This is a genomic window from Kaistella sp. SH40-3, assembly GCF_030686865.1.
GTDB lineage: Bacteria > Bacteroidota > Bacteroidia > Flavobacteriales > Weeksellaceae > Kaistella.
The window spans coordinates 402,094-459,764 of record NZ_JAQYUS010000001.1 but is presented as its reverse complement, the minus strand read 5'-3'; the positions used below and the strand labels follow the sequence as shown (position 1 = coordinate 459,764).

The following is a 57,671-nucleotide window of genomic DNA, read 5'->3' as shown; positions in this document are numbered from 1 at the left end:
CATTTCGTAGATCGTAATATCGCCAGAACCTAACGCAATGGTATTGTTTCTTTCGATCTCTTCAGTAACGCCTAAATCTCTGGCGGTTTGAATAACAGCATCTACACCAGTCATTTCGATGAGTCTTGCTGCAACAGGGTTTTGAGATTGTGCCAATGCATCTCGCAAGGTTAGCATTCCTCCTCTTCCTGAAACTTTCCAGTTTCCTTTGGTGTAAGTAGCGTTAGAAACAGTTGAACATGGTGTCATGCCTAGTTTCATGATTGCAGTAGCGTATACAAAAGGTTTGAAAGTTGATCCAACCTGTCTTTTCCCTTGTTTAATGTGGTCATACTGAAAATGCTGCCAGTTAATTCCACCCACCCATGCTTTAATTTCACCAGTTCCCGGAACCATAGACATTAATCCAGCCTGTGCAATTTGTTTGTGATAACGTATAGAGTCCCATGGTGACATTTCTACTTCCTCTTCCCCTTTCCAGGTAAATCTGGAAGTTTTAATTGGTTTTTGAAAGTCGAGCATGATTGAATCTTCCGGAACACCTGCGTTTTTTAATTGCTTGTATCGGCCCGTGCGCTTCATTGCACTTAACATAATGCTGTTAATCTGCTTTTCATTGATATAGTAAAAAGGTCTTTGCTTTCGACCTCTTTGTTCGGCATCAAATCTTTGCTGCAAATCTGTTAAATGCTCTTTGATGGCTTCTTCCGCATAAGTTTGCATCTTAGAGTCTAGGGTGACATAGATTTTCAAACCATCTTTAAATAGGTTTAAAGTTTTGCCGGTTTTCTTTTCATAATCTTTCACATAACCGTCAATCTCTTTTCTTAAATAGAATTTATAATAAGCAGAATAACCGTCATCAATTGATTTTATTGGATGAAAGTCAACAGCAACGGGTGCTGCGACTGCCTTGTCATAAGTTGCCTGATCCAGATATCCTGTTTTTAGCATTTGGTCGAGCACCACGTCTCTTCTTCGTTTTGCTCTCTCTGGATTTCGCATTGGGTTATTTGCTACCGGAGCTTCAAGCATTGCTACAAACATTGCGGCTTCTGGTAAAGTCAGTTGCGATGCTTTTTTATTAAAATAAATGCGCGAGGCCATTTCGATTCCATTGGCATTATTTACAAAATCAAATTTGTTGAAATAAAGGGTGATAATCTCTTCCTTCGTGTAGCGTTTTTCTAAACTTACGGCTACGACCCATTCTTTTAACTTTTGGAAAACACGCTGTACACTATTTTGCGACGCAGTTCCTGTAAATAAAAGTTTAGCCAACTGCTGCGTAATCGTAGAGCCACCACCTCTTTTTCCTCCGAAGGCTACGGCTCGGGCAACTGATTGCAAATCGATTCCCGAATGTTCTTTAAACCGCTCATCTTCTTTTGCTTGCAAAGCATAGATTAAATAGGGAGGTAATTCCTTGTAGGTAATTGGTTGGGTTTTTTCCTTTTCAAATTTACCCAGCATTTTTCCATCCGATGAATAAATTTCAGAAGCAACAAAGATATCTGGATTATCGAGTTCTTTCACATCGGGCATATCACCCAGAAAACCTTGTGACACCGCGAAAAATAAACCTGCGATTCCCAAAACTAGGATAATTACTGCAGTCCAAATGAATTTCACCCATTTTTTCCAGCCCGTGCTTTTGACTTTTTTTGGAGGAAGCGGAAACTTTTGTTGCGGTTTGCTTCCTTTATTCTGTGTGTTTTCCATAAATAAGTTTACGGTTTTGCCGTTTCTATTTTTACGCCAATATCTTCTATTCCCACTAAGTTGTCATTTCTCATCGCTTGGATAATTCCGATGGAATAATCACCATTTGCTGGGAATTTATAATTTAATTTATACTGAAAAAGGGTTTCTTTGGTTTCGCCAAATCCTTTTCCTAACCATTCACCATTGGGTTTTGCTAATGTGTAATTTAAAGTATCACTGCTTTTACTCTTTGTTTTCTGATCCAAAAAACTCACAATTAATCTGATATTGCTATAAGGGTAATCGTTGTTGTTTCTTACAACAAATATAATATTTTTTGGATTTTGAGCATCCTTTACCTTAAAGTCAAATTTCTGTTCTGATTTTTTGTTCCATTTCCCATTGATGTTCTTCATGAATACTTGTTCAGAATCATTTTTACAACTTGTTAGAAAAAGCAAAACGAAAAAAAGACCAAATATCTTATGCATTGTCATCGCGTTTTGGCTGAAGTTTCTTTTTAAAGGGTTTCGGTTTGTTTTGAGGCGGTTTCTGATTTTGCTGTGCAGTTTTATCAAGAGGCTTATCCGTTGGTTTCTCGGAAATTCTCTTTCTCCGATCGCCTTGTTTTGCTGAAGTTTTATTCTCTGGCTTTTGTTCGTTATTCGGTTTTTTTCTGTTCTGATTTTTACCCGAATTTTTGCCTCTTCTTTCGAAGCGATCCATGTTGTTTTCCTGAATTAAATCAACTGATTTCAACGGAGCGTCATTAACCTTAACGTCTTCTAGAGCAGGTGCTTTCTCGCCCTTTTTATTTTTGGCGATCATTTTTTTAACATCCTGAACATCTAAATCATACCATGCCATAGAATGATCTGCATAAGCAAACCACATTCTCTTTTTGAATACATCGATTTTAATACAGAAAACTTTTCCTTTCTCAGTGTCAATGGTGGTTGAAGAAGGTGGAAAGTCACTTAATGCATCCAAATAACTGTCGAGTTCGTAGTTAAGACAACATTTTAGTTTTCCACATTGTCCCGCTAATTTCTGCGGATTGATGCTTAATTGTTGATATCTCGCTGCGTTGGTGTTTACAGACCGAAAATCGGTCAACCAAGTTGAACAGCATAATTCTCTACCGCACGATCCGATTCCACCAACTTTTGCTGCTTCCTGACGAAAACCAATTTGTTTCATATCGATTTTAGCACGGAATAAAGAAGCAAATTCTTTAATCAACTGACGGAAATCTACACGCGTTTCTGCGGTATAGAAGAAGGTGACTTTTGTTCCATCGCCCTGATATTCAACATCCGTAATTTTCATTTCAAGATTCAACGCATAGGCGATTTTTCTGGCTTGAATTTTTACGCTTTCTTCTTTTCCTCTGGCATCTTGCCAGATTTCAATGTCTTTTTGGTTGGCTAATCGGTAAATTTTTAAAGGGTTTTCTTCAGAGACTCTTTTCTTTTTCATCTGAATTTTAACCAACTCTCCCGTGAGACTAACTACTCCTATATCGTGACCCGGACTAGATTCTACTGTGATGACGCTTCCAATATGAAGCGGTAATTTATTAACGTTTTTATAAAAAAATTTACGATCGTTCTTGAATCTTACTTCTACAAAATCGGTTTGAGATTGAGAAGGGTTATTAATATTCGAGAGCCAATCGAAAACGCTTAATTTATAGCTATTTCCGCAAGTATCTACACTTTCACAGCCATTGGCGGATTTTGTTCCGCACGAATGGGACGAATCGCCGGATGTTTTACATCCACAACTCATATTTATATTTTTGTTATATGTTGCAAATTTAGTATAATTTTTTTGTATATTTCATTGACTTACTTTTTTACGATGATGATTTTTCAATTATAAGTTTTAAGGCTATTGTATTATGAATAATTCAAATATAATATAAATATTATGCAAATCATATAATTAAAATTTGAGATATCGTTTTCATTTTATTGATTTCATTTAAATTAAACGGTTTCTAATTTTATAGTGATATTTTGGCATAAATGCTTATTATCATTAATATTTCGGGTGTTTTTTCTAGATGTAAAAATTAAACATTAGGCATAAGATAGCATTTGTTTAAAAAGTTTTAAGATTAATTAACAATTGTTTAAAAAATAATTTTATATTTGGAACATTAATAATGATTTTATGAAAAAAATAGTTCTAACAACAGCTTTGTTGGCCGGCACTCTTGCTTATGCGGGGGGCTTTCGGGTTTCTTTACAAGGTGTAAAGCAATTGGCAATGGCTCACACTAGTGCACATGCAGACGATGCGAGTGTAACTTTCTTTAATCCTGCAGGAATGTCTTTTATTCCCGCTAAATTAAGTATTGCAGCTGGTGGTTTCGGTGCAAAATCTAGTGTAACGTACCAAAATTTATCTACTCTTGAATCTTTTGATACCAATAATCCACTTGGAACTCCACTTTATGCGGCGATTGCTTATAAAGTTTTAGACAATGTTTCTGTCGGATTTAATTTTTCTACTCCATTCGGAAGTACGATAGAGTGGCCATCTGATTGGTCAGGTCGAGAAATCGTTCAACGTCTGGAATTGAAAGCGTTTTATTTCCAACCAATGGTCTCTTTTAAATTAGCACCTTGGGCTTCTGTCGGTGGTAGTTATATTTACGCAAAAGGAGTTGTAAATTGGGATAAAGCGGTTACTCAATTGGGTGGAACTCTTAATCTTAAGGACGATAAAGCTACTGGAAGTGGTTTTGGAATAGGATTCTATTTGCAGCCGAGTGATAAGTTGGATGTAAGTATTGCCTACCGTTCTCCTATTGATATGGAAGCAAAAGACGGAACAGTTAGTTTTGATATTTCTCCTGCATTATATCCTAGTTTAGGTCTTGATGCTTCTGGGAAGGATTCTTTCAAAGCAACTTTACCTTTAGTAGACGAGTATACCATTGGTGTGACTTATAAAGTTACTCCAAAGTGGTTGATTTCTGGAGACTTTAATTATAGTGGTTGGGACAGATATAACCAACTTACTCTAGATTTTGCAAATGCACCGATTGGTAATCAGCCGACTGATCCAACTGTTTTGGTTAGTCCGAAAAATTTCAAAAGTACCCAGACTTGGAGAGTTGGAACTCAGTACCAAATCAATGATATGTTTGCAGCACGTGCTGGATATTATTATGATCAATCACCATATGCTGATAAAGATTTCCAAGCAGAAACTCCATCGTTTGATTCTAATGTTGTTACAGCAGGTTTAGGAATTAATTTGATGAAAGGATTTGGAGTAGATATCGCAGGTGGAATTGCATTCCCAAAAAGCAGAGCGGTTGCAAACGCCTATAATAACTTCTACGGACAAGCAAAAGCGAAAGCATATTACTTCGGTTTAGGTCTGTCATATAATGCATTTTAAGATTTAATTTAGTTATGAAAAAAATATTAATTTCAACAATTGCTGTTTCAGCTTTATTAGCTACAGTAGGTTGCAAAACAGATTTTGACACTGATGTAAGTAGCATCCAAGTGACAAGTGGTGACGCGAATTTTTCAAAATTTGTATCTATTGGGAATTCGCTAACATCTGGCTATAGAGATGGAGCCTTGTACAGTGATGGGCAAATGGAATCTTATCCAGCAATGATGGCAAAGCAAATGAAGCTTGCCGGTGGTGGAGAATTTACACAACCAATGATGCCCAATAATGTTGGTGGATTTACGAACTTATTTGCCGCTTCAGGAGGTACAGATTTCTACGGAAAATTAACTCTTAAAGTTGTTAATGGGGCATTGTCTCCAACACCGAGTGCTCCAGGCGCAAATCTAGATATGATCGGTGGTGCAGGTAAAATGTTTAATAACATGGGGGTTCCAGGTGCGAAATCTTTCCATTTAGGTGTAGCTGGTTATGGCAATGCTAACGGTTTAACAACAGGTGCTGCAAATCCTTATTTTGTGAGATTCGCTACAAGTCCAACTGCTTCTGTTATTGGTGATGCAGTTGCTCAAAAGCCTACATTCTTCTCTCTTTGGATCGGTAATAACGATGTTCTTTCTTATGCAACAAGTGGTGGAGCGGGAGTTGACCGAACTGGTAATCCAAACGCTGCGGTTTATGGTTCAAATGATATTTCTGATCCAGGTTTAGTTGCTACCGTAATTAATAACTATGTAAATGCTTTAACAGCAGGAGGAGCAAAAGGAGTTATTGCAAATATTCCTAATGTAACATCAATTCCTTATTTTACAAGAGTTCCTGCAAAACCAATTCCTGGTGATCCAGCAACCGTATCAGCATTAAATGCTGGATATGCAACTTATAACGCAGGTTTAGGTCAGGCGAAAACATTAGGATACTTAACCGATGCAGAATACAATCAACGATTAATTAAGTTTACTGTTGGGGTAGCTAATGGTGCTGTAATTGTAGATAAAGATCTTACGGACTTAAGTGCATTAGGTATTCCTTCTTACAGACAAACTACTTCTAAAGATTTAGTTTTGTTAACCGCTTCAAGTCAGTTAACTGCAGCAGTAGGTGGCGGAACTTCAGTTCCATTGGCAGACAAATATGTATTGACAGAAAAAGAAACTGCAAGAGTTTTAACAGCTACTGCAGCTTACAATGCTTCAATCCAATCTTTAGCTGATGCAAAAGGCTTAGCATTTGTTGATGCTAATAAAAAGATGACGGAACTTTCATCCATGTCAGGGATTCAGTTCGATGGGGTGAAATACACTGCAACCTTCGTTACAGGAGGAACATTCTCTCTAGATGGAGTTCACCTTACAGGAAGAGGTTATGCTTTAATCGCTAACGAATTTATGAGAGTGATTAACCTTAAATATAAATCAACTTTACCAATGGTAAACGTGAATAGTTATCAAGGTGTAACTTTCCCATAGTTAAAATGGAAAATCATTAAATATAAAAAACCACTTGAATTCTTCAAGTGGTTTTATTTTTTTTAAATTTGCACATCTAAAAAAAAGTAAAAATGGCTGATCAGGCAAGTTATTTATTCTCTACCAGGACAAGTAAGGTTTTGGCGGAAAAAATTGCTCAATTTTATGGGCAAGAAATGGGAAGAATTAATTTCCAAGATTTTAGTGATGGGGAATTTGAGCCCGTATTGGATGAATCTGTTCGTGGTGGACGGGTTTTTTTGATTGGCTCCACTTTTCCACCAGCAGACAATCTACTTGAGTTATTACTCATGATTGATGCCGCTAAAAGAGCATCTGCGAAAAGTGTCACGGTAGTTTTGCCTTATTATGGCTTAGCAAGACAAGATCGAAAAGATCAACCCAGAGCACCAATCGGAGCGAAGTTAGTGGCAAATCTACTAACAGCAGCCGGAGCAACCCGCGTTATGACCATGGATTTACATGCAGATCAAATTCAGGGGTTCTTTGAAATCCCAGTAGATCATTTATACGCTTCAACAATTTTCATCGACTACATCAAGCAATTAAATTTAGAAGATCTTACCATTGCTTCACCAGATATGGGAGGAGCAAAAAGAGCTAAAAACTATGCAAGTCATCTTGGTGCAGATGTGGTAATCGCTTACAAAGAGAGAAAAAAAGCAAACGTAATCGAAGAGATGTTTTTGATTGGGCATGTAGAAGGCAGAAATGTTATCCTCATTGATGATATGATTGATACCGCAGGAACACTTTGCAAAGCTGCAGACATCCTGATGGCTAACGGAGCAAAAAGCGTTCGCGCCATGGCAACACACGGTGTTCTATCTGGAAAAGCTTATGAGAATATTGAAAATTCAAAACTCCTCGAAGTGATTGTGACCGATACTATTCCTATTAAAACAGAATTGTCATCAAAAATAAAAGTGTTGTCTTGTGCAGAACTTTTTGCAGATGTTATGAAAATGGTTCACCAGCACAAATCCATTAGCGATAAATTTATTATTTAAAATAAAAATTATATCTTTGCACCCTTAAAATTATTTAATATATTATAATGAAATCAATTACAATTCAAGGTACAAAAAGAGAAAGCGTGGGCAAAAAGTCTACTAAAGCCTTACGTGATGCTGAATTAGTTCCTTGTGTTGTTTACGGAGGTGCCGAAACCCTAAATTTTTCTGCTGAAGAAAAATCTTTCAAAGGTTTGGTTTATACTCCTGAAGCACACACGGTATCTATTGAGGTTGACGGAAAAACCATTCCTGCCGTACTTCAGGACATCCAATTCCACCCATTAACTGACAAAATCTTACACGCTGATTTCTATCAGTTAGCAGATGATAAACCAGTTGTGATGGAAGTTCCAGTAAGAATTACAGGACGTTCAAAAGGGGTAGTTGCCGGTGGTGCAATGAGACAGTCTTTCAGAAAATTGAAAGTAAAAGCAATCCCAGCAAATTTACCAGACGAAATCGTGGTAGATGTTACTCCACTTAAGATTGGTAGCAAACTTTATGTTGGTGGTATCAAAACTGAAGGATTCACATTTATGCATCCAGACAATGCAGTAGTAGTTGCTGTTAAAATGTCTAGAACTGCAGCCAAAGGAGGTGCGGTTATTGATGATGAGGATGAAGAAGAAACTGCAGAAGGAGAAACTCCAGCAGCAGAAGCAACAAGCGCAGAGTAAATCTACACCAAATTATATAGAGTCCCGCCCAGCAATGAGCGGGACTTTTTTATAGTACACAATTCATTTTTTGAGGCAAACTAATCCGTCCGCCACTCCCGCTTCTCCAGTCAAAATACGGGAGAGAACTCCGTTCAGGTCGGGTTGCAATCATCGCTGGTGTAGATGCTTATAGTCATTCCAAAAAATCAATATTTTACAATTCTCATTTATTTTAATTATTTTTACCTATTAAATATTTAAATCCTTTGAAGAAATTCTACTCCCTTTTTGCTATATTCATTTGTTTTTTTTCATTTGCTCAACAAAATGAAGAATTTAAAGTAGTCAAAAATTATTATGACTATCAGCGTTTTATGTTGAATAATGAATTCAAAAAACGATTCGATAAAGAAGCAAATACGGCTAAAAAAATTGCAGTTCAAAATGACTTTCAAGAGTTTATGGTAAAACTCGACAGTATTCAGAACAATGCTTTGGTTAACGCTTTGGTACGGGTTAAAATTCGGGAAGATTTAAATCGACTGAATATCAATAACCAACAGCCAATTTTAGGAGTGAATCCACACAAGTCAGACTTAAGCAAAAACGCCGATTATCCTGGTGGATTTAATTTAATGCGGCAACAAATTATGGATTTGTTTTATACCAATGCGATTTTAAGTGAAAAGAAAATAATGAAAACAGAATTACTTTTCGTTGTTGAAAAAGATGGCTCTATCACTTCGGTACAGGCAGAAGGAGATAATTTTGCCTTCAATCGACAAGCCGAAATTGCACTTTATCTTCTGCCAGAAAAATTCTCTCCCGCTTTCATAGATGGAACGCCAATTCGCTATCGTTTTCGGCTTCCCCTATCCATGAATTTTGAATAAACAGAGCTATTTAATTATTCCTAGATTTAAACTTGGTTTTTATCTATATTTGAGAAAAAAAAAGATGAAACAACTTTTACTTATTGCGTCTCTGGTTTTTGCAGTGACTCTTCATGCACAGGAAGAAAACTCGGCTGAGAGACAAAACGACATGATGATCAGCCCAATTGAATTGATCGCTGGGCCAGCATTAAATGTGTCGTATGAAAGATTACTTAATAAAGATTCCGGAATTGGAATTAATGTAATGATGCTTTTAGATAAAGGCGAAGATGGAGATGGAATAAAGTCGCAAATCTCTCCTTATTACCGCATGTATTTTGGTAAAAAATATGCCTCTGGGTTTTTTGTAGAAGGTTTCATACCAATTACGATGTCTAATGATGAGATTTATGTTCCTTATACCAGTAGTGGGTCTTTTGTTTCGACTTATAAATATGAAAAAAACACGACCATTGGTGCAGGTATTGGTTTCGGTGGTAAATGGGTTGCCAGGAGAAATATTATATTTGAAGCTAGCATGGGAATTGCTAGAAGATTTGGCATGAGTTCCGAATATGACGATACTCCAATCACAGGAAAAGGAATGTTAGGAATCGGTTATCGTTTCTAAACATTAAAATAATTTAGAAAAAGGTTTAGTTTTGTGCTGAACCTTTTTTCATTAAAGTTTATAATTGTAGAAGTCTAAAATCTAATGACCAAGTTTTAAAACCTAATCTGTTTAAATATGTTTACCGACGAATATTATATGAAAATGGCGTTACAAGAAGCCCAGATTGCTTTTGAAAAAGATGAAGTTCCCATTGGTTGTATCATCGTTTCAAACGACAGAATCCTGGCGAAATCTCATAATTTAACAGAAACCTTGAATGATGTAACTGCTCATGCAGAAATGCAGGCAATTACTTCTGCTGCCAATTATTTGGGTGGAAAGTATCTGCAGAGTTGCACCATGTATGTTACGCTGGAACCTTGCGTCATGTGTTCAGGTGCCTTAAGTTGGTCTCAGATTTCAAAAGTCGTAATTGGTGCACGAGATGAACAAAGAGGTTTTATCAATAAGCATTTAAAGTTGCATCCGAAAACAGAAATTGTTCTGGGAGTTTTGGAACACGAATGTTCTATGATTGTAAAAGAGTTTTTTAAAAATAAAAGATAATAAATTTTTCAAAACGAATTTCTTTCAAGTGAATTACTTAAAGTGAATTTTTTTTAAATTCCCCTGTGTTTTCACATTTGAAAATTCACCATTCACAAGCAACGCAATTGACCTTTCACATTTATAAATCTTTACCTAAATAATACAATCCTTTCAAAGTATGTAACCGGTCTGCAATTTGAATTTTATCCGTTAAGGGTTTATAAACATGCGAAACTCCGCCCGTTGCAATTACAAAACAATCGTCTTTAACTTCTTCATTAATACGGTCTACGAAACCTTCAACCATTCCTAAATAACCGTAAACCATTCCGCTCTGCATACAGGAAACGGTATCTAATCCCAAAACTGATTTTGGTTTTACCAGTTCGATTTCCGGTAATTGTGCGGTGTCGTGAATTAAAGAATTCAAAGCGGTAATAATTCCGGGCGCAATAATTACTCCGATGGTTTCGCCACTTTCATCAATACAACTTGCAGTTAAAGCGGTCCCGAAATCAAAAACAACTTTCTTTTTATCCGCCGGATAAAGATGATGTGCGGCAACTAGGTTTGCGTAAATATCAGTTCCCATTTGTTTCGATTTGGGCTGAACTCCAGATGGAGTAGTTCGATCAACGATGATGGTTTTTTTATTATGAATCTTCTGAATCGCTCGGGTAACATCGTACGTCAATTGTGGTACGACAGAGCCGATGATTATTTTCTCGATATTCTCCGCTTCGATTTTATGCGTTTGATACATCATCATAAACTGCATCTGTAGTTCGTCGCTGGTTCTGTACGGTTTGGTATTTAAAATCCAGGAAATGTCGCAGTTGTCATCATCAAATAAACCGAATCGGATATTGGTATTTCCTATATTAATTACGATGGACTTCATCTTTTATATTTTTTCATTAGGTGAACTAATGGTACTTATTATTTAGAATTTCTCCTTTTTATTTTACTTCTACCAAGTTATCTTCTGGATTAACATCTGCTAATCTTTGAGAAAAATCAATTCCCAGTGCAGAAATCTGTGATTTGTTATAAGGAATTGTCAAAGTGTATTCTTTCTGAGTCCATGCCCAATAAGGCATTGTTTTGAAATCACCATAAATATCTTTCGTTTTCCAGGTATGGGTCATGTTTAATGGAATCTGATAATTAACGACTTTTTTATCGGTTGTTAAAATTGAGAAGTCAATTGGCATCGGAACTGTTCCTCTGTTCTCTAAAGTAATTGTTGTTGAAAACTCATCGTATTTTACATCTTTAATTCCGTAATCAATCGTTTTTGTTGTACTGATCCAATAGTGAAGAAACCATTTTAAATCCATGCCCGAAACTTTCTGTGCAATATGCATGAAATCTCTGTCGGTTGGATGTTTCAGGTGCCATTCATTATAAAATTCCTTCATTACCAAAGCCAGATTTTGCTCACCCATGATGTAACCTAATTGTACCAGAAATAATTCTCCTTTGTAGTAAGTTGCAAAAGAATATGCGGTTCCGTTATCGTGATGATCGCCTAACCAAACTGCAGGTTCTTCGATTCCTCTTTTTACAAAATTTCTATATCTGTCGATGCTTGTGGTAAAAGGATTTGCTTGAGGCGTCTTCGGCGGGAACAGTTGATACATAATATAATCATCATAATAACTTGTGAAACCTTCATCCATCCACGGACGAACGCTTTCGTTGTAAGCCATCATTTGCTGATTCCAGGAATGTCCACCTTCGTGAACCATTAAGCCAACCAAGCCATTCAAACTTGTTGCTTCACCCAACATCATAGTGCACATTCCGTATTCCATTCCGCCGTCACCACCTTGAATAAATGAGTACGATGGATAAACATATCTACCATAAGTAGCGTTCATTATTTGGAAAAACTTGGTTACGTAAGGTTTCGCTTCTGCCCAATATTTAGTTTTCTCCGATTTCTGATACACAAAATTTACTTTTGGTCCATCCAAAATCACAAAAGATTCTACAGTGTAATCGCGGTCTGCAGCCCAGGCAAAATCGAGCATGTTTTTCGCGGTCCATTTCCAGGTTGCTTTATTGTTTTTATCTGCTTTAATGGTTGCTTTTGAATCGTAACCTTTTACTTCCAAAGGGTTTTCTAAAGTTCCGCCCGCTCCAATTACATAATTTTTATCAATTTTAATGTTGACTTCAAAATCGGAAAACGGTGCATGAAATTCTCTGCCGATATAATCGAAAGTTGCCCAGCCATCATAATCATATTCTGCAATCTTCGGATACCATTGTGTAACAGTCATATCGATTCCTTCGCGGTTATTTCTGCCGGCACGGCGAATCTGCATCGGAATTACCGCATCCCATTCCATGGTGAAGGTTGTTGAGGAATTTGGTTTAATGGATGAATCTAGATACACTTTCATTACGGTTTCCTGAATTTCGAATTTCAGAGTTTTTCCGTTTTGTTTGATCCAATGAATATTTTGTGCTCCTTCTTCCTCTTTCGGAATCGAGGCCAAAGTAGAAATTCCATTATTCTGCAATCTGGAATCTCCGTTCTTTCCTTGACTTGCAACTCGCTGATCCATCATAGAGCCAGGTTTGAAAGCGTTCCAGTAAAGATGAAAATAAACAACATTAAGTTCATCCGGGGAATTATTGGTATAAGTTAAAGTTTGATTTCCGTTGTAAGTGAAATTTTTCGCATCTACATCAATATCCATTTTGTATTTGGCGTATTGCTGATAGTAGGCATTTTTCTGCGCTGATAATAATCCGAAAAATAAGGTAAGAATAATAAGAAACCCTCTGTTCATAGTATTTAAAATTTAGAATCGGAAAGATAAGAATTTTAGATTTTATGGAAAGGTTTAAACCAACAAAAAACCCTTTCAGCATTAGTAATTGCTAAAAGGGTTTGCTTTATTTCTTTAATTAAAGATTATTTTTTAGAAGTCATTCCACTTTTCAAAATTTTCTCTAATATTCTTAATGTGATCAAGTAAGTCGGCTTCACTCCGGTCAAACCTAAACCACCCGAAGATAGGGTAGAACCTGTTTCCAGAGGATTATCTGAAGCGTAATACGCATACATTACAAAAAGATCTTCTGAAATATGGTGGCGAATTTTCGAGGCAACCTGAATTGCTTTTTGATAATGTGCGCCTTCCATTTCTAGTCCGATCGCTTTCCATGAAGTATCCATGAAGTATCTTAGAATATCTTTGTTCTGTAGTGAAGTTCCCAAAACGGTAACCATTCCACCTTCGAATGCCTGTATTTCATCATCTACAAAATCTTCTAATTTCAAAGTGTTTTCAAACGGATAATTATCCGCAGTTCCTTCAAATACATGAGAAGTAGGAATCATAATATCTCCTTTTCCACCTTGCAAAATTCCGGCTTTCCCCATAATTGAAATGGATTTCACCTTCATTGTATAGATTTCACCGTTGAAATCATAAGGACGTAAGAGTTCGTCCATTACCTCAAATGCCTGTTCTCCGAAAGCATAATCGAAAACCAAAATAACATCATCCCCAGAATATTTTAAATCTGCAAATGGCGTATTTTTCAAATCAATTTTAGAAAGATCGATAATTTGAACATCGATATTGCTTCCACTTTGATCGTCGATATAAATTAAACCTGCTTCCTGTGAATGGGCAAGAATTTTTTCCTGTAATGATTTCTTGTTCGAAATCTCTTCGTACATTTTGTAATCTACATTCTTCGTCACTTTTTTCCCGATAGAATCATTGGCAAAAAGCATGTTTTTTACAGAGTGCATGTTGGCTGAAATAATATGCAAAGGTCTCATCTGCAAATTGTTTTCTGCTAAAACCTGTTTTACTTTATTCGCCCACTTTTCTCCAAAGAAGTGGTGTCCAACTCTTTCACGAAGAATTGCCGAGAAGTGAACTTCTCTTTCTCTGATTTGTTTATAATCGTTAAAGCTTTCATTTCCTAAATGATAAACGATTTTGAAAAGTCTGTCTGGGTTTTTATCGTCACCGAAATTATTATAGGCATTTAAAGTTTCATCAAATGTTCTTCCTAATAAAGAAGAAAGATGAATCAAGGCAACTTCTTTTTCTTTTCTGCTTAGTTTTTCATTTCCTATTGCAACTTGTTCGATAATTTTCCAGGCTCTGCTTGGTTTATCGTTTCTTTCAGAAAGAAATGCGAGTTTGCGGATTTTATCTGCTTCAATATAAAGGAAAGTAAGGTGAGTAAGAATGTCATAAATCTCTGAACGACCCAAAAGAACCTCGATATTCATTTGATGTTCGTCGATACGATAACAGTTTCTTCTTCTTTTCTTCGGAACAATAACTTCGAAACTTCCTTTGTCGAAACCTTCATCGGAAGTAAGGTGAATGAATGAACATTCTTCAATTCCTTCTGGAAGTCTGTCTAAAACATAAAGAAGTCCATCTAACTCTATTTTGTTAGGAACTCCCATTGTTCCGTAAATTTCCGGGTTGATCGTTGTAAGTAATGACCGAAGACTTTCTCCGGAGATTCCGGCTGGTTTGAAAAAACCGCGATAGAATAAGTGACGCATAGAAACGTAAAGTCTTTCGATTGCTTCAGTGGTTTCTCTAGCTCTTGAATTTACCATATTGTAAAATTTCACACAAATATAAGGAATTTGTTCTTATTTATACTTTGTTCATTGCATTGAGTGTGTATTTAATGATTTGTTAATGTTGATTGGCGGTATAATTTGTTGATGAGGTTAATTTAATTAAGGATTTGTTACTTATTATGGGTTCTATTAATGATAATAAAAGATGATTGATTTACATAAAATGATAATATTTTTAAATGACCCCTATAAAAAATAAGTAATTTGTATTTTGTTTTTATATTTTTTGTAATTTTACCCCACAAAAAACACCCTACAATGTCAAGTTTAAGATTTAAAGCACTAGAGTTAATTTCTCAAAAGGATTTTAGAAAAGAGAATGCCGTGGAAGTACCGGCAAAATTATCATCGTTATTTTGTGAAAATGTTTTTTCCGAAGAAACGATGAGAGAGTATTTGACGAAAGAAGCATTCACCTCCATTCAAAACGCAATTAAAAGCGGCGTGAAAATTCAGCGGGATGTTGCCGACCAGATTGCAGTTGCCATGAAAGATTGGTCATTAAGTAGAGGAGTTACTCATTATACCCATTGGTTTCAGCCCTTAACCGGATCTACTGCGGAAAAGCATGATTCGTTTTTTACTCCTTTTGAAAGTGATCGTGCGATTGACAGATTCTCTGGTGGCATGCTTATTCAGCAGGAACCCGATGCTTCTTCTTTCCCAAATGGAGGAATCAGAAATACATTTGAAGCGCGTGGTTATACTGCGTGGGATCCTACATCTCCGGCTTTTATTATGGGGACAACGCTTTGTATTCCCTCAATTTTTATTTCTTACACGGGTGAAACTTTAGATTATAAAGCGCCTTTGCTTAGAGCATTAAATGCTGTAGATGAAGCAGCAACAGATATTTGCCGTTCTTATTTTGATAAAAATGTAACCAAGGTAAGTCCGACTTTAGGTTGGGAGCAGGAATATTTCTTAGTGGATTCTGCTTTATATCAGTCCAGGCCAGATTTGGTAATTACGGGGAAAACACTTTTGGGACATTCGCCGGCGAAAGGGCAGCAATTAGATGATCACTATTTTGGTTCTATTCCTACTAGGGTGATGAACTTTATGAAAGAGTTGGAAATTAAAGCAATACAACTGGGAATTCCCGTAACGACCCGTCATAATGAAGTTGCACCCAACCAGTTTGAATTAGCACCTATGTTTGAGGAAGTGAATGTTGCGGTGGATCACAATTCATTATTAATGGATTTAATGGCCAGAGTTGCTCACAAACATCATTTCCATATTTTATTTCACGAAAAACCTTTCGCGGGTGTTAACGGAAGTGGAAAGCATAATAACTGGAGTTTGGCCACAGATACAGGCGAAAACCTTTTGAGTCCAGGAAAAAATCCTAAAAAGAATTTACAGTTCCTTACCTTCTTTGTCAATACTTTGAAAGCCGTTCACGATTATGCAGATTTATTAAGAGTAAGTATTGCATCTGCTGGAAACGATCACCGATTGGGAGCCAATGAAGCGCCGCCAGCGATTATTTCTGCCTTTATCGGTTCACAGTTATTCAGTGTTTTAGAGGAGTTGGAAAAAGTAACCGATGGAAAACTTTCCCCAGAAGAAAAAACAGATCTTAAATTAAATGTAGTTGGTAAAATCCCTAATATTTTATTAGATAATACCGATAGAAACAGAACTTCACCATTTGCCTTTACCGGAAATAAATTTGAAATCCGAGCAGTAGGATCTTCTGCAAATTGCGCAGAAGTGATGACGGTAATGAATTCAATTGCTGCCAAACAATTTAAAACTTTCAAAAAAGAGGTAGATGCTTTGGTAGAAAGTGGATTGAAAAAGGATGAAGCGATTTTCAATGTATTGAGAGAATACATCAAGGTTTCTAAAAATATTATGTTTGAAGGCGATGGTTACTCAGAAGAGTGGGCAATCGAAGCCGCAAAAAGAGGACTTAATAACTTAAAAACCACTCCACAAGCTTTGAGCAGAGAGTTGGATCCTAAATTCGTTGCTTTATTTGAAGAACTCGGCATTTATACCCATCGTGAGATGGAAGCAAGAAATGAAATTAAGTTAGAAAAATATTCCTCTGTAATTGCTATTGAAGCAAGGGTGATTGCAGATATCGCCAGAAACCATATTATTCCTTGCGCGCTTAAATATCAAAATCGTCTTATTGAAAATGTGAAAGGATTAAAAGAAATTTTTGGTGACGATGAGTTTCAATCCTTAGCAAAGGAACAGATGAGTTTGATCCGATCGATTTCCGGTCACGTTGGTACGATTAAAGTGGAGGTAGAAAATCTTCTGACCGCAATTGAAAATGCTAAATCTAAAGGTGATTCAAGTGAAATTGCGAACTCTTTCTGTGATGAAGTTATTCCTTACTTTGCAAAAATTAGGAATTCATCAGATGAGTTAGAAATGATGGTTGACGATGAATTATGGCCGTTAACAAAGTACAGAGAACTTCTGTTTACAAAATAAAATATCCGTCATATAAACTGAAAGCCCCATTTATTGGGGCTTTTCCTTTAACAAACTCTTTCAACTTACACTTTATAGAGGAATTCGATATATGATATAGATTTAAAACATAAATGTTAATAAATCTTAATATAAATAAAAATGCAATCCCTGAAATAGAGGGATTGCGGTGAATACTTCTTTAACATTAGATATAATAATGTTAAAATGTGTTAAATTAGTAAATCAGATTGGGTGTTTTCACCCTCGTTTTTACTCGAATACCTACTTTTGTATTGCTTTTTACAAATAAATATTGTGTTTAACACAGGTAATCAAAGATATATGAAGAAAAGAGTTTTGTTTTATTGTGCCGCTGTTTTTGCTACATTTTCCTTACAGTCTTGTGTAACCAACTATGTAGTTTCAGCACCAACAACCTACGCTAATGAGTACAAATCAAATGCCAAACTAGCATCAGTCGACAATAAGAAACTTGCATTAGCAAAAGACCAGTTATTAAATAGCTTCAAAAATGAACAATTGGCAACTGCCAAAACTTTAGAAGCGGTAGCTAAAAACGAAGAGATTTCAAAGACAATTCGTTTCGCAAAAAAAATAGATGATATTTTAACCGAAGCAGAATCTTACTTAGGAACTCCTTATAGATATGGTGGAATGACCAGAAAGGGAATTGACTGTTCCGCATTCGTATTATCAGTTTTCGGTGCAAGCGCCGGAATGAGTTTGCCAAGAGTAGCAGCTTCCCAAGCACAAGAAGGAGAGAAAGTAGATAAAAGCGACCTTCAAAAAGGAGACTTAGTTTTCTTCTCACACGGTAAAGGTAGAATTTCTCACGTAGGAATTGTAGAAAGTGTGAGCGAAGATGGGAGCGTTAAATTTATTCATGCAGCCACTTCAAAAGGAGTGATGATTTCTTCACTAACCGACTCTTATTGGGGTCCAAAGTTCAGATTTGCCAAAAGAGTTTTATCCCAGGATTCTTATAATGACAACTTCGCAAATAATTAAAAATAGATAATTGATATTTTTAAAAAAAAGCCATCTTCTTTAAAGGTGGCTTTTTTATGCTTAAAATTCAGCGCTGTTTTTTTTATGAGTAATAAGATTTTCGCTATCGTACAAAACCCTCCCCGCTCTTCGTTTCAATTCCTCATTTCGGTCACTCGCTTTGCTCGCACCTCATTCTGGGATTTCCACTGCAATCGGGACTAAAATAACAAGCGTTTACCATCTTAAAAGGACTTTGCTTTAGAAGGATTACAAAGTTCACTTAAAAACTCCTTACTGAGTAGTCTATTTGCACAGCATTCCATTAACTTTATTTTTAAAGTAGTCTGTAAATAAACTTATCAAAGGTTTTTAATTTGAATCGGATTTTCTCAAAAATTTAACTGAATAAAAAACATTGGCTTTAACCCAAACCAATATCAAGTTTGAATTAAAGCCAACTGCTCTTTTATTTAGAAGTAATTTCTAATTGATTTGATTAGAAAATAAAATTAGATTACCTGTTTTTTCATTACTCAGATCTTAAACCAAACTATTTCGATCCGTGTAATTCAGTTTAAAGAAGATAAACGTCATCATAGAAAATGCTAAAAGCGAACTTCCACCATAACTGAAAAATGGAAGGGGTATTCCTACGGTGGGGAAAAGACCCATCACCATTCCTAAATTAATCGAAAAGTGCATCAACAATATCGAAGCAAAACTATATCCAAATACGCGGTTAAACGCTGATTTTTGCTTTTCAGAGAGGTAATAAATTCTACCGATGAAAACAGAGTACAGGATCACAAGCATTGCGCTTCCAAAAAATCCCCACTCTTCGCCAACGGTACAGAAAATATAATCTGTACTTTGTTCTGGTACGAATTTGCCTTGCGTTACTGAACCTTCACGATAACCTTTACCGAAAAATCCGCCCGAGCCAATTGCAGTTTTAGAGTAGAGTAGGTTGTAACCGGAAGTATCTCGGAATGCCCTTTCTCCTTTATATAAAACCTCAATTCGCTCTCTTTGGTGTTTAGGTAGTTTTTCTAAAATAGTCGGTGCTCCAAATGCTAAACCGCTTAAGATTCCAACGCCACCAATAATTGCGGCTACCGATAAAACATTCCAGTGTATTTTATGGGAGTTTAGGAAAAGTGCTACTGCAGTTATTAAAACAATCGCAATCACTACATACAGAGCGTCAATTGCGAGTGCTACCAAGAATACACTTGCGAAAATTAATCCTACCCCGAATACCCAACCCGACATTCCTTCCCGAAAAAGTGCGATGAAAAACGCAATAAATACAAGCAGAGAACCAACATCTGGAATCATTAATACAACGATCGCTGGAACCCCTATAATTCCTAAAGAAGTCCATATTGATTTTTTATATTTCAGATTAAAATCGGGTCCGGAAACGTAATTGGCAAGCATTAATGCTGTTCCAATTTTAGCAAATTCTACAGGTTGTAAACTCACAGCACCGAATTTATACCAGTTTTTTTGTCCCAGAATTTCGGTCCCGAATGGAAATAAACCGACAAGTAAAAGTACGCCCGCAATATAAATTAAGCCAGACATATTTTCGAAAAACTTGGCCCTCATAAAAAATATGATAATGCCGACAAATATAGAAACGCCTAACCAAACAGCTTGTCTGGTGCCGCTCGAAGGTTCTACACTATAGATGTTTGCTACCGCGAAAATGCAGAGTAAAAGATAGAGAGAGAGACCTAATTTGTCAATGCCTTGTGCCCACTTCATTTCTTTACGGTATTTTTTAATTTCTGTACAATAGAATCTCTTTTATACAGAAGTTTATTTTTTTTGTCAGCATCTTTTACGGTGCGCAATTGATCTTCAAGAGTTTTTAAATTAACAGAATCTTTATTTGGTTCTTTATAAAGACCTTTCTTCTTGAGTTCTGCGTCCCATTGTCTTTTATATTCAGGCATGAAACTGGCGTTGACCAATTTTTTATAAAGATGTTCACGTTTTAAGTCACCTGTTAAATATTTTTCTGCAATTACTGCTGCGGCAGGTCCTGCCCAGGTTGCTCCAAATCCCGCATGTTCCATTACCGCAGCAATTACGATTTTCGGTTTATCTGCAGGTGCTGCTAAAACGAAAATTGAGTTATCTTTTCCTTGCGGAACCTGAGCGGTTCCTGTTTTTGCTAACATTGTAAAGTCATTAGATTTTAAACTTCTTGCAGTTCCGCGAAGAACTACTGCTTCCATCCCTTTAATAATTGGATCGAAGTGTTTAGGATCTACTAAGGTTTTGTGTTTTACTTTAAATCGAGGGTCTGGATTGGGTTTCCCATCAATTGATTTTACAATATGAGGAGTAAAATACCAGCCGCGGTTCACGATTGCCGCAATTGAATTTGCCATTTGCAGAGGAGTTAATAATACATCACCTTGTCCCATCCCATTAAAAATAGAACCATTCATAGTGTAAGCAGAAGTCCAGTCTTTTTTACCGCCACTTCTTTTTTCATAAAATTCGCCAGTTGGAATTCTACCTTTGGAGCCAACTGCTAAATCATTATTAAGAAATTCCCCGACACCGAAACTGCTCATGATTTTCTTCCACTCATTAACACCTCGGGTTGGATCACCCGGATATTTATTCATAATGGCAATAAATGCATAAGAAAAATAACAGTTACTCGAAACTTGAATTGCGGGAATCAAAGGGTCTGCACCGCCATGACCTTTGACTCTCAAACCACGATAGTTAAATCCGCCACCACAAGGGAAAACGGTGTTTTCATCCATCACACCCATTTGCATTGCCGCCGCTGCCGTAAGTAATTTAAAAGTTGAACCTGGCGGATAAGCCGCTTGCAGAGATCTGTCGAAAGTTGGACGGTTATTATAAACAGTGTCCATTTGCAAGCGATAAAGATTTCTGGTCTTTTCTGGACCTGAAAAAAGGTTGGGATCAATGTCTGGACCAGTGGCCAATGCTAAAATTTCTCCATTCGTAGGATCGATTGCGACAATTGCACCTTGTTTGTTCACCAGCATTTCCTCCGCCATTCTTTGTAAATCGTAATCGATGGTGAGGGTAATATCTTTACCGGTAATCACATCCTTGTCCAAAGCTCCGTTTTTATAGGAGCCAATGCTTCTTAAACGAATATCTTTTTGAACATAACGAACTCCTTTTTCACCGCGAAGTTCCTTTTCATAAGATTTTTCTATTCCTGTTTTTCCAATGAAATCACCTGGAAGATAGTAGATGGAATCTTTCTTTAATTCTCGCTCATTAACTTCATTCGTATAACCCAAAAGGTTTCCCGATGTAGAAACTTCATATTGTCTTTGTGGTCTGGATACAATATTAAATGCTGGATATTTAAAAATGATTTCCTGAATTCTCGCAATATCCTCCCGACTTAGATTTTTCATAAAAGTCATTGGAGTTAATTTCGAATAATATTTTTCGCTTTTAATGGAATTAACTGTTTTGATGAAATCGGTTTTACTTATTTTAAGTAAATTACAGAAATCCAAAGTATCGAAGTCAGGTTTTAATAATGCCGCTGTAAAAGAAATTTCGTAAGATGGCTGATTGCCCACCATGATTTTTCCATTTCGGTCAAAAATTACTCCACGCTGCGGAATAATGTACTCCGTTTTGATGGAGGTATTTGCAGCATTCAACGCATAACGATCGGTAAACAATTGTAAATATGCAAGCCGAGCTATAAAAATTATAGCAATAACAGAGAGAAGAACGGTAATTTTTAAAAATTGTGATTTCATATGTGCTTTTTATTTTCTAGAGGACATATGTAACCTCAATGTCAAAGAAAGCATTATTTTTTTGATAAATTATTTTTTCGGTTTCAAACTTTTTGTTTGATTTTAAATGCCAGTGCGTAAATGATGATAAATATAAATGAAATGGCACTTGTTGCCAAAACATTCAGTAAAATATCAAAGAAACTACTGAATTTAAAGATTTCCAGATATTGCACCAGTGCTTGATGGATGAAAATACTCATAAAAATAAAGAGTAAAAATTGCGTCCATTGTAAAGATTGGAAAGAGAAGAAATCAGTCGAAGTATCAGTCGAAGTTCTGAAAATTACGGTTCTGAAATAAGCGATAGTAACGGTCGCAAAGGCATTAATTCCACCAGTATACAGTAGCCAGTCCACACCTAAACCTAAGATGAAACTTAAAGCCAGAAACTGATATTTATTTCTAAAGAACGGATAAAACAATACGAAAACCGGATAGAGAACTGGAGTATATTTCCCGAAAAGCGTGATTCTGTTCAACACAAAAATTTGTAATGCCAGGAGCAAAACAATAATGAAGATATCTGTAAAGAGCGTTCTACTTATCATTTTTCTCTTTTTATGGTCGCTTGCAAAGTGTCTTCAATTTTACGAACTTCTGCTTTTTTTAGATTTTTAACCACATATATTTTGCTGAGGTTTCCCATTTTTTCACTTAACTCTACAGAAATATCCCAGAAACCAGTTTTACTGTCAACTTCATACCCGGCAATTTTTCCGACCATAATCCCTTGTGGAAAAATAGCAGACTTTCCATCGGTTACAATGGTGTCGCCTACTTGAAGCGGAACATATTTGGGGATATCTGATAAATGCATAATTCTAGAATCATCACCGCGCCAGGTTAGCGTCCCGAAATAGCCAGATTTCTTAAGGGCAGCATTAATTTTAATTTTATTTAAACTTAAAATCGATTGTACCAAAGAATAGGAGTCGGTACTGTTAATAACGATTCCGGCAATTCCGCCTGGAGCCATTACACCCATTTTTGGTAAAACGCCATCTCTTAGTCCGCGATTAATAGTGAAATAATTATCTTTTCGGTTAATGCTGTTGAAAACAATGTCGCCATCAACAAAAGTATAAATTTGGCCGCCTCCGATGGTGTCATGTACTTTTCTAAATTCTGGATGATTTGCCGCATCTTTACCGTAAAGTTCCTGCATTAAACTTTTGTTTTGAGCAACTAACTGTTCATTGGTTTGCTTCAGTTTAAGGTAAGAAGCACCTTCATCGATATACCCCGAAACCCAAGAATTAAACGCAGCAGATTGCCCAGCAATCCACGACTGTTGCATTGAGTTTCTGCTGAAAATCAACACAATAGCAATGAGTTGCAGAAATATAAAGAAGACGAATAAACCGTTCTTCGAAAGTAATCTCAGCAAAAATCCCATCCGTTAATTTCGTAAAAGTTTATTAATTATCTAATTAAGAAGTTGAATTTATCCATGTTCTTTAAAGCGATTCCTGTTCCACGAACTACCGCTCTTAATGGATCTTCAGCTACAAAAACCGGAAGACCAGTTTTTTTGTGAAGCCTGTCTGCAAGTCCTCTTAATAGTGCGCCACCACCGGCAAGATAAATTCCTGTTTTGTAGATATCAGCCGCCAATTCTGGTGGAGTCAAAGAAAGGGTTTCCATAACTGCATCTTCGATTCTTACAATTGATTTATCCAAAGCACGTGCGATTTCTTTGTAGTTCACCATAATTTCTTTTGGTTTACCTGTAATTAAATCACGACCTTGAACTGGAATATCCTCAATATCTACATCTAAATCTTCGATGGCAGAACCTACTTCGATTTTTACTCTCTCTGCAGTTCTTTCGCCAATGTATAAATTATGATGCGTTCTTAGGTAATATGCAATATCATTGGTAAATACATCGCCGGCAATTTTTACAGATTTGTCGCAAACGATTCCTCCAAGAGCAACAACTGCAATTTCTGTCGTACCACCACCTATGTCGATGATCATGTTTCCTTCTGGTTTCTGTACATCGATTCCAACTCCAATTGCTGCAGCCATTGGTTCATAAATCAAACGAACTTCTTTCGCGTTTACTTTTTGTGCAGAATCTCTTACTGCTCTTTTTTCAACTTCAGTAATACCTGAAGGAATACAAATTACAATTTTTAAAGTCGGCTGAAAAAATTTCCCTTTGATGCCAGGAATTTGTTTGATGAACTCTTTTATCATATGTTCAGACGCATGAAAATCAGCAATTACGCCATCTTTCAAAGGTCTAATCGTTTTGATGTCTTCATGGGTTTTCCCCTGCATGTGTTTTGCCTTCTCCCCAACTGCAATTGGTTTCCCCGTTGAGCGCTCAATCGCTACAATCGAGGGTTGATCAACTACAATTTTATTATTGTGTATGATAAGTGTGTTCGCTGTTCCTAAGTCAATCGCAATATCCTGCGTGAACATATCAAATAACCCCATTTTTATGCTAATTTTTTAAAGTGTACAAAGATATAAATTTAGAACCGTTCTAAAAATTACATCGGTAGTAATTTTGGTTAAAATTTTATTAAAATTTAAAGAATATTCTATCATAACATTTTAATTACCAAAATATTTCACTTTTAATAAAAATTTAGGATTTATTGGGAAAAATTCATAGATTATACTGATAATTTTCATATGTAATATGCTTCACCAATTCAATTTAAAACCTTAATTTTGCGTTTGCTCATGATTAAGGAAAATAACATTCATAAAACCGCTAATTTTGCCGTTCTTAGTGTCAGTTTTGAAAAAGCTGATGCCGAAATACGGGGTAAATTTGCTTTTTTTGATGAGAATGTAAAATATTTTGTTACCGAAATTCACGACATGAATTTGGGTGATGCTTTCGTGGTTTCCACTTGCAATAGAACTGAAATTTATACGACCACTCAAAACTATCTTTTGATTGCGGAATTATATTGCAAAATAGTTGGAGTCAGCATTACCGATTTCATGCAATATGTTCAAATTCTAAAACATGAGGAAGCACTCAATCATCTTTTTCGTGTAGCGGCAGGTTTAGAAAGCCAAATAATTGGAGACTTCGAAATCATTGGACAGATTAAGAATGCCTATCACAGATTTCGAAAAGAAAAGAAAAACGCGAACCCTTTTTTGGAAAGAGCCATTAACTCTGCAATTCAGATTTCCAAAAGGATTAAAAATGAAACGGGTATTTCTAATGGAGCAGCCTCAGTTTCTTATGCTGCAGTTCATTATATCTTAAAAAATCAGAACCAAATTTCGGATAAAAATATCTTGCTTCTTGGCGTTGGGGAAATCGGTCAAAATACCGTAGAGAATTTGGTGAAACATGTTTATAAACCAAAAGTAAAAATCGCCAACCGTTCTGCTGATAAAGCCGAAAAAATTGCTGAAAAATATCAAATCCCTTATATTGAATTTGATAATTTTCAGGAAGAATTGGAGAAAACAGATATTCTGATTGTAGCAACAGGAGCGCAGCATCCGATTATTAATAAAATGCATTTTCCTAATGGCAAAGAAACTTTAGTCATTGATCTCTCGATTCCAAATAATGTGGCGAAAGATGTAATGGAAAATGAAAATGTAAGTTTGGTCGATGTTGATCAGTTGTCTCTTCATATCAACGAAACCATGGCTCAGCGGCAAAAAGAAATTCCAAAGGCCGAGGAAATCATTAAAGAAATGAGCAAGGATTTTCTGGAATGGGAAAAGAAGAGAAAACTCGCCCCAAATATTCATCACTTCAAAGCAGTGCTGAAGAATATGGAGCGAAATGAAATGCATAAAATTCACAAAAAACATCGATATATTGAGGTAGATGATATGCAACTTTCTGATAAAATGATTCAGAAGATCACGAACCGTTTTGCAAAATACATCATCGATAATCCTTGGAAAGCCGAAGAAATTAGTAAATTAATGCACGAGATTTTAGTAGAACAACCAAATAAAGAGTTCAATGAGAAGCATTAAAATTGGTACACGAAACTCTCCGCTGGCATTGTGGCAAGCGAGGGAAGTTGCCCGTAATTTGCAAAACAATAATTACAAAACCGATATTACTCCAATTGTTTCAACAGGAGATAAAAATTTGACGGAACCTCTTTATGCCATGGGTATTACCGGAGTTTTCACCAAAGATTTAGATATCGCTTTACTTAATAAAGAAGTTGATATCGCTGTTCATTCTTTAAAAGATATACCAACTCAATTGCCTGCAAACCTAGAGATTATCGCTGTTCTAAAACGTGATTATCCGCAAGATGTGTTGGTAAGAAAATCTACTTCCCACGATAAAGAATTGCACGAACTGAAAATTGCGACCAGCAGTTTAAGACGTCGCGCTTTTTGGGCAAAACATTATCCGGAAACAGAATTTTTTGATATCCGTGGAAATGTGCAAACACGCCTTCAAAAATTAGAAGATCAGGAATTTGATGCGACTTTATTTTCATTGGCAGCAATTGAAAGAATGGGCTTGCCTATTGATTATGAGTTTCTTACGATGATGATTTCGGCGCCGGCCCAAGGAGTTGTTGCAGTTTGTGGAAGAAGTGACGATCATGAAATTAAAGAACTTTTCAAAGACGTAAACCATCGCGAAACTCAGATTTGTATTGATATTGAAAGAAATTTCTTAAGAACTCTTGAAGGCGGCTGTACTGCACCAATTGGCGCTTTTGCAGAAATTAATGATAAAAGTGAAGTTCGCTTCATTGGACGGTTATGTTCCCTAGATGGAAAAAACTGCCTGGAAATCGATGAGGTTTTTACCTGGAATGAAGTAGAAAATTTTGGTCAGAAAATGGCTCAAATAATTTTAGAAGCCGGTGGAAAAGAGTTGATGCACGAGATTAAATTGCATTTGCAATAAAATACGCAACAGTATTTTAATTATTGATAAATATTTTTAATGAATATTCTGTTTACAAAAAAATTGGATGAAAAAGAAGTTTCTAAAATTATTGGAGCGGAATTTTCAACTGATTACTTAGAGGTTATCAAGATCAATCTTCTTGACGTTGCACCATTCTCGTTGGGAAATAAATCTTTGGTTTTTACCAGTGTAAATGGAGTAGAGTCATTTTTCAAAAATGGTTTTAAACCGCATGAAAACTTTGCGGACAAAAATTTTAACAAAATTTATTGTGTCGGAAAGAAAACCAAAGCACACTTGCGGAAATATGGTTTTGGAGTTTTTAAAACCAAAAAAAACGCAAAAGAACTTTCAGAATTTATTGTAGACAATTGTGGAAAAGAAAAGTTTCTTCACTTTTGTGGAAATCTGGCTTTAGATATTCTTCAGGAAAAATTACCGTTGCAAAATATCGCTTACAAGAAAGTAGTTGTTTATGAAACTGAATTGTTGTATCCTAAACTGGAAAAGAATTACGACTCAATTGCGTTTTTCTCCCCGAGTGGCGTTCGCAGTTTCGTTAAGAATAATAAATTAGATTTTCAGCAAATCTACGCCATTGGCGAAACGACTGAAGCAGAAGTTAAAAAACATACCACCCAGCAAGTATTTACGGGCAAAGACAATGATCTAAGTGCTTTGCTTAAATTGATAAAAAAAGAAGGAGCAGCCCTAAACTGCCATTAAGAAACTTCGGTTTCTGATTTTATTTAAAGATTATGATTAAAAACGATTTATATTTAAAGGCATTAAGAGGCGAAACAGTAGAACGTCCGCCGGTTTGGATGATGAGACAGGCAGGAAGATTTTTGCCTGAATTCCGTGCAATGCGTGATGAATATGATTTCTTCACCAGATGCCGTACGCCAGAATTAGCGTCGGAAATTACCATGATGCCGATTCGCAGATATCCTTTGGATGCCGCGATTTTGTTCTCGGATATCTTAGTTGTTCCCCAAGCGATGGGAATGGATTTCGAGATGAGAGAAGGAGTTGGTCCTTGGTTAGAAAAACCAATCCGTACTTTAGAAGATGTTCAAAATATCGAAGTTCCTGATGTTAATGAAACCTTAGGATACGTTTTTGATGCTATCGAATTGACTTTGATTAAACTAGACAATGATATTCCATTAATTGGTTTTGCTGGTTCACCATGGACAATCCTTTGCTACTGCATCGAAGGTAAAGGTTCTAAAGCGTGGGATGTTGCTAAAAGTTTCTGTTTCAGAAATCCGGAAGCAGCCCATTTATTATTAAAGAAAATCACCGATACTACGATCGCGTATCTGAAAAGAAAAGTAGAGAAAGGTGTTTCGGCTGTTCAGGTATTTGATTCTTGGGGCGGATCGTTGTCACCGGAAGATTACCAGATTTTCTCCTGGCCTTATATCAACCAGATTGTAGAAGCCCTAAGTCCATTAACTCACGTTGTAGTTTTTGGTAAAGGATGTTGGTTCGCTTTGGAAGAAATGACTTTATCTAAAGTTTCTGCTTTGGGTGTTGACTGGACAATTACTCCAGAATTAGCAAGAACACTAACCAATCATACGATGACTTTACAGGGGAATTTTGATCCTAACCGATTAAACTCTTCACCAGAAACCATCACGAAAATGGTAACAGAAATGATCAACCGTTTCGGGAAAGACCGTTACATCGCCAATCTTGGACACGGGATTTTACCAAATATTCCGTTAGAAAATGCAGAAGCATTTATTAGAGCGGTAGTGGACTGGAAACCGAACTAAAAGGTTTTTATACATATAATAAGGACACCTTCAAAAGAGGTGTCCTTTATTTTTAAACAATATGATCGGTTTCATAATACGACAAATCTTCCGGATCATCAGGAAGGTGAACAGTAGAATGGTATTTCAGGCCAAGTTTTTCGATGAGTTTTTGGGAAGCGATATTTTCTTGGGTGGTAATTGCAGAAATCTTTTTTAAACCAAATTCCGAAAAGGCAACTTCCATTAATTTTTTTGATGCTTCATAACCATAGCCTTTTCTTTCAAATTCAGGTAGAAAAGAAAAGCCGATATCTGGAACATTTAAACCATCACGCACATAAATTCCAATATTACCGATCTTTTTATTATCGGATTTCCGTATAATTACGAAACTTCCAAATCCATGTTTTTCTACATGAGGTAGAAATTTCTCTTTAATGTAATTTTCGGCATTGTCAACAGTGCGCAGATTCCGGTCGCCAATAAATTTGATGAAGTTCGGTGAGGTATAAAGTTCCAGAATAAATGCAGCATCTTGTGTTTTTACCAGGTTTAGAATAAGTCGTTCTGTTTCAAGTCTTTTTGTTTCTTTCATTAAATTCCTTTTTTTCTTGCTAAGATCAGTTCAATCATTTTTACTTTTCTTTTTTCTCGGGTTTCTGGTTTTTTCGCCTCTACAATCCAGCGAATATACTCTTTCCGATGCGTATAACTTATGGCATCAAATAATTCTTTTGCCTTTAAATTTTCATTAAAAACAAGTATAACATCATCTGGAATAATTACCGTTCTTTCTTCTTTATCTTCCCAAAGTTTTATAGAAACTTTATCACCAAAAGATTTACCAAGTTGGTTCCGGATTTCCTGAGTTAAACCCAAAGTATGATAATCACTTTTCATTTTAACTAAACTTCCGCGGTACTCAACTTCACCATCAAAGATTGCTTTAATTTTCACCAGTCCTTTTTTACCAAAGTATTCTTCAGTAGAGAACGGACATTCAATATAAGCAGCATTAATATCACCACTTTGCAAAATCACTGTTTTGAACGAAATAACATCTTTTGTCATGATAAAATTAAATTCAAATATATAAAAATGGATGGCACAGATATAGTAATGTAAAAGGAAATTTTTAAAAATGAAAAAATTATTGATAGGCTTTATTGCTGTATTCGGACTTTTGTTATTGTCGAACTGTACGGCTCAAACCAAAGTACCTGAAAACACAAAACGCGAATGGATGTTAGTAGAATTTCAGGATTTTAGTAAAGAACTAATGATGAGCAACAAGGCAAATCTTAATTTAACTGATCAAAACGAACCCGGAAAATTTTCTGCAAATATGGGCTGTAACAATATGTTTGGTTCAGCAAATTTTAATGCAGATGGAACGGTGAAGTTTTCACAAATCGGAAGTACAATGATGTTTTGTGATAAAGCAATGGATTTAGAATCTGCCTTTGCGAAAGCACTTCCAACAATGACCAATTATAAAATAGAAGGACATTATTTAACATTAAGCAACGCAAGCGGAAATAAAATGAAGTTCGTGGCTGCTGACTGGGATTAAAAATTAAAATATATTTATAAAAATCTCCGGTTATTTTATCTGAGATTTTTTAATGGTAAAATCAAAGTATTATCTTTGTACAAATGCCGAAAGGAAATTTATGCTAGACAAAAAAGAACATTTATACGAAAAAGCCGTATTAGTCGGCTTAGTTACTCAAAATCAAAGTGAAGAAAAACTCTTTGAATATCTTGACGAATTAGAATTCCTGGCGTTAACTGCAGGGGCCTCAGTCGACAAAAGATTCATTCAGAAATTGACGCAACAGGATCCTAAAACTTTTATTGGAAGTGGAAAGGCACAGGAAATAAAAGAATATGTAAAATCAAACGGAATAGGAACCGTAATTTTTGATGATGAACTTTCGCCTTCTCAATTGAAGAATCTTGGAAAAGAAATGGAAGACGTTAAAATCCTCGACAGAACCAATTTGATTCTTGATATTTTTGCCCAAAGAGCCCAAACGTCTTACGCAAGAACTCAGGTGGAACTTGCTCAATATCAATACTTACTCCCAAGATTGAGCAAAATGTGGACTCACCTTGATAAGCAAAAAGGGGGAATTGGAATGCGTGGTCCGGGAGAAACAGAAATTGAAACCGACAGAAGGATTATTCGAGACAGAATAACGTTATTAAAGGATAAACTAAAAACCATCGATAAACAGATGGCGACGCAAAGGCAGAACCGTGGTAAAATGGTTCGTGTTGCGTTGGTAGGTTATACCAATGTGGGGAAATCTACTTTGATGAACGCCATTTCCAAATCTGATGTTTTCGCTGAAGATAAATTATTTGCAACTTTAGACACAACGGTAAGAAAAGTGGTTATTGGGAATTTACCTTTCTTATTAACAGACACGGTTGGGTTTATTAGAAAACTTCCGACTCAATTGGTAGAGAGTTTTAAATCAACTTTGGACGAAGTTCGGGAAGCAGATTTATTGATTCACGTTGTTGATATTTCGCATGAGAGTTTCGAAGATCACATCAATTCGGTAAATCAAACTTTAATGGAAATCAATGCGCATCAAAAACCGATGATCATGGTTTTTAATAAAATTGATGCCTTTGCTTACGAGAAAAAAGAGGAAGACGATTTAACTCCGGAAACCCGAAAAAACATTTCTCTAGATGAATGGATGAAAACCTGGATGTCAAAATCCCAATATCCGACGGTATTTATTTCTGCTTTAAACAAAGAGAATTTCCCGGAAATGAAGAAGATGATTTACGAAGAGGTTTTGAAAATTCATACGGCCAGATTCCCGTACAATGACTTCTTGTTTGAGTATCATGATGAGGAAGCGGAAGAAACAGAATCAGAAAAATCCGAAGATTAAAATATAAGGCGATAGCGCACTTTAAAAAAATGCTTGATTAATTTTAAGCATTTTTTTTAACCCTAATTCTATAAACTTTATGAAACCTGATTATCAAAGAATTATTTCAAATGTTTACGAAGAGATCTTAGCAAAGCCCAATATAGGCAAGGTTCCCGATTACATTCCGGAAATTGCCTGCATTGAAGAAAGCAAATTTGGCGTTAATTATACCGATTTAAATCTGAATAGTTTTGGATGTGGCGACTTCCGGGAGAAATTTTCCATTCAAAGTATTTCTAAAGTTTTTGCGCTGTCATTTGTTTATGAAGAATTGGGTGAAAAACTATGGAAAAGAGTCGATGTGGAACCCTCGGGAAATCCCTTTAATTCTTTGCTTCAGCTAGAGGCTGACCACGGAATTCCACGAAACCCGTTCATCAATGCTGGGGCGCTCGTTATTTGTGATATCTTATTGGAGATCTGCGAAAACCCAAAAGAGAAACTCCTCGAATTTATTCGCAATCTCGCGGAAGATGATCAGATTTTCATTAATGAAAAGGTTGCTCAAAGTGAAATAGAGAACAGTTTCAGAAATACGGCTATGTGTAATTTTATGAAATCGTTTGGCAATATTCACAACAGACCTACGGCGGTTATTGATCTGTACTGTCATCTTTGTTCTATAGAAATGACTTGCGAACAGTTGAGTAAAAGTTTTTTATACCTTGCAAATGGCGGTAGAAAACCGTCTGATAATACCCACGTTTTACCTTTCCTGAAAGCCAAAAGAATTAATGCGATTTTGCTGACCTGTGGTTTCTATGATGAATCAGGCGAGTTTTCTTTTCTTGTTGGTCTGCCCGGAAAAAGTGGAGTAGGAGGAGGAATTATTGCGATTTTACCCCAGAAATATTGCATTGCGGTTTGGAGTCCGAAACTTAATCCAAAAGGGAATTCCTACCGTGGCATGAAGTTCCTGGAAAAATTCACCACGCTAACAGGCGAAACAATTTTCTAAATGATTGATGAAATAAAATCTGCGCTACAAGAACTTTCCATTATAAAAAAGAAAGAATTTCTGCCCAAATTTTTTAAAGCGGGGAAAGGCGAATATGCTGAAGGTGATCAATTCATTGGCGTTACTGTTCCCGACCAAAGAAAGGTTGCTAAAGAATATTGGAATAAAATTTCATTAACTGAATTGGGAGAACTTTTATCTTCACCCATTCACGAACACCGGCATTGCGCATTATTTATCTTAGTTTCAAAATTTGAGAAATCGACAAATCACGAGGAGAAAAAAGAAATAGTCGGGTTTTATTTAGAAAATAAGAAACAGATTAACAATTGGGATTTGGTCGATACTTCCTGTTATAAAATTTTAGGACGCTATTGTTTTGAAAATCAAGATGATTCAATTCTCATCAACTTATCGGACGAAGAAAATCTTTGGAGCAAAAGAATTGCCGTAGTTTCAACAATGTTTCACGTGAAAAAAGGTTCATTTGACTTGCTTAAAAAACTGGCAATCAAAAACTTAAATCACGAACACGACATAATGCATAAAGCAAATGGCTGGCTTTTGCGCGAAATGGGTAAAAAAGATGAACAGCAACTTTTAGATTTTCTGAATCTTCATTATCAAATAATGCCACGTACTTCTCTTCGGTATGCCATCGAAAGATTAGATGAAAATCTTCGTCAGGATTATTTAAAAGGAAGAATTAAATAGAATCTTTCTTTTAGAATTTCTGACTTTGGAAATCCACGCCGAAAATCATTTAACGGGTTTTTCTGGCAACTTCCATTTTATGACCCATTAAATTTGCAATATTCGTGGCTTTGTAAATTGCCAGATCAGCCATTTCACCCGTGAAGTTTTCTTCCACAGTCGCAGTCCACAATTTCACCCAATGTTGAAAATGAGATTTCTCCATCGGAACCTGCGCATTGATAGGGAAGTGGATCGCCATGGGATTTCCTTTGTAAGAAATCTGTCCAAATAAAAGCGTCTCCCAAAAAGAATACATCTTCGGCAAGTGGTGCGACCAATCTACCTTTGCCACGTCATTAAAAAAGAATCCAATCGTCTCATCCTTCTGAACTTTGTCATAAAAACGATTCACCAAATCCTCAATATCCTGTCGCGTTTCCAAATTTTTCATAGGTCAAAATTAGTCAAAATTTTCAGGTTTGATTTATGACTACAATCATTGTTTTTTTTTGGGGCGGACAATTCGTGCTATCCGCTCCTACTCCTCTCTCACCGGCTCCACTTCGTTTCGCCGGTTCACTGTGGGGTAACCGCTTCTATCACGGCCGCAGATTTCGCATAAAATAAACTTCAGTTTCCTCATTTTCAACTAATTTTGCACTATGGCAATTTTAAAAAGTAGACTTTCCCATTTAGAATCTCGCGATGACACTGGCTTCAGTTCCAATGCCAGCGGTAGATTCATACACAAAGACGGAACGCCAAACGTCAGAAGAGCCGGTTTATCAAATCCTTTACAAAAATACAGTTGGTATCATACCATGCTCGATTTACCTTCCTGGAAGTTTATTCTACTTTTAATTACGGGTTATATAATTGCGAATATCTTTTTCGCCCTGCTTTATTATGCTATTGGGATTGAGCATCTTACCGGCATCGATGAAAGTACGCCTTTCAATGAGTTTACCGATGTTTTCTTTTTCAGTTCCCAAACATTTACCACTGTAGGATATGGCCGTATTGCACCTGTCGGTTTTTTGGCCAGCATGTTGGCAACCTTCGAAGCGTTTCTTGGATTATTGGGGTTTGCCATTGCAACAGGATTATTTTACGGAAGATTTTCCCGCCCGCGCGCTTATTTGAAATTTAGTAAAATCGCTTTGATTGTTCCGTTTGAAGGAAGTTCTGCTTTGATGTTTAGAATGGCACCTTTTAAAAATAATCTTTTAACAGATGCTCAGGTAATCCTCACTTGTGCCATAGAAGATGCAGATGAGAAAGGCGAATTAAAAAGCAAGTTCTTTACATTAAGAACGCAGATCAACAAAATTAATACGCTTTCTCTCAACTGGACCGTGGTTCATAAAATCGATGAAAGTTCGCCCTTTTTTGAATTGACGAAAGAAAACTTTGAAACAATGGATGTAGAAATCTTTGCTCACATTCGGGCCTTTGATGAAGTTTTTTCGAATACGGTTGTACAGCGGACTTCTTATTCATCTCATCACAAAGAAATTATCTTTGCACAAAAGTTCAACATGATGTATGCACCATCGAAAGGTCAAAAAAAAACAATTTTAAATCTGGATTTAATAGATTCTTACACTCCTTATTCCATTTAGCAAATTATGAACTTAGATTTCTATAAAATTCAGGCCCTTCAAAAACAGAAAGAACACAAAAAATTTCTGGAAGGCCTGAAGAAAAAACCACCCAAGAATCTTGATTATATCGTGCAGGAAACACACGATGAGGTTTTTGAGAAAATCGACTGTCTGCAATGTGCGAACTGCTGCAAAACAACTGGCCCCCTTTTTACATCAAAAGATGTAGAGCGAATTGCCAAACATCTCAAAATGAAAGTTGCAGATTTCGAAGATAAATTCCTTCAGACGGATGAAGATCAGGATCTTGTTTTACAAACTCTTCCGTGTTGGTTTTTAAATGATGATAATACCTGCTCAATCTACGAAGTGCGGCCAAAAGCCTGTCGGGAATTTCCACATACTGATCGAAAAAAAATCTATCAAATTAATAATTTGACCATCAAAAATACTTTGATTTGTCCGGCTGCGTATGAGTTTGTAGAAAGGATGCAAAAGAATTTAGAAAAGAAATAGACTATTTTTTAATGATGATTCAAAAAAAATAAGCCATCTCAAAACGAGATGGCTTATTTATATGTAAAAGTTTTCAACTTAAATCGGTACAAAAATTACAGCAGCAATTGCAGCCAGACCGACTACTACAGAAGAAAATAAATCTAATTTCTTCGCTTCCCGCACGTCGCTTTTCTTAATAACGACGTCTTCCCCGGATTTTAGTTTTCCGTAGATATTTTCGTCATCTAATTTTAAAACTTCAAGTTTGATGACTTTCGCATCATTGGTTTGAATGGTGTATTTTTGGTACAATTCGAGGGAATTATTTTGCATTGGTTTCTGAAGACTTACCACACGTGTTTGACACGAGGTCAACAACAAAAGGAATAAGACGAAAGCAAATATATTTTTCATTTCTTTTTTTAATTTGTCCAAATTTAATAAAATTAATGTTTACAGGACTGATTTTCTCTGAATTTAAAATTGACTCGAATTTAAATCCTGCGCAATTAACCAGGCTTCACTCCAGCATGCCTGGAAATTAAATCCACCGGTAACTGCGTCGATATTTAAAACTTCTCCGGCAATATAAAATTGAGGAAGCATTTTTGATTTCATGGTTTTAAAATCAATTTCTTTTAAATCTATTCCGCCGGCCGTCACAAATTCGTCCTTGTAGGTTGATTTTCCATTGACCTTCATTTTGTTCTCGCAAAGATGTTGCAGAATTTTCTGAAGTTCCTGTCCGGAAATATTAGAAATATTTTTATCTAAATCCACTTTTGACAGCCAAAGAATCCGGTGCCAAAATCGCGTCGTGATTTCGAATATTTTTGAACTGCCAATAGTTTTCTTTGGATGATCCTGTCGGAAGTTTTTAAAAGTTTCTTCAGCCGTTTCTATGTCGATTCCTAAAAAATTGACGATGATTTCAAACTGATATTTTAGTTCTGCAAGTTCACGTGCTTTCCATGCCGATAGTTTTAAAATCGCAGGCCCGGAAAGTCCCCAGTGCGTAATCAACATCGGTCCGGATTCATCCATTTTTAATTGTGGGATTGAAACTTCAGCATAAGGAAAACTTGTTCCCATTAAATCTTTTAAAGTATCATTTTTAATATTAAAAGTAAAAAGAGAAGGAACGGGTTCTACAATTTTATGACCGAGACCTTGAATCATTTTCAAAGACTTGGGTGAACTTCCAGTTGTATAGACAATATAATCAGCCCAATAGGTAATTGTGTTTGTCGTAATTAAATATTGATTTCCTTTTTCTGCAATTTCTAAAACGACAGATTTGGTGTGCGTTTGAAAATTCTTTTTGACGACTTCTTCCTCTAATGTGTTAATGATCGTCTGCGAAGAGTTGCTTTCCGGAAAAATTCGGTTATCGTTTTCAATCTTCAACGAAACATCTCGTTGTTCAAACCATTCCATGGTGTCGCCGGGTTGAAATTTGTGAAAGACACTTAACAATTCTTTATTTCCTCTTGGGTAAAACTGCACCAATTCTTTCGGATCAAAACAGGCGTGAGAAACGTTGCATCTGCCGCCACCGGAAATTTTTACTTTTTGTAAGACGTCAGAATTTTGCTCCAGAATGATTACTTCAAACTTCGTTTCGTCGAGATTCGCAGCACAGAAGAATCCTGCCGCGCCGCCACCGATGATGATGATTTTCTTTTTTGCCATAATAAGTTGCAAAAATACTATTTTTCTAAACCATCATTAATGCTTATTTTTGTTAATTATAAATAATGCTTTAATCGAAGCGAAATCTGCGCCCCGACTTGAACGGAAATCCTTTTTTTTGCACAGGCAATAGCCTGGGTAAAAAAGATTGGGAGTGGAAGGCGGATAAGGCGTCCAAATAAAAATATTAAAAATGTCTGATTATCATTATAAATTCGAGGTTCGCTGGAGCGATATCGATGCCAACAAACACTTGGCAAATTCTTCTTACGTGATGTATTGCGCACAAACCAGAATGGCGTTTATGAACACGCATAAAATGGGTTTAAAAGAATTAAGTTATTGGGGAATTGGACCGGTAATTTTACATGAGCGGTATTCTTTTTTTAAGGAAATTTACGCGGATCAAACGGTTTTCGTTTCCTTAGAAATTGCTGGAATGTCGGAAGATGCGAGTATTTACCAATTCGTTCATAAGTTTTATTTGCCCGATGGTACACATTGCGCAACTGCCGAAGCAACGGGAGTTTGGATCGATACTATGTTAAGAAAATCAACAACACCGCCTGATGATGTTTTGGAAGTGATGAATGAGTTCAAAGGTAAAAATGTAAAAGTTTTGACCAGACAAGACCTGAAGGATTTGCCTTTTAAGCCTGAAAATGTGGAAGCGTTTCACAAGAAAGGCACCTTTACCTGGAAAAAAGATAAAGACGAAAAAACTGCGGAGTAATTTCCCAAAATTTAAATTAAAAATATGTTAGAAGATAAAAATCCTGAGTTAACTCCCATTTCAACTTATGGTGAATTTGGTTTGATTAAACATCTTACCGAAAACTTTAGTTTTGTAAATCCTTCTACGGAAGTTTCTATCGGTGATGACTGTGCGGTAATTAATCCGGAAGGTCAGAAAGTCGTGGTTACAAGTGATGTCCTGGCGGAAGGCGTTCACTTTAATCTAGGTTATGTTCCCTTAAGACATTTGGGTTATAAAGCGGTAGTGACGAACCTTAGTGATGTTGCTGCAATGAACGCGGTTCCAACTCAGATTCTTGTATCACTCGCGATTTCCAGCCGTTTTCCGGTGGAAGCGCTGGAAGAAATTTATGCCGGAATTGCCTTGGCTTGTAAACATTACAAAGTCGATTTAGTAGGTGGAGACACCACGAGTTCTACTTCTGGTTTAGTTATTACAATTACTGCAATCGGATTAGAGCATTCTGAAAACTTAGTAAAAAGAAATGGTGCGAAGCCCCATGATTTACTTGTGGTAACAGGCGATTTAGGTGGTGCCTACATGGGTTTACAAATTCTGGAAAGAGAACATGCGGTGTTTTTAGCGAATCCGAATATGCAACCCGAAATGGAAGGTTACGATTATATTCTTGAAAGACAATTGAAGCCGGAAGCACGTACAGACATTAAGAAAATTTTGAAAGAACTGGATATTCACCCAACTTCTATGATTGATGTTTCTGACGGTTTGTCTTCTGAGACTTTGCATTTATCGGATCAAAGTAAAGTTGGTTTCAGAATCTACGAAGAAAAAATCCCGATGGATTCTTTAACGATTTCTACTGCCGAAGAATTGAACTTAAATCCTGTGATGTGTGCCTTAAGTGGCGGTGAGGATTATGAATTATTATTTACCATCGCACCTGCAGATTTTGAGAAAATTAAAAATCACCCGGATTTCACGATTATCGGTCACGCTGTAGATTTGGATCAGGGAAATTATTTAGTAGCAAGAGGAAGTAGCGAACTAATTCCGTTGAATGCTCAAGGTTGGGACGCTTTCCTGAATAAAGATAAAAATGAAAGGAATTAAAATAAATCATTTTTCCATTCAGTTTCTGATTTAAAGAAATTTAGGAAATAAAATATTACTCCATAAAAGCCTATTTGTTTAAAAGCATTTAGATTTTTTTAGTTTAGTCCGTATCGTAATTAATTTTTAAAAACAGACCACAAAAAAACCCAATCTTTCGATTGGGTTTTATATTTATCAAAACGCTTTTTGAATTATGCGTTTGGTTCAATAGATACAAATGATCTGTTGTTTTGTTTCTTTCTGAAAACTACTTTACCATCGATCAAAGCGTGCAAAGTGTGGTCTTTACCCATCCCTACGTTTTCACCTGGGTGATGTGTTGTACCTCTTTGTCTCACGATGATGTTACCGGCGATAGCCTCTTGTCCTCCGAAAATCTTAACACCTAATCTCTTAGAATGCGATTCTCTACCATTTTTGGAACTACCAACTCCTTTCTTATGTGCCATTTTATTTTAAGGTTTTTTGGTTAAAATTATTCAGCGGTTTCGCTGTCCGATTTTTTGGTTGTTTTTTTAGCAACTGGAGCATCTTCCGCAACTACTGCTGCTTTCTTTGCTTTCGGTGCTGCTTTTTTCTCTTCTTTCTTACTATCGAAACCAGTGATTCCAGTAATTTGAATTTGAGTTAAAGACTGTCTGTGACCGTTTTTCTTTTCGTATCCTTTTCTTCTTTTCTTTTTGAAGATGATTACTTTATCGGCTTTCAGGTGATTGATGATTTCAGCATCAACAGTGATACCGCTTACAGCCGGGGCGCCGATTGTTGTAGAACCGTTTACAGTTAAAAGAACTTTATCAAAAGAAACTTTTCCTCCGATATCGCCTTTCAAACGGTTTACAAACAATTTTTGGTCTTGCTCAACTTTATATTGAAGCCCTGCTATTTCTACAATTGCAAACATTGTTTATAAATTTTGTTAGTTAATTCGAGGTGCAAAAGTAATAAATATTTTTCAATTATCCACAATACATTTTTAAATATCTGAAAATCTTTTGAACCAGGCAGTTATGTATTTCATTAATGAAGCAGAATTGCCATTTATTTTTCAAATGAAATTAATCTTCTCATGTGATTTTTAATTACTTTTGATTTTTAAACAAAATATGAAAAGAGATCTCTACATTGACTTTGCAAAAGGTTTTGCCACGCTTGCTATTATCTTTATCCACACTGTTTTTTGGTCGGGGCAATTTTATGTTCCAACCGAACTTCGGGTTTTATCCTTATTAATAGATGTTCCTTTGTTTTTTGCTTTAAGTGGTTTGACTTCTGGAGGGAATATAGAAAAGACGCTTTATCGATTGCTCAAGTTGCAGATTACTTTTATGATTTTTGTGACCTTTCTTTTCTTCCTCGATTATTTATTTAAAGTTTTTGGCTTAAATGTTTTTGGTCTCGATTGGATGAGAAATTTCTATTCCACTTTCGGCTCTAAATATGTTCCTCAAAATATTTCTGATGTTCCTCAATTGCAAAACCTTGGAAACTGGTATCTTCATCAATACACAAATGCGGATACTTTCCCTGTCGTGATGGGAAGTTTTTGGTATTTGAAAGTCTATTTTATATTAACCGTCTTTGGCGTTTTAATTTTGAGATTCTTTCCAAAACACATCAACTGGTTTATCGCACTTTGTTTAGGGTTAACTTTTATATTTAATGTTTTCCCCCAATACTATCCTTCTGGACAAGTTGGTTATGTGGCTCTATACTTAGGAATCTTTTTAATTGCCCATCAATTAAAAGGTAAAAAAATCCCTACAAAATGGATTCCTTTCCTTTATGGAATTCTACTCTTAATTCTCGTTTTCTTATTTTGGAATTTCGGAAAAGAATTGTTTTTAAAAATGAACAAAGCCAAATTCCCACCGAAGTTCCTGTACATCTTCTGGTCGAGTTTTTCATTGTTAACGCTTTTCGTTCTGTACAACCGTTTGAAAATCAGCAAAAACAATTTCATAACCTACATTGGTAAGAATGCAATCTTCTATTATTTCGCACAGGGAATGAGTTCTTCTTTGGTGTATTTTATTGTTGTCCTGTTAAAGGATTCTTTACCCTGGGGAATTCTACTGATATTGATTTTCGCTATTAATATTCTATTGGCAGTGACCATCGCCGAAGGTTTGAAAAAAGTCGATGCTTTTGGTTGGAGAATCCTGGAGTTTCTACGTAAAAAAACTGCTTCAGTATAAACTGAAGCAGTTAATAAATTTATAAAAAAGATAATTAATCTCTTTTGCCGCCCCCTCTTGCAATAATTGCAATAAGGATGATTACGAATAATGCACCAATTACCCAATAAAGTGGATTGGTAAACCATTGTTCAGTAGTGGTCGTTTTTGTTGTTGTAACATCAACATTTAAATCTGGTGTTTTTGTTGCCTCTTGTGCTAAGGCCCATGTGCTGAAGAAAAAAGTCAACATAAAAATTCCAAATTTTTCCAGTCCGTTTTTTAAAGGTAAAGTGTTCATAATAGTTTATTTTTTTAATGTTATTTATTGATTATTCAACATTTATGCCATATCTAAGGCTTTAATTAATTCACAAATCAAATTAATTGAGATTTTAACAAATACTTCAGCAATAAACCGATGCTTTTTATTTCATTAAATTTACGCCAAAATTAAGACGATGTTTAAATTAAGACTTTTGACCGATCCCCGCTGGGCAAATATTGCAGAAGGAAATTTAGAAGAAATTCTAACCGATCATGCCTGGTGTGAGCAGAAAGCAACTACGAATGCAATTACGATCATTACCATGTGCCCGGAATATCCTGAAATCGTAACCGAACTTTTGAAAATCGCCCAAGAAGAATTAGAGCATTTTCAAATGGTTCATGAAATCATAAAAAAACGCGGGTACGAATTCGGTCGGGAACGAAAAGATGATTATGTAGGTCAGTTGTTCAAATTCATTGTTCAGGGAACGAGAAAGGAATATATTATTGACAGAATGCTTTTTGCAGCAATGATTGAAGCCAGAAGTTGTGAACGGTTTAGAGTTTTAACGGAGAATATAAAAGATGAAGAACTGAAAACCTTTTATAAAGACCTTATGATTTCCGAAGCCGGACATTATACGACATTTATTGGGTTTGCAAGACAATTAGGAGATGTAGACAAAGTGAATGCACGCTGGGAAGAGTGGCTGGATTATGAAGCAGAAATCATAAAATCCTACGGAAAAAAAGAAACCATCCACGGATAAAATTTTTCTAAATTAAGTCTGAAATTTTCCTATTTTTACCAAACTGAAATGGGAAATTTCCGACTTTAAAACAATGACTAAAACCCGATTTGAACAAATACTGAATATTCTGGCAAAATCTTTTTTCCAGGGCTTGCTCATTATCGGACCTTTTGCTTTAACGATCTGGATTATCTGGTATATCGTTTCAAGTATCGATAATATTATTCCGTCATTATCAGAACAGTTTTATCCGGGAATTACGTTTTTAATTGTAATCGGTTCCACCACGTTAATTGGTTTTTTAGGAAGTAAATTTATTATTGGTCGAGTAGTTGTTGACAGTTTCGATTATCTACTTGAACACACGCCGGGAATTAAATTCATCTACACTTCTTTAAAAGATGTAATGACTTCTTTCGTTGGTGACAAAAAGAAATTCAACCAACCGGTTCTCATTAAAACTACAGAAAATCCCGCTATTTGGCGCATCGGATTTTTAACCCAAAGTGACCTTTCCTCCGTTGGTTTTCCGGAACACGTTTCGGTTTATCTGCCACATTCGTATGCGGTTTCGGGTTGGGTGGTTTTTGTTTTGGCAACGAATATTACCATTTTAGAAAATGTTACCGCCGCACAGGCAATGAAGTTTGCCGTAAGTGGAGGTGTTGCAGGATTTCATTCAGATGACAATGTTTTCAAAGCGCCGGAATGATTTGTAATCAGTAATGAGCAGTAAGTAATTTTTATACTTATTGCTCACAGTTTTTTTACTTATTACCAATTATTTATCACTCATCCTTATATGAAATTACCATACGCAGAACCATTTAGAATTAAAATGGTGGAAGAAATTCGTCAATCCACAAAAGAAGAAAGAGAAGAATGGCTCAAAAATTCAAAATACAATTTGTTTAATTTAAAGTCATCTCAAGTTTATATCGACTTGTTAACCGATTCGGGAACTGGTGCGATGAGCGACCAGCAATGGGGCGCGATGATGACTGGTGACGAAAGTTACGCAGGTTCTAAAAGTTTCGAAAAATTACACGAAACGGTTCAAAAGATCACAGGTTACAAATACTTATTACCGACTCACCAGGGAAGAGCCGCTGAAAATGTTTTGTTTTCCGTTTTGGTAAAAGATGGTGATGTCATTCCTGGAAACACACATTTTGACACTACAAAAGGGCATATCGAAATAAGAAAAGCCCACGCAATAGATTGTACGATTGATGAAGCCTTTGATATTGAAGATCCTCATCCATTTAAAGGAAACATCAATTTAGAAAAATTAGAAGAGGTTTATAAAAAGTATCCAAAAGAAAAAATTCCGTTCTGTTTAATTACGATTACTTGTAATTCTTCTGGCGGACAACCTGTTTCATTAGAAAATATGAAAGCGGTGAAAGAACTTTCGGACCGATATGGAATTCCTATTTATTTTGATTCTGCCAGATTCGCGGAGAATGCCTATTTCATTAAAATGAGAGAGAAAGGTCAGGAAAACAGAACCATTAAAGAAATTGCAAAAGAAGCATTTTCTTACGGAGTTGGTATGACCATGAGTTCCAAAAAAGATGGTCTCGTTAACATCGGCGGATTTATCGCTTTGAATGACGCTGATATTTTTAAAAAGGCTTCTAACTTCACCATTATTTTTGAAGGATTCATCACTTATGGCGGAATGGCCGGTAGAGATATGGCGGCATTAGCGGTTGGCTTGAATGAAGCCACAGAATTTGAATATTTGCAAAGCCGTATTTCACAGGTAGAATATCTGGGAAATAAATTAATTGAGTTCGGAATTCCTGTGCAGAAGCCAATTGGTGGTCACGCAGTTTTCATTGATTCTTTAAAGTTTTTACCAAACATTCCAAGAGAAGAATATCCTGCACAAACTTTGGCAAACGAGATCTACATCGAAGCCGGCATCAGAACTGTTGAAATCGGAACATTGTTAGCAGACCGCGATCCTGAAATGCGCATCAACAGATATCCGAAATTGGAACTGGTTCGTTTGGCAATTCCGCGCAGAACGTACACGAACAATCATATGGATTATATTGCGGTCGCCATTAAAAACGTATATGACCGAAGAGATGAAATTCAAAAAGGATATAATATCGTTTGGGAATCTGAAATTCTACGACATTTTACAGTGGAATTAGAAAAAGCCTAAACACTTCTTTTTACTTTAAACATAAAAAACCTCGGCTTTCGTCGAGGTTTTTTGCTTTCTAAGATTTCTTTTTTTTTAAACCAATTTTAAAAATTGTTGGTTTTTTTAAAGATTTACTGCTCAATACTCACCGCCTCAAAACCGACTAATTCTTCAGACTCAAACGTCACATGTAATTCTATCGGATTACAGCAAACCTCGCAATCTTCGATATACGTTTGGTTTGGAACCGACGGATCCAAAAGCGCGGAGATTTCTTCCCAACAATATGGACAGGTATAAAAATATTCTAACATGATTTAATGTTTGAGCGGTTTTATTTTAACAGAAGCTATTTCTATTTTGTGGCAGTTTCACTGTCTCCTACGAATTCCAAACTTACAGAATTCATACAGTAGCGGGTTCCGGTCGGAGCCGGTCCATCATTGAAAACGTGTCCTAAATGCGAATCACATCTTTTGCATAAAACTTCAATTCTTTCCATTCCGTACGTAGAATCTCTTTTATAAGCCGTTCCTTCTTTGTCTGCTTCGAAGAAACTTGGCCAGCCACAAGTTGACGCAAATTTAGCATCTGACCGGAATAAATGATTGCCACAGACCGCGCAATAATAATCCCCTTTTTCATCATAGACATTGTATTTACCGGTTCCAGGCCTTTCTGTATGGGCTTCTCTTGCGACGGCATATAAATCGGGATCCAGGATTTTTTTCCATTCTGAATTGGGAACATCCAGTTTTGTTCGGTCTGTTCGCGAATAGTATGGATTGTTTTTTGTAGTTGAATTTTCCATTGAGGTAGATTTTTCGGGTTGTTTAACTTGAGAACACATTTGCAACGAAACGCAAAATAATATTGAAAGGATGATTTTCATAAATTTAAAATTGATTTTTAGAAATCGTATCGATTAAAGTTTTGCGGATCAAATTTAGTATATTTGAAATAATGAACGATACAGAAAAAAAGATACAATTAAGGAAGTACAAAATGTTTGCCACAGGACTTTTTGTTTTGATGGCCGTTGTTTTTGTGGTAATGACTATTTTAGAAAAAGAAAATCCCGCCCATTGGATTGGTTATATCCGTGCGTTTTCTGAAGCGGCGATGGTTGGTGCTTTAGCTGATTGGTTCGCAGTTACCGCCCTTTTTAATTATCCTTTAGGAATCAAAATTCCGCACACCAATTTAATTGAAAACAGCAAGGAAAGAATTGGCGATAATCTGGGGAATTTCGTGGTTGAGAATTTCCTTTCTCCTCAAAATATTCGTCCGTATATTCAAAAAATAAAGATTTCAAATTTTGTTGGTGAGTGGCTTTCCAAAGAACGCAACCAGGAAAACTTGATGAAGGAGGTTTCGAATATCATTCTGGATATTTTGAATAAATTAGATGACACTGCGGTTGTAACTTTCATTGGTAAAAAGGCGAAGGAAATGTCTGACGATTTAAAAATTAATGAAATCATCGGGAATGGACTCGAATATTTTTTAGATAAAAAAGACCACCAAAGATTTATCACGAATCTTTCGAAACAGATTAAAGAATATGTTTTGAACAACCAGGAAATGGTGAAAGAAAGAGTGAAAAGTGAAAGTTATTTTTTGATTCCAAAATTTGTAGATAATAATATTGCCGACAAAATTACCAACGGACTTTCGAAATATTTTGAGGAAGTTGAATTGGATGAAAACCATTCCTTAAGAAACGAAATTACACAGAAACTCTATTCTTTTTCAACTGAAATTAAAACGGAAGAAAAATGGGTTGAAGAATTCCGAAACATTAAAAATGATTTTCTAAAAGAAGAAAAAATACAACAGTATTCGACCGACATTTGGAATTCCATTAAAAAGTCTTTATCCAAAGAATTGGAAGAAGAAAATTCGGCCTTGAAAAATTATATCAAAAAAAATCTCGCAGAACTTTCTCAGAATCTACAAAACGACGAGGTTTTTCAAAATAAAATTGATGGATGGGTTCGTGCAACTGCTTATAAATACATTCTAAAAAACACGCATCAATTCGGTGCATTAATTAGTTCAACCGTTGGAAATTGGGAAGGAAAAGAACTCAGCGCAAAACTGGAACTGGAAGTCGGAAAAGATTTGCAGTTTATTCGCGTAAACGGAACTTTGGTCGGTGGATTAGTTGGATTGCTAATATATACGATCAGTAATTTCTTTATTTAAAATCCTGCTACAAACCCACTAAAATCTTCTTATTAATTTCCGCAATCAATTCCGGACCTTCATAAATAAATCCAGTATAAAGTTGAACCAAACTTGCGCCTGCTTCTAATTTTTCCAACGCATCTTCCGCCGTGTGAATTCCGCCAACACCAATAATTGGGAAGGCTTTTCCGCTTTTTTCGGATAAAAATCTGATGACTTCGGTCGAGCGTTTTGTTAATGGTTTCCCGGAAAGGCCGCCCGTTTCTTTTTTGTTTTCGGAAGTTAAGTTTTCGCGGGATAGCGTTGTGTTTGTCGCAATAACTCCAGCAATTTGGGTTTCTTTAACAATATCAATAATATCTAAAAGTTGCGTATTCGTTAAGTCCGGTGCAATTTTCAGCAGAATTGGTTTTGGTTTTTTCTTTGTTAAATTTAATTGTTGTAAAGTTCCGAGCAGTTTTGTCAAAGGCTCTTTATCCTGAAGTTCCCGCAGATTTGGCGTATTCGGTGAACTTACATTAACCACGAAATAATCAACGTGATTAAACAATTTTTCAAAACAGATGATATAATCGTTGACGGCTTCTTCATTCGGCGTAATCTTATTTTTACCGATATTTCCGCCGATCAAAACATTTTTATTTTTCTTTAAACGCTCAACCGCAGCATCAACTCCGCCGTTGTTAAAACCCATTCGGTTGATGATTGCAGAATCTTCTTTTAATCGAAACAGTCTTTTTTTAGGATTCCCGTCTTGCGCTTTTGGAGTTAATGTTCCGATTTCTACGAAACCAAATCCTAAGTCTGAAAGTTCGTTGAACATTTTCGCATCCTTGTCGAAACCTGCGGCTAAACCAATCGGGTTTTTAAATTTCAACCCAAAAACTTCTCTTTCTAACCTTTTATCTTCAATGGGTTTTGGAAGAAAAATTTTTCCTAAAAATGGGAAATTCTTTAATAATGAAAAAGTAAAATAATGAACTTCTTCTGGATCAAATTTGAAAAGAATGGGGCGGATAATGGATTTGTACATAAGAATTGGGGTTGTAGGCAAAAATAAGCAAAATAGGAGCGGTGCGGAAAATCTTTCTGTGATTTCTCCCAAATAAAATGTTTTTAATCTATTTTATTTGAAATTTATTTACATTCGTAGTACTTAAAAAATCTAAAAACTGTTTTGCTGTTACTTTTAAACGATGTGGAATAAAAAATTAAACCTTATTTCTTTTTATACAAGTCTTTTAGCCGTATTGATCATGATTGTCGAGACGGGTTTCTTCGATGAGTTTCTGTTCCGCAGTCAAATAATTTATTTCTACGATTTCAGTTTTATTCTGACACTTTTCAATATACTGTATTATAATATTTACAAAAAAAGCCCTGCTACCAAGAAGATCTGGCCTTTGGAAATTCTGGTAACGTCTTTAATAGTGGTGTATTATCTGGCCCGTTTAGAATACAACTTTTTCCCCACGCGGACGTTCCAGTTCTTCAATCTTCGGCTGTTGTATGTTTTGATTGTCCTCTGTTTCATTCGGGATTTCTCCAGTTTGAATATTAATTTTAAGAGAACTTTTATTAATCCTGCGCAACTTTTCATCTTAAGTTTTCTGGCCATTATTTTATTTGGGACCGCACTGCTCATGATGCCTCACGCTACCGTTAACGGAATTAAACCTTTAGATGCTTTGTTCACAGCGACCAGTGCAGTGTGCGTTACGGGATTAATTGTTTTGGATACTGCAAAAGATTTTACGCTTTTTGGGAAGATTATTATCATTTCTCTCATTCAAATTGGTGGCTTGGGAATCATGACTTTCGCAAGTTATTTCAGTTATTTTTTCCGTGGTGGCGCCTCTTATGAGAACCAGATCAGTCTCGGTGAAATGACGAGTTCTGATAAATTGGGCGAGGTTTTTAATACCCTGAAAAGAATTATCGTCATCACCGTTCTTATCGAAGGTTTAGGCGCAGTTTTCATTTACTCCACTTTGGATCTGTCTTTATTGGATGGTTCGGTGAATAAAGGAATTTTCTTTTCTGTATTTCACGCTATCTCTGCTTTCTGTAATGCCGGATTCTCTACGCTGAGCGGTAATTTATATGAGCCTCGTTATCAATTTAATTACGGTTTACATTTTACGATTGCTTCCTTATTTGTTTTCGGAGGACTCGGGTTTCCAATTGTTTACAACGTCTACACCTATTTAAAACATCTGATTAAAAATATCATTCGTTCTCTTTTGAGTAAAGAAAAATTTCACCATACGCCGTGGGTGATCAATTTAAATTCCCGAATTATTTTGGCCACTACTTTCCTGCTCCTCTTATTCGGAACGGTGTCGATTTATTTATTTGAGTATGATGGTGCCTTAAAAGGTCACTCTACTTTTGGTGCTTGGATCGAAGCATTTTTTATCTCTGCAAACAACAGAACTGCAGGATTTAACACCATTGATGTCAGTTTAATTTCTGCACCAACTTTGATGATCTGTATATTTTTAATGTGGATCGGTGCTTCACCCGCATCAACCGGAGGTGGTATTAAAACCAGTACTTTTGCAATAGCCGTTTTAAATATTATCAGCTTGACAAAAGGTAAAAAAAGAACAGAAATTTACCGTCGTGAAATTGGCGAACATTCGGTAAGAAGAGCGTTTGCAATTATTGCATTATCTCTGTTTGTGATCGGCGTGGGAATCTTTCTCCTTGTTATTGTAGAGCCTGATAAGGATTTGCTGACTTTGTCTTTTGAAGCGTTTTCGGCCTTTTCAACCGTGGGTCAAAGTATTAATACAACTCCCAATTTGTCATCTGCCGGAAAAGTGATCATTATCGCGATGATGTTTATCGGCAGAGTAAGTATGTTCTCTTTATTAATCGCCATTATGAAGCGGGAGAAATACTACAATTACCGATATCCAAAAGAGGAAATTTTAATTAATTAAATAAGAAAACATGAAATATATCGTCATCGGTTTAGGAAACTTTGGACTTTCTCTTGCTGAAAAATTAACCAAATTAGGCAACGAAGTTATCGGTGTAGACAACAGTATGACTAAAGTTGAATCTGTAAAAGAAAAAATCTCTCATGCAATCTGCCTTGATGCTACTGATGAATTTACAATGGGCGGACTTCCCTGGAAAGACACCGACATCGTAATCATCGCCATCGGAGAAGATACCGGCGCCAATATTATGGCGACCGCGATGGTAAAAAAACTTCATCCAAACCGTATTATCAGTCGGGCAATTACACCCATTCATGAAACGATTTTAGAAGCAATGGAGGTGGAAACCATTATTCACCCTGAAGATGAAAGTGCAGAACGCTGGGCAAAGAAATTATCATTAAAAGGGATGGTCGATTCTTTTGAACTCAGTATCAACTACAGCATTGTCGAAATTGCTATTCCAGATAAATTGGTGGGAAAAACCATAGAAGAGGTTGAATTTAGACATAATTATAATCTGGTATGCGTGTCTATTATTAAGAAGATTGCAGATAAAAATCTCTTTGGGAAAACGAAACGGATCAATAAAATCCAGGGAGTGGTAAACGTTGACACTGTTTTAGAAAGTGCTGATATTCTGGTTATCTATGGGGAAAATGAGGATATAAAAAAATTCATCAAAAGCAATTAATTAAAATTTAAAACATCAATAACGATTAATAATTACAGTACTTTAGCAAAAAAATTCTATGAATAAATTTCTATTTTTGGGACTGGCACTTTCTTTTCAAAGTGCCTTTTCACAAGTTTCAATGTCTGGTACCAAATTAATGAAAGACGGACAGTCTTATAAAATTTCTGAATACAGCAAAGTATTTAGCAATCCTGTTGCAACTGACTATTTTAAAAAAGGACGATCTAATAAAACCGCAGGTGATGTTATTTCAAGTATTGGTGGTTTTGGTATGGGTCTGAGTTTAGGACTCATCATCAGCACGCCGAAAGAGCAAAAAGTTAGCACTCCATATGGTTCTGCCACGGCCACAACGGACAACAGTGCGAGATGGACGGTTTTCGGAGTGAGTGCTGGTATTGCGTTAGCGTCAATACCTTTTTATTTGGGAGCGAAGAAAAACTTTGATAAAGCTATTCAAACAGAAAATGGCGAGTCAATTTCTTTTCAACCTTACTTTAAATTAGAAAGTGCTGGAAATGGTTTGGCTTTGAGTTATCATTTCTAAATAAAACTCGAAATAATAAAACTAAAGACGGAATTGACTTCCGTCTTTAGTTTTATTTAAAGAAATCTTAATATATTTGATTTTCAGGCATAAAAAATCAGTTCCCAAAAAATTAGGAACTGATTATTATATATGGTTTTGCTTTGCGATTGCTTTTCCCGGAATTAATGTGGGAAAGCAATGACATCAACTAGTGATGACCGTCGGTGTGAAGAAATGGACCACGCCCTTTTGGGTTGCTGTAAAGAAGTTCTACGCCTTCTTGCTCGGTCATTGTTTTTCTTCTTACTTCTTCTGGATCGAAGGGTTTTGTTTTTCCGAAATATTCAGCCAATCCAGCAGTAAGCCAAAGTGGAATAACATAACCGAAGAACATGAAAATACACCAGAATCCTATTAGGAACATGCATACGAAATAAGCGGTCCAAAGGAACTGATAGAATGGAAAAAATGATGATAAGAATACCATTGTAATAGATTTTAGGCAAAAATAGGATAAATTTCGATGAGGACAAAAAATTTACACCTGATTTTTATTATTTTAATTGATTATAAATTTAGTTAATGGGCAATTGATTCAAAGAAATCATTTCCTTTATCATCAGTGATGATAAATGCTGGGAAATCTTTAATCTCAATTTTACGTACCGCTTCCATGCCAAGTTCTTCGAAATCAACAACTTCTACAGAAGTAATATTTTCTTTTGCTAAAATAGCCGCTGGCCCACCAATTGATCCAAGGTAGAATCCGCCGTATTTTTTACAAGCGTTTGTCACTTCTTTGCTGCGGTTTCCTTTAGCCAACATAATCATACTTCCACCGTGAGACTGGAATTCATCAACATAAACATCCATTCTTCCAGCCGTGGTTGGACCAAAACTTCCAGAAGCCATTCCAGTTGGAGTTTTTGCCGGACCTGCGTAATAGATCGGGTGATTTTTGAAATAATCAGGCATCGGTTGTCCGTTATCGAGAAGTTCTTTGATTTTTGCGTGAGCGATATCTCTGGCAACGATTAAAGTTCCATTCAATTTCAAACGCGTTTTAATTGGATGTTTTGAAAGTTCAGTTAATATTTCCGACATCGGCTGATTCAAGTCAATAGAAACGGCTTCTTCTAAATGTGGCGGAGTTAATGGCAAAAACTGTTTTGGATTGGTTTCTAATTGTTCTAAAAAGATTCCGTCTTTGGTGATTTTTCCTTTAATGTTTCGATCTGCAGAACAGGAAACACCCATTCCAACTGGACAAGATGCAGCATGACGGGGAAGTCTAATTACGCGAACATCATGCGTTAAATATTTTCCACCAAACTGAGCACCAATTGAACTTTCCTGGCAAATGTGCTGAACTCTCTGCTCCCATTCCAAATCACGGAATGCTTGGCCGCCCATGTTTCCTTCTGTTGGAAGATGGTCGTAATAACCCGCACTTGCTTTTTTTACCGCGGCTAAATTGGCCTCAGCAGAAGTTCCACCAATCACAATCGCTAAATGATAAGGTGGGCAAGCCGCAGTTCCCAAATCCATTATTCTTTCTTTCACGAACGCTTCTAAAGAACTGTCGTTCAGAAAAGATTTCGTTTTCTGATAAAGGAAAGTTTTGTTCGCAGAACCTCCACCTTTTGCAATAAATAAGAATTTATATTCGTTTCCTGTTTCAGCATAAATGTCAATTTGAGCTGGAAGATTGGACCCAGAATTCTTCTCTTCAAACATGGTTAAAGGAACAATTTGAGAATATCTTAAGTTTTTTTCCTGATAGGTATTGTAAATTCCTTTTGAAATCCAGGCAGCATCTTCAACTCCGGTGAAAACGTTTTCCCCTTTTTTGGCAACGCAGATTGCAGTTCCCGTGTCTTGACAAGATGGAAGTGCGCCTTCAACGGCAACAGCGGCATTTTGCAAAAGATTGTACGCGACAAAGCGATCATTATCTGTTGCTTCTGGATCGTCGATAATTTTTCTAAGTTTTGCTAAATGCGAAGATCTGAGCATAAATGAAACATCGGCTAAAGCATTCTCTGCCAACAGTTCCAAAGCTCTTGGATCGATGGTTAAAATTTCGCGGTCCCCCAATAATTCTGTTTTTACATATTCAGAAGAAAACTTCTTGTACTGAGTTTCATCTTTCAGAATTGGAAAAGGTTCTTGGTAATGGAATTCCATAATAATAGTAAATTTTTGAAAACGTAAAACTAAGGAAAATTAAGATTTTTTCTGTTAGAATATGGGAATATTTAGGGAATGAAAAAAGTGAAGATGGAATCTTCACTTTTAAGAAATTTAAAAAAACAATTTTTGATTGTTGTTTTTCGTCATCATTTGTGTTGAAGCAAATCTAGTCTATTGCATTGTCATTATTTGTCAATCACCTCCATCGGGCTAAACGAATTGTTAGAAACAAGTAAAGTATCTTCTTGATAAAGTTTAAGTATTTCACTGTATTTTTCGACCACTAAATTTTGAAGAATGGTTGGTTTAATCACTTTTACATTAGACATCCACTGAAAAATCCAGCCAATAAGTTCCCGATTAATTCCACAATTTAGTTTCATTAAGAAATTGCCGTTTTCTAATTGTTCAAATGTTTGAGATTCGTTCCAGAATTGTTTGTGTACAAATGTTCCTGTGCGTTCCGTGAATTCAAGTTCAATATCATAAATTTTATCATTGATATTTTGAGAGATTCCAAATCGTTTTGAAATTTGGGCTGCTAAATCGTTTACTAAACCATTATTATCAAATAGATTGTTGGTCAGTTTATATTTTTCAATCTGTTCAAGTCCTAATATTAACAATTGGTTGTTTTCTTTTAGAAAGCCGGAAACATGAATGACGCCGCGATGATAAAGAATCTGAATAGGTAGAAAACTCTGCGGAAATGTTAAATGAGAAGAAATAGAGGTGTAATCATAATTTACCTTTAATAGTTCCAACTCTCTTTTATTCTGAATGCTCCAAATACAATCATCTAATATTTTATGATAATCTGTAAAAACAGTAGTTTCATAAAAATGACTTGCTTTTATCTGGTATTTTGCAACGTTTACAAAATGTTCAAATTGGCTCTTGCTATACTTCTGGTAGAAGATTTGCCGCATTTTTTCAATAGAATCTTTTCTGGAATAAGTGATCGATTTTGGAATAAAATGTTGGAAAAGAATAAACGAGTTTACATCAAATTCGTTGAGTGGTTCTTCTTGGTTAATGTATTCAATCTTCCAGGTTTTTCTGTTTTTTTCCCCCACTGCAACAACTAATTTTTCATTGGGTGGAATAACAGAGTTTTCCAAATCATATAAATCTCTGTAAAAGGTACGCGAGGAAATCTGGAGATCATTCTTCTTGGCCCAACTGGATAACATTTCAATTGTTACCGGACTGGACTTTAAACGACTATAAATCATCATTAACCTTTTTGCCTTTTCTGACATCACTTTTATTTATAGTATAAAAATAGGGATTTTAAACCTTTAATCATTAACCTTATCACTATTAATAATGGATATTTATCATGAGAATTTTTTGTTTACCATTTTTAAAATCCTTAATTTTAAGAACATAAATTTAAATCAATGAATTACCGAATAGAAAAAGATACCATGGGCGATGTGCAGGTTCCTGCAGACAAGTTGTGGGGCGCACAAACCGAACGTTCAAGAAATAATTTTAAAATTGGTCTGGAAGGATCGATGCCGCATGAAATCATAGAAGCATTTGCTTATTTAAAAAAAGCCGCAGCATTTACCAATGCAGAACTAGGAGTTCTTTCCGCGGAGAAAAGAGACATGATTGCGAAAGTTTGCGATGAAATTTTAGATGGAAAACTAAATGACCAGTTTCCGCTCGTGATCTGGCAAACAGGTTCTGGGACACAATCGAACATGAATATGAACGAGGTGATTTCAAATAAAGCACACGTTAATAATGGCGGAAATTTAGGAGAGAAATCTGAAATTCATCCAAACGATGATGTCAATAAATCCCAAAGTTCAAATGATACTTTCCCAACTGCAATGCATATTGCAGCCTATAAGAAAGTGGTTGAACATACTTTGCCGGCCGTAGAAAAGTTACGCGATACGTTGCACGAAAAAGCAGAAAGTTTTAAAACGGTAGTGAAAATCGGACGAACGCATTTGATGGATGCAACGCCTTTAACTTTAGGTCAGGAATTCTCCGGTTATGTGGCGCAATTGGATTATGCCATGAAAGCAATCAGTAATACATTGGATCATTTACAGGAAATCGCTTTAGGTGGAACTGCGGTTGGAACAGGTTTGAATACACCAAAAGGCTATGATGTATTGGTGGCAAAATATATTTCAGAATTTACAGGACTTCCGTTTGAGACGGCGCCGAATAAATTTGAAGCATTGGCTGCACACGATGCAATCGTGGAAACTCACGGCGCTTTGAAACAACTGGCCGTTGCCTTATATAAAATTGCGCAGGATATTCGTTTCCTTGCTTCCGGACCGAGAAGTGGAATTGGCGAAATTCATATTCCGGAAAATGAACCGGGTTCTTCGATTATGCCTGGGAAAGTAAACCCAACTCAGAATGAAGCAATTACTATGGTTTGCGCACAGGTGTTAGGAAATGACACTACGATTTCTTTTGCCGGAACGCAGGGGAATTTTGAACTTAATGTTTTCAAACCGGTGATGGCGTACAATTTTTTACAATCGGCTCAACTGTTGGGTGACGCCTGTATTTCTTTTAATGATCATTGTGCGGTTGGAATTGAACCGAATGAACCAAGAATTAAAGAACTCGTTGAAAAATCATTAATGTTGGTGACGGCTTTGAATACCCACATCGGTTATGAGAATGCTGCAAAAATCGCAAAAACGGCACATAAAAATGGAACGACTTTAAAAGAAGAAGCCATTAATTTAGGATTGCTAACGGCGGAACAGTTTGATGAATGGGTGAAGCCGGAAGATATGGTTTAGTCTAGACTTTTAGATAATAGACTTTTAAATGTAAAAACTCTGGAGAATTTTTCCAGAGTTTTTTGTTGATATGAATGAAATTTTATAGACCCAAAGCCAAACCAATAACCAAAGCCTTATCATCTGGGAAATAACTGCCTTTAAAATAATTACTGAAATCTTTCTTTACGAACAAACTCAGACTGTTGTAAGAAAAAGTAACTTGGCCACCGTAAACAAAAGGATTAACCTGATAATTGGATCGGTCACGGAAATCCTCAAACTCCCCACGAACGATGTTGTTGGTCGACATTTTCACGCCTCCGTAAGCATTTGCTGCAATTCTAAATCCTGAACCGTACGGTCTGTATTGAATATCCATTCCAGCATTTTTCAGTTTTGAAAAGTTGTACTGTAAACCAAGTGGAACCATTAAATAACCGGTGCGCATTTTATTTTTATCAACATTTCCACCGTAATCAGCGACCGAAACCACTCCATTGGTATCTTTAGAGAAAAATTTATTATTGTCGAGGCGAACTGTTCTCCACGATAATCCCAAACCTGAAATTAAACCCCACGGACTTGTTCTGTCAAACTGATAATTCAGTTTTAAACCCACTTCCAAATTGTTGCTGTAGGCGATGTTTTTATCGAGTTCATTATCAGGTTGATTATTGGTGAGTGTCATAATTCCATAAGAGAAGTAAGGACTGAGGTTTCTGGCAGCACGGAATTTCTTTGTTAGTTTTGCTCTTAACTCTTCGTCGGAAGTAATGTCAGAATTTAGCAGAGAATAGCGAACTTGTTTTTGAATCACTTCATCGAAATCAAAACCTAAACCTTCAATTCGTTCGTCGATTTTTGTGGAATAACGATCTGCAATTTCTGCTTTCTTTTTATCAAACTCAGCCTGTGGTAAATTTTCCTTGGCTAAAAACTCAAGTTCTAACTCCATGAGTTTCTTTTCCTCTTGAATAATGCTATTGATTTTTGTTGCATATTCTTCTACCTTTTCCTTTACAATCGGGCTTACGTCGGTATCCTGTTTTGAAGGAATATTTAACTTGATAGTGACTTGCGCAGTAATGAAGGAGGCGTAAAAACATACCAATCCCATCATGATAATTTTCTTGATCATATTATTAATTTTTAAAAGTTTAAAATTGAATTATTTCGAGTTGAGGTCAATCGTTGCAACATTACTTCCGTCTTTCGTTTTCTCAATGACATCTTTATGTTCGACTGAAAAAAGTAGAGTGGAAGGATCAACAAATCTTTTTCGTTTGACCGGAATTTTTGCGGAATCTATCGTTGCAATACTGGTTGATATTTGATTTTGAGATATTTCAGGAATAATCTGCTTTGGTTTGATTGAAGGAATTTCGTTCTTTACAACAACTACTTCAGGATCAGAAATCTTTGCTTTTTGAGATGGAATAATTGAATTATTCTTTATTAAAGTAGGTTTGTTTTTTTCAACCAAAAGCGGTGTCGCTTCATTTTCAATACTTTTTTCAGGTTGAGAACTTTCCGGTTGAACTTTCGTTTCTGCAATTTGCTGTTGAGGAACTTCATCATTATTATTCATTAAAATAATTCCTAAACTAAAAAGCAAAGCCAAACAAGCCACCACTAAAAACCAGTTGAATTTTGACTTTGAAGAAGTCTGAGTTGGAGTTTGACTTTCAATCTCAGCCCACAAATCTCTGGTCGGAGTAATTTCCCGCCCGTCGATTTGTTTTTTAATTTCCTGTTCAATATTATATTTCGGAGTATTCATTTTTCAATTTTTTTTGTTGCTGAAAATAGATTTTTCTTAATTTCTCTTTCGCCCGAAACAGT

Annotated in this window: 57 protein-coding genes and 1 pseudogene (2 of these 58 only partly in view); 30 read left to right on the top strand and 28 right to left on the bottom strand. The window is 36.0% G+C overall.

What is annotated here, in order from left to right; translation table 11 throughout:
- The 3 genes in view from PUH65_RS02120 to PUH65_RS02110 are tightly spaced (at most 8 nt apart) and all read right to left on the bottom strand, a layout consistent with a single transcriptional unit that may run on beyond the window.
- Positions 1-1,722, bottom strand: partial view of a penicillin-binding protein 1A gene (locus PUH65_RS02120; RefSeq protein ID WP_305518212.1) — the 5' portion only. 660 nt of this gene lie to the left of the window's left edge; the window shows 1,722 of its 2,382 coding nt (coding positions 1-1,722); it begins with the start codon at positions 1,720-1,722; its stop codon lies off the left edge, out of view.
- An 8-nt stretch (positions 1,723-1,730) separates the two neighbouring features.
- Complete coding sequence (locus PUH65_RS02115; RefSeq protein ID WP_305518210.1) at positions 1,731-2,195, bottom strand: gliding motility lipoprotein GldH; 465 nt, start codon at positions 2,193-2,195, stop codon at positions 1,731-1,733.
- Positions 2,188-3,495 (bottom strand): regulatory iron-sulfur-containing complex subunit RicT, encoded by a 1,308-nt coding sequence (locus PUH65_RS02110; protein ID WP_305518208.1) that lies wholly within the window; start codon positions 3,493-3,495, stop codon positions 2,188-2,190. The genes PUH65_RS02115 and PUH65_RS02110 overlap by 8 nt, the downstream gene beginning before the upstream one ends.
- 387 nt (positions 3,496-3,882) lie before the next feature.
- Here PUH65_RS02110 and PUH65_RS02105 point away from each other — a divergent pair, with 387 nt between their 5' ends.
- The 7 genes from PUH65_RS02105 to PUH65_RS02075 all read left to right on the top strand — a co-directional run bounded on the left by PUH65_RS02105 (position 3,883) and on the right by PUH65_RS02075 (position 10,362).
- A complete protein-coding gene (locus tag PUH65_RS02105; protein WP_305518207.1) occupies positions 3,883-5,121 on the top strand; it encodes an OmpP1/FadL family transporter in 1,239 nt (412 codons plus the stop codon).
- A gap of 14 nt (positions 5,122-5,135) precedes the next feature.
- A complete protein-coding gene (locus PUH65_RS02100; RefSeq protein ID WP_305518206.1) occupies positions 5,136-6,611 on the top strand; it encodes a G-D-S-L family lipolytic protein in 1,476 nt (491 codons plus the stop codon).
- A gap of 92 nt (positions 6,612-6,703) precedes the next feature.
- The gene (locus PUH65_RS02095) at positions 6,704-7,642 is read left to right on the top strand and encodes a ribose-phosphate pyrophosphokinase (protein WP_305518205.1); all 939 of its coding nucleotides are present in this window, start codon (positions 6,704-6,706) and stop codon (positions 7,640-7,642) included.
- 47 nt (positions 7,643-7,689) lie between these two features.
- A complete protein-coding gene (locus PUH65_RS02090; RefSeq protein WP_305518204.1) occupies positions 7,690-8,325 on the top strand; it encodes a 50S ribosomal protein L25/general stress protein Ctc in 636 nt (211 codons plus the stop codon).
- Between the two features lie 248 nt (positions 8,326-8,573).
- Entirely contained in the window at positions 8,574-9,200 is a 627-nt protein-coding gene (locus tag PUH65_RS02085) for an energy transducer TonB (protein WP_305518203.1), read from the top strand.
- 64 nt (positions 9,201-9,264) lie between these two features.
- Positions 9,265-9,813 carry a DUF3575 domain-containing protein gene (locus PUH65_RS02080; protein ID WP_305518202.1) on the top strand — a complete coding sequence of 183 codons (549 nt, stop codon included), beginning with the start codon at positions 9,265-9,267 and terminating at the stop codon, positions 9,811-9,813.
- Between the two features lie 117 nt (positions 9,814-9,930).
- On the top strand, positions 9,931-10,362 hold the full coding sequence (locus tag PUH65_RS02075) for a nucleoside deaminase (RefSeq protein ID WP_305518201.1): 432 nt from the start codon (positions 9,931-9,933) through the stop codon (positions 10,360-10,362).
- A 121-nt stretch (positions 10,363-10,483) separates the two neighbouring features.
- Here PUH65_RS02075 and PUH65_RS02070 read toward each other — a convergent pair whose 3' ends face one another.
- The 3 genes from PUH65_RS02070 to PUH65_RS02060 all read right to left on the bottom strand — a co-directional run bounded on the left by PUH65_RS02070 (position 10,484) and on the right by PUH65_RS02060 (position 14,956).
- Entirely contained in the window at positions 10,484-11,245 is a 762-nt protein-coding gene (locus PUH65_RS02070; protein ID WP_305518200.1) for a type III pantothenate kinase, read from the bottom strand.
- A gap of 58 nt (positions 11,246-11,303) precedes the next feature.
- Positions 11,304-13,148, bottom strand: a complete 1,845-nt coding sequence (locus tag PUH65_RS02065) for a M1 family metallopeptidase (RefSeq protein WP_305518199.1) — start codon at positions 13,146-13,148, stop codon at positions 11,304-11,306.
- 125 nt (positions 13,149-13,273) lie between these two features.
- The gene (locus PUH65_RS02060; RefSeq protein WP_305518198.1) at positions 13,274-14,956 is read right to left on the bottom strand and encodes a hypothetical protein; all 1,683 of its coding nucleotides are present in this window, start codon (positions 14,954-14,956) and stop codon (positions 13,274-13,276) included.
- Between the two features lie 285 nt (positions 14,957-15,241).
- Between PUH65_RS02060 and PUH65_RS02055 the strand changes: the two genes are divergently transcribed.
- Positions 15,242-17,440, top strand: a complete 2,199-nt coding sequence (locus PUH65_RS02055) for a glutamine synthetase III (RefSeq protein WP_305518197.1) — start codon at positions 15,242-15,244, stop codon at positions 17,438-17,440.
- Between the two features lie 324 nt (positions 17,441-17,764).
- The gene (locus PUH65_RS02050; RefSeq protein ID WP_305518196.1) at positions 17,765-18,451 is read left to right on the top strand and encodes a C40 family peptidase; all 687 of its coding nucleotides are present in this window, start codon (positions 17,765-17,767) and stop codon (positions 18,449-18,451) included.
- Positions 18,452-18,973: 522 nt separating this feature from the next.
- On the opposite strand, the gene rodA is transcribed toward PUH65_RS02050, so the two are convergent.
- From rodA to PUH65_RS02025, 5 genes are all read right to left on the bottom strand, one after another.
- Positions 18,974-20,203: a rod shape-determining protein RodA gene (rodA, locus tag PUH65_RS02045; protein ID WP_305518195.1), complete on the bottom strand. Its 1,230-nt coding sequence runs from the start codon at positions 20,201-20,203 to the stop codon at positions 18,974-18,976.
- Entirely contained in the window at positions 20,200-22,215 is a 2,016-nt protein-coding gene (locus PUH65_RS02040; RefSeq protein ID WP_305518194.1) for a penicillin-binding transpeptidase domain-containing protein, read from the bottom strand. The genes rodA and PUH65_RS02040 overlap by 4 nt, the downstream gene beginning before the upstream one ends.
- Before the next feature lie 83 nt (positions 22,216-22,298).
- Entirely contained in the window at positions 22,299-22,805 is a 507-nt protein-coding gene (locus tag PUH65_RS02035) for a rod shape-determining protein MreD (RefSeq protein WP_305518193.1), read from the bottom strand.
- Positions 22,802-23,653 (bottom strand): rod shape-determining protein MreC, encoded by an 852-nt coding sequence (gene mreC / locus PUH65_RS02030; protein ID WP_305518192.1) that lies wholly within the window; start codon positions 23,651-23,653, stop codon positions 22,802-22,804. The genes PUH65_RS02035 and mreC overlap by 4 nt, the downstream gene beginning before the upstream one ends.
- A gap of 26 nt (positions 23,654-23,679) precedes the next feature.
- Positions 23,680-24,705, bottom strand: coding sequence for a rod shape-determining protein (locus tag PUH65_RS02025; protein WP_305518190.1), 1,026 nt, complete (start codon positions 24,703-24,705; stop codon positions 23,680-23,682).
- 252 nt (positions 24,706-24,957) lie between these two features.
- Here PUH65_RS02025 and hemA point away from each other — a divergent pair, with 252 nt between their 5' ends.
- The 4 genes from hemA to hemE are packed head-to-tail and all read left to right on the top strand — an operon-like array spanning position 24,958 to position 28,923.
- A complete protein-coding gene (gene hemA / locus PUH65_RS02020) occupies positions 24,958-26,232 on the top strand; it encodes a glutamyl-tRNA reductase (RefSeq protein WP_305518189.1) in 1,275 nt (424 codons plus the stop codon).
- Positions 26,219-27,133, top strand: a complete 915-nt coding sequence (gene hemC, locus PUH65_RS02015) for a hydroxymethylbilane synthase (RefSeq protein WP_305518188.1) — start codon at positions 26,219-26,221, stop codon at positions 27,131-27,133. The genes hemA and hemC overlap by 14 nt, the downstream gene beginning before the upstream one ends.
- A 39-nt stretch (positions 27,134-27,172) precedes the next feature.
- Positions 27,173-27,862 (top strand): uroporphyrinogen-III synthase, encoded by a 690-nt coding sequence (locus PUH65_RS02010; protein WP_305518187.1) that lies wholly within the window; start codon positions 27,173-27,175, stop codon positions 27,860-27,862.
- Positions 27,863-27,894: 32 nt separating this feature from the next.
- Positions 27,895-28,923 (top strand): uroporphyrinogen decarboxylase, encoded by a 1,029-nt coding sequence (gene hemE / locus PUH65_RS02005; RefSeq protein ID WP_305518185.1) that lies wholly within the window; start codon positions 27,895-27,897, stop codon positions 28,921-28,923.
- Between the two features lie 52 nt (positions 28,924-28,975).
- Here hemE and PUH65_RS02000 read toward each other — a convergent pair whose 3' ends face one another.
- Together PUH65_RS02000 and PUH65_RS01995 are read right to left on the bottom strand one after the other, a co-directional pair.
- The gene (locus PUH65_RS02000; protein WP_305518184.1) at positions 28,976-29,500 is read right to left on the bottom strand and encodes a GNAT family N-acetyltransferase; all 525 of its coding nucleotides are present in this window, start codon (positions 29,498-29,500) and stop codon (positions 28,976-28,978) included.
- Positions 29,500-29,976 carry a YdeI/OmpD-associated family protein gene (locus PUH65_RS01995; RefSeq protein ID WP_305518183.1) on the bottom strand — a complete coding sequence of 159 codons (477 nt, stop codon included), beginning with the start codon at positions 29,974-29,976 and terminating at the stop codon, positions 29,500-29,502. Before PUH65_RS01995 ends, PUH65_RS02000 begins: the two co-directional genes overlap by 1 nt.
- Before the next feature lie 70 nt (positions 29,977-30,046).
- Between PUH65_RS01995 and PUH65_RS01990 the strand changes: the two genes are divergently transcribed.
- The 4 genes from PUH65_RS01990 to PUH65_RS01975 all read left to right on the top strand — a co-directional run bounded on the left by PUH65_RS01990 (position 30,047) and on the right by PUH65_RS01975 (position 33,534).
- Entirely contained in the window at positions 30,047-30,478 is a 432-nt protein-coding gene (locus PUH65_RS01990) for an META domain-containing protein (protein WP_305518182.1), read from the top strand.
- A 100-nt stretch (positions 30,479-30,578) separates the two neighbouring features.
- Complete coding sequence (hflX, locus tag PUH65_RS01985) at positions 30,579-31,820, top strand: GTPase HflX (RefSeq protein ID WP_305518181.1); 1,242 nt, start codon at positions 30,579-30,581, stop codon at positions 31,818-31,820.
- Between the two features lie 79 nt (positions 31,821-31,899).
- Positions 31,900-32,820 (top strand): glutaminase, encoded by a 921-nt coding sequence (locus PUH65_RS01980; protein WP_305518180.1) that lies wholly within the window; start codon positions 31,900-31,902, stop codon positions 32,818-32,820.
- Positions 32,821-33,534, top strand: coding sequence for a DNA alkylation repair protein (locus PUH65_RS01975; RefSeq protein WP_305518179.1), 714 nt, complete (start codon positions 32,821-32,823; stop codon positions 33,532-33,534). It abuts the gene before it with no gap.
- Positions 33,535-33,583: 49 nt separating this feature from the next.
- On the opposite strand, the gene PUH65_RS01970 is transcribed toward PUH65_RS01975, so the two are convergent.
- A complete protein-coding gene (locus PUH65_RS01970; protein WP_305518178.1) occupies positions 33,584-33,967 on the bottom strand; it encodes a group III truncated hemoglobin in 384 nt (127 codons plus the stop codon).
- Between the two features lie 211 nt (positions 33,968-34,178).
- On the opposite strand from PUH65_RS01970, the gene PUH65_RS01965 reads away from it, so the two are divergent.
- Complete coding sequence (locus tag PUH65_RS01965) at positions 34,179-35,138, top strand: ion channel (RefSeq protein WP_305518177.1); 960 nt, start codon at positions 34,179-34,181, stop codon at positions 35,136-35,138.
- A gap of 6 nt (positions 35,139-35,144) precedes the next feature.
- Entirely contained in the window at positions 35,145-35,636 is a 492-nt protein-coding gene (locus PUH65_RS01960; RefSeq protein ID WP_305518176.1) for a YkgJ family cysteine cluster protein, read from the top strand.
- Positions 35,637-35,714: 78 nt separating this feature from the next.
- Here PUH65_RS01960 and PUH65_RS01955 read toward each other — a convergent pair whose 3' ends face one another.
- A complete protein-coding gene (locus PUH65_RS01955) occupies positions 35,715-36,032 on the bottom strand; it encodes a bacteriophage spanin2 family protein (protein ID WP_305518175.1) in 318 nt (105 codons plus the stop codon).
- Positions 36,033-36,095: 63 nt separating this feature from the next.
- Positions 36,096-37,310, bottom strand: a complete 1,215-nt coding sequence (locus PUH65_RS01950) for an aminoacetone oxidase family FAD-binding enzyme (RefSeq protein ID WP_305518174.1) — start codon at positions 37,308-37,310, stop codon at positions 36,096-36,098.
- 193 nt (positions 37,311-37,503) lie between these two features.
- Here PUH65_RS01950 and PUH65_RS01945 point away from each other — a divergent pair, with 193 nt between their 5' ends.
- Both PUH65_RS01945 and thiL read left to right on the top strand, forming a co-directional pair.
- On the top strand, positions 37,504-38,043 hold the full coding sequence (locus PUH65_RS01945; RefSeq protein WP_305518173.1) for a thioesterase family protein: 540 nt from the start codon (positions 37,504-37,506) through the stop codon (positions 38,041-38,043).
- A 24-nt stretch (positions 38,044-38,067) separates the two neighbouring features.
- Positions 38,068-39,138, top strand: coding sequence for a thiamine-phosphate kinase (gene thiL / locus PUH65_RS01940; protein ID WP_305518172.1), 1,071 nt, complete (start codon positions 38,068-38,070; stop codon positions 39,136-39,138).
- A gap of 194 nt (positions 39,139-39,332) precedes the next feature.
- Here thiL and rpmA read toward each other — a convergent pair whose 3' ends face one another.
- The gene (rpmA, locus tag PUH65_RS01935; protein ID WP_290219841.1) at positions 39,333-39,590 is read right to left on the bottom strand and encodes a 50S ribosomal protein L27; all 258 of its coding nucleotides are present in this window, start codon (positions 39,588-39,590) and stop codon (positions 39,333-39,335) included.
- 35 nt (positions 39,591-39,625) lie between these two features.
- Positions 39,626-40,045: pseudogene (gene rplU, locus PUH65_RS01930) on the bottom strand (50S ribosomal protein L21); the annotation flags it as partial.
- A 202-nt stretch (positions 40,046-40,247) separates the two neighbouring features.
- On the opposite strand from rplU, the gene PUH65_RS01925 reads away from it, so the two are divergent.
- Complete coding sequence (locus PUH65_RS01925; protein WP_305518170.1) at positions 40,248-41,339, top strand: acyltransferase family protein; 1,092 nt, start codon at positions 40,248-40,250, stop codon at positions 41,337-41,339.
- 34 nt (positions 41,340-41,373) lie between these two features.
- Here PUH65_RS01925 and PUH65_RS01920 read toward each other — a convergent pair whose 3' ends face one another.
- A complete protein-coding gene (locus PUH65_RS01920) occupies positions 41,374-41,619 on the bottom strand; it encodes a hypothetical protein (RefSeq protein ID WP_305518169.1) in 246 nt (81 codons plus the stop codon).
- 160 nt (positions 41,620-41,779) lie between these two features.
- Here PUH65_RS01920 and PUH65_RS01915 point away from each other — a divergent pair, with 160 nt between their 5' ends.
- The 3 genes from PUH65_RS01915 to PUH65_RS01905 all read left to right on the top strand — a co-directional run bounded on the left by PUH65_RS01915 (position 41,780) and on the right by PUH65_RS01905 (position 44,519).
- The gene (locus PUH65_RS01915) at positions 41,780-42,358 is read left to right on the top strand and encodes a tRNA-(ms[2]io[6]A)-hydroxylase (RefSeq protein WP_305518168.1); all 579 of its coding nucleotides are present in this window, start codon (positions 41,780-41,782) and stop codon (positions 42,356-42,358) included.
- Between the two features lie 73 nt (positions 42,359-42,431).
- Complete coding sequence (locus PUH65_RS01910; protein ID WP_305518167.1) at positions 42,432-43,052, top strand: DUF502 domain-containing protein; 621 nt, start codon at positions 42,432-42,434, stop codon at positions 43,050-43,052.
- A 90-nt stretch (positions 43,053-43,142) separates the two neighbouring features.
- Positions 43,143-44,519 carry a tryptophanase gene (locus PUH65_RS01905; protein WP_305518166.1) on the top strand — a complete coding sequence of 459 codons (1,377 nt, stop codon included), beginning with the start codon at positions 43,143-43,145 and terminating at the stop codon, positions 44,517-44,519.
- A 113-nt stretch (positions 44,520-44,632) separates the two neighbouring features.
- On the opposite strand, the gene PUH65_RS01900 is transcribed toward PUH65_RS01905, so the two are convergent.
- Positions 44,633-44,815 (bottom strand): CPXCG motif-containing cysteine-rich protein, encoded by a 183-nt coding sequence (locus PUH65_RS01900; RefSeq protein ID WP_305518165.1) that lies wholly within the window; start codon positions 44,813-44,815, stop codon positions 44,633-44,635.
- Between the two features lie 41 nt (positions 44,816-44,856).
- The gene (gene msrB / locus PUH65_RS01895; RefSeq protein ID WP_305518412.1) at positions 44,857-45,351 is read right to left on the bottom strand and encodes a peptide-methionine (R)-S-oxide reductase MsrB; all 495 of its coding nucleotides are present in this window, start codon (positions 45,349-45,351) and stop codon (positions 44,857-44,859) included.
- A 113-nt stretch (positions 45,352-45,464) separates the two neighbouring features.
- Here msrB and PUH65_RS01890 point away from each other — a divergent pair, with 113 nt between their 5' ends.
- The gene (locus PUH65_RS01890; protein WP_305518164.1) at positions 45,465-46,709 is read left to right on the top strand and encodes a DUF445 domain-containing protein; all 1,245 of its coding nucleotides are present in this window, start codon (positions 45,465-45,467) and stop codon (positions 46,707-46,709) included.
- A gap of 7 nt (positions 46,710-46,716) precedes the next feature.
- On the opposite strand, the gene PUH65_RS01885 is transcribed toward PUH65_RS01890, so the two are convergent.
- On the bottom strand, positions 46,717-47,724 hold the full coding sequence (locus PUH65_RS01885; protein ID WP_305518163.1) for a quinone-dependent dihydroorotate dehydrogenase: 1,008 nt from the start codon (positions 47,722-47,724) through the stop codon (positions 46,717-46,719).
- 163 nt (positions 47,725-47,887) lie between these two features.
- Here PUH65_RS01885 and PUH65_RS01880 point away from each other — a divergent pair, with 163 nt between their 5' ends.
- From PUH65_RS01880 to PUH65_RS01870, 3 genes are read left to right on the top strand one after another with little or no spacing between them, the layout of a single operon-like run.
- Positions 47,888-49,639, top strand: coding sequence for a TrkH family potassium uptake protein (locus PUH65_RS01880; RefSeq protein WP_305518162.1), 1,752 nt, complete (start codon positions 47,888-47,890; stop codon positions 49,637-49,639).
- A 10-nt stretch (positions 49,640-49,649) separates the two neighbouring features.
- Entirely contained in the window at positions 49,650-50,336 is a 687-nt protein-coding gene (locus PUH65_RS01875) for a TrkA family potassium uptake protein (protein WP_305518160.1), read from the top strand.
- A gap of 58 nt (positions 50,337-50,394) precedes the next feature.
- Positions 50,395-50,886: a hypothetical protein gene (locus PUH65_RS01870; protein ID WP_305518159.1), complete on the top strand. Its 492-nt coding sequence runs from the start codon at positions 50,395-50,397 to the stop codon at positions 50,884-50,886.
- 190 nt (positions 50,887-51,076) lie between these two features.
- On the opposite strand, the gene PUH65_RS01865 is transcribed toward PUH65_RS01870, so the two are convergent.
- The 3 genes from PUH65_RS01865 to PUH65_RS01855 form a co-directional block, all read right to left on the bottom strand.
- The gene (locus PUH65_RS01865) at positions 51,077-51,355 is read right to left on the bottom strand and encodes a hypothetical protein (protein WP_305518158.1); all 279 of its coding nucleotides are present in this window, start codon (positions 51,353-51,355) and stop codon (positions 51,077-51,079) included.
- A 92-nt stretch (positions 51,356-51,447) separates the two neighbouring features.
- Positions 51,448-53,055, bottom strand: coding sequence for a fumarate hydratase (locus PUH65_RS01860; RefSeq protein ID WP_305518157.1), 1,608 nt, complete (start codon positions 53,053-53,055; stop codon positions 51,448-51,450).
- A gap of 191 nt (positions 53,056-53,246) precedes the next feature.
- Positions 53,247-54,323: a WYL domain-containing protein gene (locus tag PUH65_RS01855; RefSeq protein WP_305518156.1), complete on the bottom strand. Its 1,077-nt coding sequence runs from the start codon at positions 54,321-54,323 to the stop codon at positions 53,247-53,249.
- 141 nt (positions 54,324-54,464) lie between these two features.
- On the opposite strand from PUH65_RS01855, the gene fumC reads away from it, so the two are divergent.
- The gene (fumC, locus tag PUH65_RS01850; protein WP_305518154.1) at positions 54,465-55,847 is read left to right on the top strand and encodes a class II fumarate hydratase; all 1,383 of its coding nucleotides are present in this window, start codon (positions 54,465-54,467) and stop codon (positions 55,845-55,847) included.
- A gap of 82 nt (positions 55,848-55,929) precedes the next feature.
- Here fumC and PUH65_RS01845 read toward each other — a convergent pair whose 3' ends face one another.
- The 3 genes in view from PUH65_RS01845 to PUH65_RS01835 are tightly spaced (at most 30 nt apart) and all read right to left on the bottom strand, a layout consistent with a single transcriptional unit that may run on beyond the window.
- Positions 55,930-56,967, bottom strand: coding sequence for a porin family protein (locus tag PUH65_RS01845; protein ID WP_305518153.1), 1,038 nt, complete (start codon positions 56,965-56,967; stop codon positions 55,930-55,932).
- 30 nt (positions 56,968-56,997) lie between these two features.
- Positions 56,998-57,609 (bottom strand): hypothetical protein, encoded by a 612-nt coding sequence (locus tag PUH65_RS01840; protein ID WP_305518152.1) that lies wholly within the window; start codon positions 57,607-57,609, stop codon positions 56,998-57,000.
- On the bottom strand, positions 57,590-57,671 hold the 3' end of the coding sequence (locus PUH65_RS01835; protein WP_305518151.1) for an RNA polymerase sigma factor. The gene runs 485 nt beyond the window's last position; only the last 82 of its 567 coding nucleotides appear in the window; its start codon lies beyond the right edge, outside the window; it ends in the stop codon at positions 57,590-57,592. Before PUH65_RS01835 ends, PUH65_RS01840 begins: the two co-directional genes overlap by 20 nt.

Coding starts and splice junctions, on each gene's coding strand:
- PUH65_RS02115 (WP_305518210.1), bottom strand. CDS start 2,195: ATGCATAAGATATTTGGTCTTTTTTTCGTTTTGCTTTTTCTAACAAGT.
- PUH65_RS02110 (WP_305518208.1), bottom strand. CDS start 3,495: ATGAGTTGTGGATGTAAAACATCCGGCGATTCGTCCCATTCGTGCGGA.
- PUH65_RS02105 (WP_305518207.1), top strand. CDS start 3,883: ATGAAAAAAATAGTTCTAACAACAGCTTTGTTGGCCGGCACTCTTGCT.
- PUH65_RS02100 (WP_305518206.1), top strand. CDS start 5,136: ATGAAAAAAATATTAATTTCAACAATTGCTGTTTCAGCTTTATTAGCT.
- PUH65_RS02095 (WP_305518205.1), top strand. CDS start 6,704: ATGGCTGATCAGGCAAGTTATTTATTCTCTACCAGGACAAGTAAGGTT.
- PUH65_RS02090 (WP_305518204.1), top strand. CDS start 7,690: ATGAAATCAATTACAATTCAAGGTACAAAAAGAGAAAGCGTGGGCAAA.
- PUH65_RS02080 (WP_305518202.1), top strand. CDS start 9,265: ATGAAACAACTTTTACTTATTGCGTCTCTGGTTTTTGCAGTGACTCTT.
- PUH65_RS02075 (WP_305518201.1), top strand. CDS start 9,931: ATGTTTACCGACGAATATTATATGAAAATGGCGTTACAAGAAGCCCAG.
- PUH65_RS02070 (WP_305518200.1), bottom strand. CDS start 11,245: ATGAAGTCCATCGTAATTAATATAGGAAATACCAATATCCGATTCGGT.
- PUH65_RS02065 (WP_305518199.1), bottom strand. CDS start 13,148: ATGAACAGAGGGTTTCTTATTATTCTTACCTTATTTTTCGGATTATTA.
- PUH65_RS02060 (WP_305518198.1), bottom strand. CDS start 14,956: ATGGTAAATTCAAGAGCTAGAGAAACCACTGAAGCAATCGAAAGACTT.
- PUH65_RS02055 (WP_305518197.1), top strand. CDS start 15,242: ATGTCAAGTTTAAGATTTAAAGCACTAGAGTTAATTTCTCAAAAGGAT.
- PUH65_RS02050 (WP_305518196.1), top strand. CDS start 17,765: ATGAAGAAAAGAGTTTTGTTTTATTGTGCCGCTGTTTTTGCTACATTT.
- rodA (WP_305518195.1), bottom strand. CDS start 20,203: ATGAAGTGGGCACAAGGCATTGACAAATTAGGTCTCTCTCTCTATCTT.
- PUH65_RS02040 (WP_305518194.1), bottom strand. CDS start 22,215: ATGAAATCACAATTTTTAAAAATTACCGTTCTTCTCTCTGTTATTGCT.
- PUH65_RS02035 (WP_305518193.1), bottom strand. CDS start 22,805: ATGATAAGTAGAACGCTCTTTACAGATATCTTCATTATTGTTTTGCTC.
- mreC (WP_305518192.1), bottom strand. CDS start 23,653: ATGGGATTTTTGCTGAGATTACTTTCGAAGAACGGTTTATTCGTCTTC.
- PUH65_RS02025 (WP_305518190.1), bottom strand. CDS start 24,705: ATGGGGTTATTTGATATGTTCACGCAGGATATTGCGATTGACTTAGGA.
- hemA (WP_305518189.1), top strand. CDS start 24,958: ATGATTAAGGAAAATAACATTCATAAAACCGCTAATTTTGCCGTTCTT.
- hemC (WP_305518188.1), top strand. CDS start 26,219: ATGAGAAGCATTAAAATTGGTACACGAAACTCTCCGCTGGCATTGTGG.
- PUH65_RS02010 (WP_305518187.1), top strand. CDS start 27,173: ATGAATATTCTGTTTACAAAAAAATTGGATGAAAAAGAAGTTTCTAAA.
- hemE (WP_305518185.1), top strand. CDS start 27,895: ATGATTAAAAACGATTTATATTTAAAGGCATTAAGAGGCGAAACAGTA.
- PUH65_RS02000 (WP_305518184.1), bottom strand. CDS start 29,500: ATGAAAGAAACAAAAAGACTTGAAACAGAACGACTTATTCTAAACCTG.
- PUH65_RS01995 (WP_305518183.1), bottom strand. CDS start 29,976: ATGACAAAAGATGTTATTTCGTTCAAAACAGTGATTTTGCAAAGTGGT.
- PUH65_RS01990 (WP_305518182.1), top strand. CDS start 30,047: ATGAAAAAATTATTGATAGGCTTTATTGCTGTATTCGGACTTTTGTTA.
- hflX (WP_305518181.1), top strand. CDS start 30,579: ATGCTAGACAAAAAAGAACATTTATACGAAAAAGCCGTATTAGTCGGC.
- PUH65_RS01980 (WP_305518180.1), top strand. CDS start 31,900: ATGAAACCTGATTATCAAAGAATTATTTCAAATGTTTACGAAGAGATC.
- PUH65_RS01975 (WP_305518179.1), top strand. CDS start 32,821: ATGATTGATGAAATAAAATCTGCGCTACAAGAACTTTCCATTATAAAA.
- PUH65_RS01970 (WP_305518178.1), bottom strand. CDS start 33,967: ATGAAAAATTTGGAAACGCGACAGGATATTGAGGATTTGGTGAATCGT.
- PUH65_RS01965 (WP_305518177.1), top strand. CDS start 34,179: ATGGCAATTTTAAAAAGTAGACTTTCCCATTTAGAATCTCGCGATGAC.
- PUH65_RS01960 (WP_305518176.1), top strand. CDS start 35,145: ATGAACTTAGATTTCTATAAAATTCAGGCCCTTCAAAAACAGAAAGAA.
- PUH65_RS01955 (WP_305518175.1), bottom strand. CDS start 36,032: ATGAAAAATATATTTGCTTTCGTCTTATTCCTTTTGTTGTTGACCTCG.
- PUH65_RS01950 (WP_305518174.1), bottom strand. CDS start 37,310: ATGGCAAAAAAGAAAATCATCATCATCGGTGGCGGCGCGGCAGGATTC.
- PUH65_RS01945 (WP_305518173.1), top strand. CDS start 37,504: ATGTCTGATTATCATTATAAATTCGAGGTTCGCTGGAGCGATATCGAT.
- thiL (WP_305518172.1), top strand. CDS start 38,068: ATGTTAGAAGATAAAAATCCTGAGTTAACTCCCATTTCAACTTATGGT.
- rpmA (WP_290219841.1), bottom strand. CDS start 39,590: ATGGCACATAAGAAAGGAGTTGGTAGTTCCAAAAATGGTAGAGAATCG.
- PUH65_RS01925 (WP_305518170.1), top strand. CDS start 40,248: ATGAAAAGAGATCTCTACATTGACTTTGCAAAAGGTTTTGCCACGCTT.
- PUH65_RS01920 (WP_305518169.1), bottom strand. CDS start 41,619: ATGAACACTTTACCTTTAAAAAACGGACTGGAAAAATTTGGAATTTTT.
- PUH65_RS01915 (WP_305518168.1), top strand. CDS start 41,780: ATGTTTAAATTAAGACTTTTGACCGATCCCCGCTGGGCAAATATTGCA.
- PUH65_RS01910 (WP_305518167.1), top strand. CDS start 42,432: ATGACTAAAACCCGATTTGAACAAATACTGAATATTCTGGCAAAATCT.
- PUH65_RS01905 (WP_305518166.1), top strand. CDS start 43,143: ATGAAATTACCATACGCAGAACCATTTAGAATTAAAATGGTGGAAGAA.
- PUH65_RS01900 (WP_305518165.1), bottom strand. CDS start 44,815: ATGTTAGAATATTTTTATACCTGTCCATATTGTTGGGAAGAAATCTCC.
- msrB (WP_305518412.1), bottom strand. CDS start 45,351: ATGTGTTCTCAAGTTAAACAACCCGAAAAATCTACCTCAATGGAAAAT.
- PUH65_RS01890 (WP_305518164.1), top strand. CDS start 45,465: ATGAACGATACAGAAAAAAAGATACAATTAAGGAAGTACAAAATGTTT.
- PUH65_RS01885 (WP_305518163.1), bottom strand. CDS start 47,724: ATGTACAAATCCATTATCCGCCCCATTCTTTTCAAATTTGATCCAGAA.
- PUH65_RS01880 (WP_305518162.1), top strand. CDS start 47,888: ATGTGGAATAAAAAATTAAACCTTATTTCTTTTTATACAAGTCTTTTA.
- PUH65_RS01875 (WP_305518160.1), top strand. CDS start 49,650: ATGAAATATATCGTCATCGGTTTAGGAAACTTTGGACTTTCTCTTGCT.
- PUH65_RS01870 (WP_305518159.1), top strand. CDS start 50,395: ATGAATAAATTTCTATTTTTGGGACTGGCACTTTCTTTTCAAAGTGCC.
- PUH65_RS01865 (WP_305518158.1), bottom strand. CDS start 51,355: ATGGTATTCTTATCATCATTTTTTCCATTCTATCAGTTCCTTTGGACC.
- PUH65_RS01860 (WP_305518157.1), bottom strand. CDS start 53,055: ATGGAATTCCATTACCAAGAACCTTTTCCAATTCTGAAAGATGAAACT.
- PUH65_RS01855 (WP_305518156.1), bottom strand. CDS start 54,323: ATGTCAGAAAAGGCAAAAAGGTTAATGATGATTTATAGTCGTTTAAAG.
- fumC (WP_305518154.1), top strand. CDS start 54,465: ATGAATTACCGAATAGAAAAAGATACCATGGGCGATGTGCAGGTTCCT.
- PUH65_RS01845 (WP_305518153.1), bottom strand. CDS start 56,967: ATGATCAAGAAAATTATCATGATGGGATTGGTATGTTTTTACGCCTCC.
- PUH65_RS01840 (WP_305518152.1), bottom strand. CDS start 57,609: ATGAATACTCCGAAATATAATATTGAACAGGAAATTAAAAAACAAATC.